This window comes from Streptomyces sp. NPDC007346 (assembly GCF_040703535.1).
Taxonomy (GTDB): domain Bacteria; phylum Actinomycetota; class Actinomycetes; order Streptomycetales; family Streptomycetaceae; genus Streptomyces.
Genome location: NZ_JBEYKR010000040.1, coordinates 1 through 48,633 on the forward strand (window position 1 = coordinate 1; position 48,633 = coordinate 48,633).

The 48,633-nt window shown below is 73.5% G+C and carries 33 protein-coding genes and 1 riboswitch; of the genes, 22 read left to right on the forward strand and 11 right to left on the reverse strand.

Translation table 11 applies throughout. The annotated features are described in order from the left end of the window. Positions 1-91: 91 nt before the first annotated feature. Together AB0917_RS13370 and AB0917_RS13375 are read right to left on the reverse strand one after the other, a co-directional pair. Positions 92-754, reverse strand: a complete 663-nt coding sequence (locus tag AB0917_RS13370; protein ID WP_366819636.1) for a hypothetical protein — start codon at positions 752-754, stop codon at positions 92-94. Positions 755-885: 131 nt separating this feature from the next. After that, positions 886-2,148: a nucleotide sugar dehydrogenase gene (locus AB0917_RS13375; RefSeq protein WP_366819637.1), complete on the reverse strand. Its 1,263-nt coding sequence runs from the start codon at positions 2,146-2,148 to the stop codon at positions 886-888. Positions 2,149-2,393: 245 nt separating this feature from the next. On the opposite strand from AB0917_RS13375, the gene AB0917_RS13380 reads away from it, so the two are divergent. The 7 genes from AB0917_RS13380 (at position 2,394) to AB0917_RS13410 (ending at position 17,692) form a co-directional block, all read left to right on the forward strand. After that, the gene (locus AB0917_RS13380) at positions 2,394-4,100 is read left to right on the forward strand and encodes a glycerol-3-phosphate dehydrogenase/oxidase (RefSeq protein ID WP_366819638.1); all 1,707 of its coding nucleotides are present in this window, start codon (positions 2,394-2,396) and stop codon (positions 4,098-4,100) included. 263 nt (positions 4,101-4,363) lie between these two features. Further along, positions 4,364-6,514, forward strand: coding sequence for a serine/threonine-protein kinase (locus AB0917_RS13385; protein WP_366819639.1), 2,151 nt, complete (start codon positions 4,364-4,366; stop codon positions 6,512-6,514). A gap of 198 nt (positions 6,515-6,712) precedes the next feature. Next, on the forward strand, positions 6,713-10,012 hold the full coding sequence (locus tag AB0917_RS13390) for a protein kinase (protein ID WP_366819640.1): 3,300 nt from the start codon (positions 6,713-6,715) through the stop codon (positions 10,010-10,012). Between the two features lie 144 nt (positions 10,013-10,156). Further along, the gene (locus AB0917_RS13395; RefSeq protein ID WP_366819641.1) at positions 10,157-11,851 is read left to right on the forward strand and encodes a protein kinase; all 1,695 of its coding nucleotides are present in this window, start codon (positions 10,157-10,159) and stop codon (positions 11,849-11,851) included. Between the two features lie 431 nt (positions 11,852-12,282). Continuing rightward, the gene (locus AB0917_RS13400) at positions 12,283-13,899 is read left to right on the forward strand and encodes a succinic semialdehyde dehydrogenase (RefSeq protein WP_366819642.1); all 1,617 of its coding nucleotides are present in this window, start codon (positions 12,283-12,285) and stop codon (positions 13,897-13,899) included. 48 nt (positions 13,900-13,947) lie between these two features. Further along, a complete protein-coding gene (locus tag AB0917_RS13405) occupies positions 13,948-15,828 on the forward strand; it encodes a GMC family oxidoreductase (protein ID WP_366819644.1) in 1,881 nt (626 codons plus the stop codon). A 94-nt stretch (positions 15,829-15,922) separates the two neighbouring features. After that, positions 15,923-17,692, forward strand: a complete 1,770-nt coding sequence (locus tag AB0917_RS13410; protein ID WP_366819646.1) for a peptidase — start codon at positions 15,923-15,925, stop codon at positions 17,690-17,692. Between the two features lie 361 nt (positions 17,693-18,053). Here the strand turns inward: AB0917_RS13410 and AB0917_RS13415 are convergent, their stop codons facing one another. Next, complete coding sequence (locus AB0917_RS13415) at positions 18,054-18,362, reverse strand: chorismate mutase (RefSeq protein WP_366819647.1); 309 nt, start codon at positions 18,360-18,362, stop codon at positions 18,054-18,056. Positions 18,363-18,724: 362 nt separating this feature from the next. Between AB0917_RS13415 and guaA the strand changes: the two genes are divergently transcribed. From guaA to AB0917_RS13435, 4 genes are all read left to right on the forward strand, one after another. Next, positions 18,725-20,311: a glutamine-hydrolyzing GMP synthase gene (guaA, locus tag AB0917_RS13420; RefSeq protein WP_366819648.1), complete on the forward strand. Its 1,587-nt coding sequence runs from the start codon at positions 18,725-18,727 to the stop codon at positions 20,309-20,311. A 148-nt stretch (positions 20,312-20,459) separates the two neighbouring features. Further along, positions 20,460-21,089 carry a Uma2 family endonuclease gene (locus AB0917_RS13425; protein WP_366819649.1) on the forward strand — a complete coding sequence of 210 codons (630 nt, stop codon included), beginning with the start codon at positions 20,460-20,462 and terminating at the stop codon, positions 21,087-21,089. Between the two features lie 155 nt (positions 21,090-21,244). Beyond that, on the forward strand, positions 21,245-22,513 hold the full coding sequence (locus AB0917_RS13430) for a hypothetical protein (protein ID WP_366819650.1): 1,269 nt from the start codon (positions 21,245-21,247) through the stop codon (positions 22,511-22,513). Between the two features lie 114 nt (positions 22,514-22,627). Then, the gene (locus AB0917_RS13435) at positions 22,628-23,137 is read left to right on the forward strand and encodes a DoxX family protein (protein ID WP_366819666.1); all 510 of its coding nucleotides are present in this window, start codon (positions 22,628-22,630) and stop codon (positions 23,135-23,137) included. Between the two features lie 156 nt (positions 23,138-23,293). On the opposite strand, the gene AB0917_RS13440 is transcribed toward AB0917_RS13435, so the two are convergent. Continuing rightward, entirely contained in the window at positions 23,294-24,643 is a 1,350-nt protein-coding gene (locus tag AB0917_RS13440; RefSeq protein ID WP_366819651.1) for a PspC domain-containing protein, read from the reverse strand. A gap of 297 nt (positions 24,644-24,940) precedes the next feature. On the opposite strand from AB0917_RS13440, the gene AB0917_RS13445 reads away from it, so the two are divergent. Continuing rightward, on the forward strand, positions 24,941-26,227 hold the full coding sequence (locus tag AB0917_RS13445) for a PspC domain-containing protein (protein WP_366819652.1): 1,287 nt from the start codon (positions 24,941-24,943) through the stop codon (positions 26,225-26,227). Beyond that, complete coding sequence (locus AB0917_RS13450; RefSeq protein WP_084748772.1) at positions 26,224-26,919, forward strand: response regulator transcription factor; 696 nt, start codon at positions 26,224-26,226, stop codon at positions 26,917-26,919. Before AB0917_RS13445 ends, AB0917_RS13450 begins: the two co-directional genes overlap by 4 nt. A 120-nt stretch (positions 26,920-27,039) precedes the next feature. Here the strand turns inward: AB0917_RS13450 and AB0917_RS13455 are convergent, their stop codons facing one another. Together AB0917_RS13455 and AB0917_RS13460 are read right to left on the reverse strand one after the other, a co-directional pair. Beyond that, positions 27,040-27,801 carry a GNAT family N-acetyltransferase gene (locus AB0917_RS13455; protein WP_366819653.1) on the reverse strand — a complete coding sequence of 254 codons (762 nt, stop codon included), beginning with the start codon at positions 27,799-27,801 and terminating at the stop codon, positions 27,040-27,042. A gap of 38 nt (positions 27,802-27,839) precedes the next feature. After that, entirely contained in the window at positions 27,840-28,916 is a 1,077-nt protein-coding gene (locus AB0917_RS13460; RefSeq protein WP_366819654.1) for a C40 family peptidase, read from the reverse strand. 265 nt (positions 28,917-29,181) lie between these two features. Between AB0917_RS13460 and AB0917_RS13465 the strand changes: the two genes are divergently transcribed. After that, positions 29,182-29,535 carry a hypothetical protein gene (locus AB0917_RS13465; protein ID WP_366819655.1) on the forward strand — a complete coding sequence of 118 codons (354 nt, stop codon included), beginning with the start codon at positions 29,182-29,184 and terminating at the stop codon, positions 29,533-29,535. Between the two features lie 45 nt (positions 29,536-29,580). Here the strand turns inward: AB0917_RS13465 and AB0917_RS13470 are convergent, their stop codons facing one another. Further along, entirely contained in the window at positions 29,581-30,795 is a 1,215-nt protein-coding gene (locus AB0917_RS13470; protein ID WP_366819656.1) for an NlpC/P60 family protein, read from the reverse strand. Next, positions 30,794-30,960: riboswitch (cyclic di-AMP (ydaO/yuaA leader) on the reverse strand. Its footprint overlaps the gene before it by 2 nt. 258 nt (positions 30,961-31,218) lie before the next feature. On the opposite strand from AB0917_RS13470, the gene pcrA reads away from it, so the two are divergent. Beyond that, positions 31,219-33,660, forward strand: coding sequence for a DNA helicase PcrA (gene pcrA / locus AB0917_RS13475; RefSeq protein ID WP_366819657.1), 2,442 nt, complete (start codon positions 31,219-31,221; stop codon positions 33,658-33,660). A gap of 85 nt (positions 33,661-33,745) precedes the next feature. On the opposite strand, the gene AB0917_RS13480 is transcribed toward pcrA, so the two are convergent. Both AB0917_RS13480 and AB0917_RS13485 read right to left on the reverse strand, forming a co-directional pair. Next, positions 33,746-35,470 carry a peptidoglycan DD-metalloendopeptidase family protein gene (locus AB0917_RS13480; RefSeq protein ID WP_366819658.1) on the reverse strand — a complete coding sequence of 575 codons (1,725 nt, stop codon included), beginning with the start codon at positions 35,468-35,470 and terminating at the stop codon, positions 33,746-33,748. 204 nt (positions 35,471-35,674) lie between these two features. Beyond that, positions 35,675-36,604 (reverse strand): alpha/beta fold hydrolase, encoded by a 930-nt coding sequence (locus AB0917_RS13485; protein WP_366819659.1) that lies wholly within the window; start codon positions 36,602-36,604, stop codon positions 35,675-35,677. 283 nt (positions 36,605-36,887) lie between these two features. On the opposite strand from AB0917_RS13485, the gene AB0917_RS13490 reads away from it, so the two are divergent. Next, positions 36,888-37,301 (forward strand): cobalamin B12-binding domain-containing protein, encoded by a 414-nt coding sequence (locus tag AB0917_RS13490; RefSeq protein ID WP_366819660.1) that lies wholly within the window; start codon positions 36,888-36,890, stop codon positions 37,299-37,301. 60 nt (positions 37,302-37,361) lie between these two features. Here AB0917_RS13490 and AB0917_RS13495 read toward each other — a convergent pair whose 3' ends face one another. Continuing rightward, a complete protein-coding gene (locus tag AB0917_RS13495; protein ID WP_366819661.1) occupies positions 37,362-39,038 on the reverse strand; it encodes a DUF5691 domain-containing protein in 1,677 nt (558 codons plus the stop codon). Positions 39,039-39,139: 101 nt separating this feature from the next. Then, the gene (locus AB0917_RS13500; protein WP_366819662.1) at positions 39,140-40,570 is read right to left on the reverse strand and encodes an SWIM zinc finger family protein; all 1,431 of its coding nucleotides are present in this window, start codon (positions 40,568-40,570) and stop codon (positions 39,140-39,142) included. 153 nt (positions 40,571-40,723) lie between these two features. Here AB0917_RS13500 and AB0917_RS13505 point away from each other — a divergent pair, with 153 nt between their 5' ends. From AB0917_RS13505 to sucD, 6 genes are all read left to right on the forward strand, one after another. Beyond that, entirely contained in the window at positions 40,724-41,179 is a 456-nt protein-coding gene (locus AB0917_RS13505) for an MmpS family transport accessory protein (RefSeq protein WP_366819663.1), read from the forward strand. Positions 41,180-41,372: 193 nt separating this feature from the next. Further along, complete coding sequence (locus AB0917_RS13510) at positions 41,373-42,497, forward strand: AAA family ATPase (protein ID WP_366819664.1); 1,125 nt, start codon at positions 41,373-41,375, stop codon at positions 42,495-42,497. 74 nt (positions 42,498-42,571) lie between these two features. Next, the gene (locus AB0917_RS13515) at positions 42,572-44,881 is read left to right on the forward strand and encodes a DUF5682 family protein (protein ID WP_366819667.1); all 2,310 of its coding nucleotides are present in this window, start codon (positions 42,572-42,574) and stop codon (positions 44,879-44,881) included. Positions 44,882-45,027: 146 nt separating this feature from the next. Further along, complete coding sequence (locus AB0917_RS13520) at positions 45,028-46,257, forward strand: VWA domain-containing protein (RefSeq protein WP_366819668.1); 1,230 nt, start codon at positions 45,028-45,030, stop codon at positions 46,255-46,257. A gap of 228 nt (positions 46,258-46,485) precedes the next feature. Beyond that, on the forward strand, positions 46,486-47,667 hold the full coding sequence (gene sucC, locus AB0917_RS13525; protein WP_366819665.1) for an ADP-forming succinate--CoA ligase subunit beta: 1,182 nt from the start codon (positions 46,486-46,488) through the stop codon (positions 47,665-47,667). A gap of 20 nt (positions 47,668-47,687) precedes the next feature. After that, positions 47,688-48,572 (forward strand): succinate--CoA ligase subunit alpha, encoded by an 885-nt coding sequence (gene sucD / locus AB0917_RS13530; protein WP_164612672.1) that lies wholly within the window; start codon positions 47,688-47,690, stop codon positions 48,570-48,572. Positions 48,573-48,633: the final 61 nt, after the last annotated feature.

Here is a 48,633-nt window from a genome sequence, read left to right on the forward strand (position 1 = left end):
CAGCACCCCCGCTTACCCGCTCTTACCCGCACCGGTACGGGGCCCGCACCGCCTTGGCGGTCCGGGCCCCTTCCGTGTGGCCGTACGGGGGTCAGCCCGCCTTCTTGGCGCCGCCGACCGCGGCGATCGCGCCGAGGGCGAGGAAGAGGTACCGCATGAAGTCGGCCTCTTCCTTCCAGACCCGCGTCACGGTGTCGAAGTGGTCGAGGAACACCTCGAAGAACGAGACGTGGGCGACGTCCGCCATCACCATGGCGTAGCCGATGAGCTGGCCGAAGTAGACACCGCCGACCGAGAAGACGGCGGCCGCGGCGATGGTCACCGGGTTGGCGCCGCCGAGCTTGGCCGCCGCGAAGCCGACGAGGAAGCCGACGCCGACCGCCGCGTAACCGATCTCGCGCTCGATCGACCCCAGGATCACGCCGTACAGGATGCCCGCGACGATCGCCGCGCCGAGGGCGACCAGCACGCCGAGGGCGAGGTTGTTGCGGGCCGGGGGAGCCGGGGTGAAGGGGGCGCCGCCGCCGAACGGGGCGCTCTGGCCCTGCGGGTTCCCGAAGGGGTTGCCGGTGGGGGCCGGGGGATGCTGGCCGTAGGGGGCGCCGGTCGGGGCGGGGGGCTGCTCGCCGTAGGGGTTGCCGCTCGGGGCGGCGGGGGCGGGGGCGCCCGGTCCGCCGGCGTACGGGTTGCCGTCGACGGGCTGACCGCCGTACGGCTGCTGGGGCTGGTTCGGCGGCTGCACGGGCTGGCTCACGGTGGGTCTCCCCCTGGGGCGAAATGCGCATGCGCGTACTTGACGCGAACATGTATGCGCTCTGTGACGCCGCACGGTAGCAGTACGCACCGGAATTGGTCACTAGCAATCTCGCTGGGCGGTACGCACCGTCAGAGCCGGTGCGCGGCCCCCGCCGGGGTGGCGCCCCGGGTGTCCAGGAGGAGCTGGGCCTTGACCGCGAGGCCCTGGAGGTCGTAGGTGCGGTGGTGCTGGAGCAGTACGGTCAGGTCGGCTGCCGAGGCCGCCTCGTACAGGGAGTCGGCGCGCGGGACGGGGCGCTCGCGCACCCGCCAGTCCAGGACGTGCGGGTCGTGGTAGCCAATCTGGGCGCCCATGTCCATCAGCCGGGTGGCGATCTCGCGGGCGGGGGCGGCCTCCTGGTCGGCGCTGTCCGGCTTGTAGGTGACGCCGAGCAGTAGCACCCGTGCCCCCCGGACGGACTTGCCGTGCTCGTTGAGCAGGGTGGCGCAGCGCTGGATGACGTAGCTGGGCATCCGGTCGTTGATCTCCTGCGCCAGCGAGACCATCCGCAGCGGGTGGCCGGGCGTGCGGCCGCTGTACGGGAGGCAGCCCGGGTCGACCGGGACGCCGTGGCCGCCGACGCCGGGCCCCGGCCGGAAGGGCTGGAAGCCGAAGGGCTTGGTCTCGGCGCACCGGATGACGTCCCACAGGTCGACGCCGAGGTCGTGGCAGGCCACCGCCATCTCGTTGACCAGCGCGATGTTGACGTGCCGGAAGTTGGTCTCCAGCACCTTCGTCATCTCCGCCTCGCGCGGCCCCTTGGCCCGTACGACCTTGTCGGTGATCCGTCCGTAGAAGGCGGCGGCCGACTCGGTGCAGGCGGAGGTGAGGCCGCCGATGACCTTGGGGGTGGAGGCGTAGGCGTGGGTGCGGTTGCCGGGGTCGAGCCGGCTGGGGGAGCAGGCCAGGTGGAAGTCGCGTCCGGCGGTGAGTCCCGAGCCCTCTTCGAGCAGGGGGCGCAGGAAGTTCTCGGTGGTGCCGGGCGGTACGGCGGACTCCAGCAGCACGGTGGTGTGCGGGCGCAGCCGGGCGGCCAGGGCGCGGGCGGCGTCGCCGAGGGCGGTGAGGTCGATCGTGAGGTCGGGGCCGAGGGGGGTGGGGGAGCAGATCACGGCGGTACGGACGCGGCCCAGCTCGGCGGCGCTGGTGGTGGGGCGGAAGCCGCCGGAGAGCATGCGGCGGATGTCGGACGCGGTGAGGGAGCCCTCGACGGGGGTGCGGCCCGCGCGCAGCTCCGCGCAGGGGCGTGGGTCGGTGTCGTAGCCGACGGTGTCGATCCCGGCGGCCACGGCGGCCTGGACCAGGGGCAGGCCGAGGTGGCCGAGTCCGATGACGGCGAGGTCTGCGGGCATGTCGAGGGCCGCCTTCCCTAAGACCGGAGAACGAATTTCGCAACTGCTGTGGACAGCGCAATGTCAGACTAGGCGTAAATATGACCGATATGTGGCATTGTGTGACGCCTGTCGTCCGGGTGTTGTCCACAGGCGGTGGCTGAAGTCGGGGAGCGCGGACAGAATCGAGGAGTGGACACGGGCGGCCGGCCCCTCGGCCGGGTGGCACTCCCGTGTCCGACCACCCCGATCCACCGGGAGGCAGCATGAGGACAGCGACACTGGGACCCGCCGAGCGCACGGCGGCGCTCGCCGCCATGGCCGAGCGCGAACTGGACGTGCTGGTCGTGGGGGCGGGCGTCGTCGGCGCCGGGACGGTGCTGGACGCCGCCACCAGAGGACTGTCGACCGGCCTGGTCGAGGCGCGCGACTGGGCGTCGGGCACATCGAGCAGGTCGAGCAAGCTGATCCACGGGGGGTTGCGCTATCTGGAGATGCTCGACTTCGCCCTGGTGCGCGAGGCGCTGAAGGAGCGCGGGCTCCTGCTGGAGCGGCTCGCCCCGCACCTGGTGAAGCCGGTGCCCTTCCTCTACCCGTTGCGGCACAAGGGGTGGGAGCGGCTCTACGCGGGCTCCGGCGTCGCGCTCTACGACGCCATGTCGGTCTCCTCCGGCCACGGCCGCGGCCTGCCCGTGCACCGCCACCTCTCCCGCCGCCACGCCCTGCGGGTCGCCCCCGCACTGAAGAAGGACGCCCTGGTCGGCGCGTTGCAGTACTACGACGCCCAGATGGACGACGCCCGCTTCGTCACCGAGCTGGTGCGCACCGCCGCCTCCTACGGCTCCCAGGTGGCCAACCAGGCCCGGGTGACCGGCTTCCTCCGCGAGGGCGAGCGGGTCGTCGGCGCGCTGGTCCGGGACGTGGAGAGCGGCCGGGAGTACGAGGTCCGGGCCAAGCAGGTGGTCAACGCGACCGGGGTGTGGACGGACGACACCCAGGGGCTCATCGGGGAGCGCGGACAGTTCCACGTCCGGGCCTCCAAGGGCATCCACCTGGTCGTCCCCAAGGACCGCATCCACTCCTCCACCGGCCTCATCCTGCGCACCGAGAAGTCCGTGCTCTTCGTGATCCCCTGGGGCAGGCACTGGATCATCGGCACCACGGACACCGACTGGGACCTGGACAAGGCCCACCCGGCCGCCTCCAGCGCCGATATCGACTACCTCCTCGAACACGTCAACTCCGTCCTGCACACCCCGCTGAGCAGGGACGACGTCCAAGGTGTCTACGCCGGGCTGCGCCCGCTGCTGGCCGGTGAGTCGGACGCCACCAGCAAGCTGTCGCGCGAGCACACCGTCGCCCACCCCGCCCCCGGGCTCGTCGTCGTGGCGGGCGGCAAGTACACGACGTACCGGGTCATGGCCAAGGACGCGGTGGACGAGGCGGTGCACGGGCTCGACCAGCGGGTCGCCGCCTGCGTCACCGAGGACACCCCGCTGCTGGGCGCCGAGGGGTACAGGGCCCTGTGGAACGCGCGGGCCAGGATCGCCGCCCGCACCGGACTCCACGTCGTCCGGGTGGAGCACCTGCTCAACCGGTACGGCTCGATGACCGAGGAGATCCTGGAGCTGATCCTGGCCGACCCCACCCTGGGCGACCCCCTGCCCGCCGCCGACGACTACCTCCGCGCCGAGATCGTCTACGCCGCCTCCCACGAGGGCGCCCGGCACCTGGACGACGTTCTGACCCGGCGCACCCGGATCTCCATCGAGACCTTCGACCGGGGCACCCGCAGCGCCCGCCTCTGCGCGGAGCTGATGGCCCCGGTCCTGGGCTGGGACGAGGGGCGGATCGAGCGGGAGGTCGAGCACTACGAGAAGCGGGTGGAGGCCGAGCGCGAGTCGCAGCGGCAGCCCGACGACCTCACGGCGGACGCGGCCCGGCTCGGGGCGCCGGACATCGTACCGATCTAGGGCGCGGTTCACCCCTGTCGGCCGGGCGGTTCACCTGGGCGGCCACCGCCCTTCACCTGTGGGCCAGTTGAGCGGGCAAGGCCCGCTGGGGCGGGGGCGGCCGCCCGGACGGCCCTGGACGGGGAGGCCCGGTAGGTAGCAGGCTGTGGGGGCTTCCCTCTTCGGCCCCCAGCGCGGCGGACCCCGGACCCGGCACCAGGACCGGTCCCGGGGTGAGGGACAATGAACGCTCTGCCAGGGCGGGTTGATCGCAGAGGGGACGCATGTCGGAGGCGGAGCAGGCACGGGAGCCCCAAGGGGACAAGAACGGTCGTCTCCTCGCGGGGCGCTACCGGCTCGGGGGAGTGCTCGGCCGGGGCGGCATGGGCACGGTCTGGCGCGCCGCCGACGAGACGCTCGGCCGCACGGTGGCGGTGAAGGAACTGCGGTTCCCCTCCGCCATCGACGAGGACGAGAAGCGCCGGCTGATCACGCGCACCCTGCGCGAGGCCAAGGCGATCGCGCGGATCCGCAACAACGGAGCGGTGACCGTCTACGACGTGGTCGACGAGGACGACCGGCCGTGGATCGTGATGGAACTGATCGAGGGCAAGTCGCTCGCCGAAGCGATCCGCGAGGACGGCACGCTGACGCCCCGGCGGGCCGCCGAGGTCGGGCTCGCCATCCTCGACGTGCTGCGCTCGGCGCACCGCGAGGGCATCCTGCACCGGGACGTGAAGCCGTCCAACGTGCTGATCTCCGAGGACGGCCGCGTCGTCCTCACCGACTTCGGCATCGCCCAGGTGGAGGGCGACCCCTCGGTCACCTCCACCGGCATGCTCGTCGGCGCCCCCTCGTACATCTCGCCGGAGCGGGCCCGCGGCCACAAGCCCGGACCGCCCGCCGACCTGTGGTCGCTCGGCGGACTGCTGTACGCGAGCGTCGAGGGCTGCCCGCCGTACGACAAGGGCTCGGCCATCGCCACCCTGACGGCCGTGATGACCGAGCCGCTCGACCCGCCGAAGAACGCGGGCCCGCTGACCGAGGTCATCTACGGGCTCCTCGCCCGCGACCCCGACCAGCGGCTCGACGACGCCGGCGCGCGGGCGCTGCTCAACAGGGTGATCAACGCTCCCGACGAGCCCGCCGCCCCGCCCGCCGACTCCACCCAGGTGATGGCCCTGCCGGCGGTCCCCGAGGCCGGAGCAGGCGCGGGCAGGGCCGCGAAGGCGGCCAAGTCGCCGAAGCCGGCCGGTGCGTCGGGCGAGCCCGGCGAGGGCACGCGCGACCGGCTGCGCGGAGCGCTGCGTTCCGTGCGCGGCGCGAAGGCGGCATCCGGTGTCGCCGCGGGTGCGGCGGGTGTGGCGGCGGCAGCCTCCGCCTCCCCGGCCGCCGCGGCCACCGGCTCCCCGACCGCCGCCCCGCCCAAGCCCCCCGCACCCCCCGGCGCGCCGGGCGCTCCCGGTGGGAAGGCCGCGACGGCCTCGCCGTCCGGCCCCGCGGCCGCCACCGCCGTGGCCACCGGCCCGAAGTCCGCCGCGAAGCCGACGGGTTCCGGGGCCGCCTCGGCCCCGGCCGTACCTCCGCAGCGCCCCCCGACGCCACCGGCCACCACCCGCGCCTCGATCACCGACGTCGTGCCGCGCCGCACGCTCGCGATCATCGCGGGCGTCGTGGTGCTGGCGATCCTCGGCACGGTCCTCGCGCTCACCCTCGGCGACGGTGGCGACAAGGCCAACGCCGGTGACGGCAAGGGCGACAGCGCAGCCTCCGCCGGAGCCGCCGCGGGCGGTTCCGAGGGCGAGGGCGAGGGCGACAGCGAGGGCGGCGGCCAGAAGGAGGGGCAGGGCACCGAGGACGGCAAGGCGCCCGGCGACCCGTCCGGCGACCCGGCCGGAGACGACCCGAAGGCGGACGACCCCGGCGCGGACGACCCCGCCGACGACCCGGAGACCGACGAGCCGGGCGACACCCTGCCCGCCGGGTACGAGACGGTCACCGACGACCGCTTCCACTTCACCATGGCGATGCCGGGCGACTTCAGACGCACGGCCATAGCGGGCACCAACTCCGGCGGCATCTACAACGCCGAGCGCGGCAGCTTCCCCCGGGTCCAGGTCGACTTCAACGACTCGCCCAGGAACGACGCGGCCGCCGCCTGGCGCGGGGCCGTGGCCAGCGCCAGGATCCTCAGCGACAACTACAAGCACGTCGGCATCGAGAAGGTCGAGTACAACGGCTATCCGACCGTCGCCGACTGGACGTTCGAGCGCAGCCACAACGGCGTCCGGGTCCGGGTGCTCAACCGGGGCTTCAAGGTCGACGCCGACCGCGGCTACTCGATCATGATCAGCTGCAAGGTGGACGAGTGGGACGGGGACGAGTGCCGCACGCTGCGCGAGACGGCGTTCGCCACCTTCACCCCCACGAAGTAGCCCGCCGACGGCCACCGGATACGTATTGGGTGGGCCGGGTTGGCGCGACCCGGCCCCTCGGCCCGCGTTGCCACGTATCGTAAGACGACGGAGACCGTACGCAGCCGGAACGGTGGGTCAATTGCCCGCCGAATGACCACAACTGACTGATTCGTACGGTTCGATGGCCGGGGGAAGAGCGCGCTCTGGGGAGGCGTCGTGGACGACTACGCGGGTCGGGTGCTTGCCGACCGCTACCGCCTTCCGCTGCCCCCGTCCGACGGGTACGAACTGGTCGAGACCCGGGCGTTCGACACGTACAGCGGTCAGGAAGTCCTGGTCCGCCAGGTGCCGTTGCCGGAGATCGTGGATGCCGAGGTGCTCGACGCCGACGGCCGGGCCCCGGCGGGCGGGCGCACCACCGGGCGGGCGGTGCGCCGCAGCACCGACCCCGCGGTCCGGCGCGCGATAGAGGCGGCGCAGGCCGCCGCCCAGGTGCCCGACCACCCCCGGCTCGACCAGGTCTTCGACGTGTTCGCCGAGGCCGGTTCGCTCTGGATAGTCAGCGAGCTGGTCGCGGCCCGCCCGCTCGCCGCCCTCCTCGCCGAACGCCCCCTGAACCCTTACCGGGCCGCCGAGATCGGCTCCGACGTGCTCACCGCCCTGCGCGTGCTCCACGCGCACGGCTGGACCCACCGCAACATCACCGTCCGCACGGTCCTGGTCTGCGACGACGGCCGCGTGATGCTGACCGGCCTGGCGGCGGGCGCCGCCGAGGAGGCGCTCTGCGGTTACGCCCCCGAGCCGCTGCCCGACGACGAGCCGGCGGCGCCCGCGGAGACCTACGGGGGAGACGGGGCCTACGAGGCGCCCGGGGCCTACGAGGTGCCGGGGTCCTACGAGGTGCCGGGGTCCTACGAGGCGTCCGGGTCCTACGAGGTGTCGGGGGCCTATGAGGCGCCCGGCGTCCGTGAGGCCGACGACACGCTCGGGATACCGGTGGTCGAGGCGGTCGACGCCGTCGAGCCGGGTGAGCTGCCGGCCGCGTCCGACGGCCGCGGCCCCTACCCTTACCCCCTCCCGTCGGCCGAGAGCCACGACAGCCGGGAACTCCCGCTCGTACCGCCGTACGTACGGGCGCAGCCGCCGCAGGACGACGCACGCCCCCCGGGCGGGGGCGAGGGGCACGAGCCCGGGGCTCAAGGGGCTCAGGGGGCTCAGGGGGCTCAAGGGGCTCAAGGGGCTCCTGGGGCTTCCGGGGCTCACGGGGCTCCGGGGGCGTACGGCGCGACCGGCGGCCAGGAGCTGGTCCCGCGTCCCGCCACACCCGCCGTGCCCTATGCCCCGGCCCCCAGGCCCCCCGCCGAGCCGGGAGCCGGGAGCGCCGCCCAGCTGCGGGCCGCCCGCGCCGGGGCCATCGCCGCCTACCGCGCCGGGGCCCGCGCCGCCGCCCGGGTCACCGAGGACCGGCAGCAGGCGGCCGGGAACGCCCCCGCGAACCTCTCGAAGGGGGACCCGGGCGCGTCGGCCGGGGACGCGCGGGAGGACGCGGTCGGCATCCTCCCCCCGCGGCGCCCCGAGCCCACGGCCTCCGAGCCGGGCCCCGCCGAACTCGACGCTCCCGAGCCCGGAGCCCACGCCTCCGGAACCGCCGCCTCCGGAACCCATGCCTCCGGTCCCGCCGCCCCCGGAGCCCACGCCTCCGGAACCGCCGTGTCTGGTCTCACCGCCTCCGGCCCCCACGCCTCCGGCCCCGACGCCTCCGCCGGCCTCCCCGGCCCCCGCCTCACCGGCGGTCCCTGGGGCGGCCCGTCCGAGGACCCCTACGACGACGAGGACGACGAGGACGACGAGGAGGGCCCCCGCCCGCCCGGCCGCCGCGTCCACCTCGCGGGCACCTGGGACGACGGGCCCGGCGCCGGGCGGCCCGTCCCCGCGGGCGGCTCCGGCGAGGACGCGCTGCGCGCCGACTCCCGCCGCCCCGGCCGGGCGCCGCTCGCCCCCGCCACCCGCCTCCCGGCCGAGCGGGCCCCCTCCAGCACCTGGGCAAAGGCCGTCGCGGGCAGCCGTGAGGACGCCGTCTACCGGGGCCCCACGACCCCGCTCGCCGCCGAGCGCGCCCGGCAGGCGCGGATCGCGGTCGTCGGCCCCGTCACCGAGCGCTGGGCACCGGAACAGGCCGGCCCCGTCCACGACAACTGGCAGCTCGCACCGCCCATCGGCCCCTCCACCGACCTGTGGGCGCTCGGCGCGCTGCTCTACCGCGCGGTCCAGGGCCACGCCCCCTACCCCGAGGAGAATGCGGCCGAGCTCGTCCAGATGGTCTGCGCCGAGCCGCCCGCCTTCGCCGAGGAGTGCGGCGCGCTGCGGCCCGTCGTCGAGTCGCTGCTGCGCCAGGACCCCACCGAGCGGCCGGACTTCGAGGAGCTGCGCGGCTGGCTGCGCTCGCTCGTGCGGTCCGCCCCCGAGCCGGAGGCGGGCGCCGACGTCGTCCCGCTGCCCGCGCCCGACGCCGCCCGGCTCCCCGTCGTACGCCGCCGGGGCGAGCTGGTCCGCAGGCGCTGGGGCCGGTTCGGCGGAGGCTCCGCGCACGGCCGCCACCGCCAGGGCAGGCGGCAGCGCCAGCAGTTGGAGAAGCAGCAGCGCGCCGAGCACCAGGACCTGCCCCAGCCCTCGCCGCGCCACGAGTCGCTGCTGCCCCCCGAGCCCTCCGGCCACCTGGCCGACGCCTGGGAGCCCCGCCCCTCGCGCGCACCGCGTGAGCCCAAGGGGCCCAGGGCGCTGCGCGAGCCCGCCCGGCCGCGCGAGGGGCGCTCGCCGCGCCGCCTCGGCCGGCTGCTGCTGATCCTGGTGCTGCTGCTGATGGCCGCGGCCATCGCGTACGCGTTCATGTTCATGCCGAAGCAGGAGGTGGGCACGGAGACCGGGGCGACGGGCCGGCCCACGGGCTCCGCCGCCCCCGCCCCGCCCGGCGGGAGCCCCTCCGCCCCGCCCGACCCCTCCGACGGGGCGAGCGCCGGCACCGGCTCCCAGCAGCCGCAGACCAGCGGCTCCGCCGTCGCGCTCGCCCCCGGCTACGTGCTCCGCAAGGACGTGGAGGGCTTCGAGGTCGGCGTGCCGAAGGACTGGCAGCGCAGCCCCGCCAACGCCGACCGTCAGATCCGTTACGGCAGCGACGGGTTCACGCTCCTGGTGGTGCCCGGCCGGGACACCGTCAAGGCGGGCGGCAGTGACCCGCTGGACTACCAGCGCGACAAGGAGCCCGAGCTCCAGCCGTTCCGTGACTCCAGCTGGTCCACCTCGACGGGGGTGCGCCGGGTCGACGTGGGGCGGCAGGCCATGGCCGAGGGGCAGTTCACCTGGCTGGACGGCGGCGGGCGCGAGATGTACGCGCGCAACCTCGCCATGATCGTCGACGGCCGCTACCACGTCGTCCAGGTCATCGGCCCGGAGAACGACCGCGACAAGGTCACCGAGATATACCAGCAGGCCATCGCCTCCTACCGGGTCAGCGCCTGATCGCACGTCACCGCGGGCCGGTGGCCACGGGCGTTGTGCGATGCCGACAACCATCACGGTGCGGTCTCGTGGGCGATCCCCCGTTCCGTCCCGCCGACCGCGCTCCGTAATCTGGCAAGTCGAGGAACGGGGCGGGGACATCACGTGGATCGATCACAGGGCGCGGACGCGGGACCGGTGCTGGCGGGGCGCTACCGGCTGGGTGAGGAGCTCGGCCGCGGAGGTATGGGCAAGGTCTGGCGCGCCCACGACGAGGTGCTGCACCGCACGGTCGCCGTCAAGGAGTTGACCGCCGGGCTGTACGTCGCCGAGGCCGACCGGCTCGTGCTGCACGCCCGCACCCAGAAGGAGGCGCGCGCCGCGGCCCGCATCACGCACCCCGGCGTCGTCACCGTCCATGATGTGATCGAGCACGACAAGCGCCCCTGGATCGTCATGCAGTACGTCGACGGGCCCTCGCTCGCCGACCGGGCCAAGGAGAGCGGCGAGATCGCCCCGCGCGAGGCGGCCCGCATCGGCCTCCACGTACTGAGCGCCCTGCGCGCCGCCCACGGGGCCGGGGTGCTGCACCGCGACGTCAAACCCGGCAACGTCCTGCTGGCCCGGGACGGGCAGGTGCTCCTCACCGACTTCGGGATCGCCGCCATCGAGGGCGACTCCACCATCACCAGAACCGGTGAACTGGTGGGCTCCATCGACTATCTGGCGCCCGAACGGGTACGCGGCGGCGACCCCGGCCCCGCCTCCGACCTCTGGTCGCTGGGCGCGACCCTGTACACGGCGGTGGAGGGGCGCTCGCCCTTCCGCCGTACGTCCCCGATCTCCACCATGCAGGCCGTCGTCACCGAGCAACCGCCCGCGCCCGTCAACGCCGGTCCCCTCGGCCCCGTCATCACCGCGCTGCTGTGCAAGGACCCGGCCGGCCGGCCCACGGCCGCCGAGACCGAGCAGATGCTGCTGGACGCGATGGAGGGCCGCCGGCCGCGCTCGGTCCAGGCGTACGTGCCGACCGAACGGGTGCCGGAGACGGCCCGGTTCGGGTACGGGGGCTCGGACGGCACCACGGCCCGGCTCCCCGGACCGGACCCCTCCACGGCGCCGCCCACCGCCCCCGTCGCCGGCCCCACCTCGGCCCCCGTCACCCGGCGCGGCGGCTCCCGGTGGCGCACGGTGCTCGTCGTGGTCGTCGCGGCGGCGGTCCTCGGGGGCGCGGCCGGGCTGCTCGCCATGAAGTACGGGGAGGGCGCCTCGGCCACCGGCCGCCCGACCGCCCCCGCCACGTCCGGCACCCCCTCCGCCCCGGAGACGGCCCCGGAGACCGGCCCGGGGGCCACCCTGGAGCCCACCGACACCGCGCCCGCGCAGGGGGCGTCGGAGATACCCGACGGCTGGCACCGGGTCGAGGACCCGGCGGGCTTCAGTCTGGTCGTCCCCAGGGACTGGACGCGCCAGGTGAACGGCGGGCAGATCGACTACACCCCGGACGGCGGGGCCCACCGCATCCGGATCAGCGTCGACCCGGACCCGGACTTCGACCACCCGTATCTGCACATGCGGAGCATGGAGGAGCAGCTGGCGGAACGGCTGCCCGGCTACCGGCGGGTCGCACTGGAGAAGAACACCTTCCGCGACCGGCCGGGCGCGCTCTGGGAGTTCACCTGGAACGAGACCAAGGACCACCCGGGCCCCCGGCACGGGATCGACCAGATGTACTACGGCGGGCCCGGCGGTCCCGAGTACGCGCTGTACCTGACAGCCCCGCAGGACGGCTGGGAGACCAGCCGCGAGCAGTTCGACATCATGCTGCGCAGCTGGCGGGCACCGGGCACGCAGGGCTGAGCCGGGCACCGGGCGCGCAGGGCCGGGCGGCCTCCGAGTACGCGAGGCCGGGCAGGCGCCGGGCACGCGGAACCGAGGAAGCTCAGGTACTCGGGACCGAGGCGGGCCCCGGGCACGCGGAACCGAGGGTGCTCCGGGCACACGGGTCCGAGCACACGGAACCGAGGGGATACAGGGCGCGCGGGACCGGACTCCGTACGCCTCCCCGGCCGACGCCCCGACGCGCTGCCGAGGGACCGAAGAATTCACGATTCCTGAGCGCGGCCGGCGCAGGACAGCGCCCCGGGCCGCCGCATAGCCACTGATCAGCGGTTATGTCGCCAGCGATCACTGGCTCGGTCGCGTCGGCGGCCCAGGGCGGTTGGCGGGTCGTGTGAAAAACTGTTACCGACGGGTACCCAAAGGGTGCGGCTGGACATACTCTCGGCCTCATGACGGACTCGCAGGCCCCTGACGCCCCTCTCGGTACGAACCCCGTCGCGGTCGCCCCCGCCGGCGTGCGCACGGCCGCCGACGTGGTCACCCCCGAGGTGATCGCCCAGCTGATCCGCGGCGTCGTCGGATCGGGCCGTACGGCCAACCACTCGCCGTTCACCGGCGAGAAGCTGGCCGACCTGCCCGAGTCCACCCCCGAGGACGTGGCCACCGCCTTCGACCGGGCCCGCGCGGCCCAGCCCGCCTGGGCCGCCACCCCCCTGCGGCAGCGGGCCGCCGTCCTCCTGCGCTTCCACGACCTGGTGCTCAGCCGCCAGTCCGAGGTGCTCGACCTCATCCAGCTGGAGACCGGCAAGGCCCGCCTGCACGCCCACGAGGAGGTGCAGGCCGTCGCCGTCGCCGCCCGCCACTACGGGCGCAAGGCGGCCGCGTACCTCAAGCCCCGCCGCCACACCGGTGTCGTCCCGACCCTCACCAAGGTCACCGAGCTGCGCCAGCCGCGCGGGGTCGTCGGCCAGATCGCCCCGTGGAACTACCCCTTCGAGCTGTCGGTGGGCGACGCGCTACCCGCCTTCGTCTCCGGCAACGCCGTCGTGATGAAGCCCGACACGGAGACCGCGCTGACCGCGCTGTGGGCCCGTGACCTGCTCATCGAGGCCGGGCTGCCCGCCGAGGTCTTCCAGGTCGTCCTCGGCGAGGGGCCCGTGGTCGGCCCCGAGGTCGTCAGCCGCGCCGACTACGTCTCCTTCACCGGCTCCACCCGCACCGGCCGCGAGGTCGCCATCGGCGCCGCCTCCCGGCTGGTCGGCGTGACGCTGGAGCTGGGCGGCAAGAACGCCATGCTCGTCCTGGAGGACGCCGACGTGGAGAAGGCCGCCGCAGGCGCCATCCGGGCCTGCTTCTCCTCCGCCGGACAGCTCTGCATCGCCATCGAGCGGCTGTATGTCCACGAGTCCGTCGCCGACGAGTTCGTGGAGCGGTTCGCCACCCGGACGAAGGCCATGCGGCTCGGCAGCTCCCTCGCGTACGGCGCCGACATGGGCTCCCTCGTCGGCGAACGCCAGCTGGAGACGGTGCGCCGCCATGTCGCCGAGGCCGTCGAGAAGGGCGCCACGCTCGTCGCGGGCGGGGTCGCGCGCCCCGACATCGGCCCGCTCTTCTACGAGCCGACCATCCTCGACGGCGTCGAGGCGCCGATGGCCGTCTGCACCGAGGAGACCTTCGGCCCGGTCGTCTCCCTCTACCGCTTCAGCGACGAGGACGAGGTGATCGCGCTGGCCAACGCCACCCCGTACGGCCTCAACTCCAGCGTCTGGACCACCGACTCCCGGCGCGGCCACCGGATCGCCGCCCGGCTGCGCACCGGCACCGTCAACATCAACGAGGGGTACGCCCCCGCCTACGGCAGCGTCCAGTCCCCGATGGGCGGCATGAAGGAATCCGGTCTCGGGCGGCGGCACGGCTCCGAGGGCATCCTCAAGTACACCGAGGCCCAGACCGTCGCCCAGCAGCGGGTGATCCCGCTCGCGCCCGTCTTCGGGATGGACGACGAGAAGTACGCCGCGTTGATGACCCGCGGCCTCAAGGCGATGAAGGCGTTCCGGCTGCGCTGACCGCCGACTCCACCGCACGACCCTGCCCTTTTCGTACCGAGGAGCGCCATGACCCAGGACAGCCCTGCCCGGAAACAGCCCGTGAGCCCCGTGCCGGCCGAGGACGACGCCGCGTACGACTACGACGTCCTGGTCGTCGGCTCGGGCTTCGGCGGGGCGGTGTCCGCCCTGCGGCTGACGGAGAAGGGGTACCGCGTCGGGGTCCTGGAGGCGGGCCGCCGCTTCACCCCCGGCACGCTCCCCAAGACCTCCTGGGACCTGAGGAACTACCTCTGGGCCCCGGCGCTGGGCCTCTTCGGCATCCAGCGCGTCCACCTCCTCGGCAACGTCATGGTGCTCGCCGGGGCGGGCGTCGGAGGTGGCTCGCTCAACTACGCCAACACGCTGTACGTGCCGCCCGCGCCGTTCTTCGAGGACCGCCAGTGGGCCTCGATCACCGACTGGCAGGACGAGCTGAAGCCGTACTACGACCAGGCCCGCCGGATGCTCGGGGTCCGCCTCAACCCGACCATGACCCCCTCCGACATCCACCTCAAGGCCGCCGCCGAGGCGATGGGCGTCGGCGACACCTTCCACCTGGCCCCGGTCGGCGTCTTCTTCGGCGACGGCAAGGACGCCGACGGGACGGCCACGGCCAAGCCCGGAGAGACCGTCCCCGACCCGTACTTCGGCGGCGCCGGACCCGCCCGCAGGGCGTGCACCGAGTGCGGCGAGTGCATGACGGGGTGCCGCCACGGCGCGAAGAACACCCTCAACGAGAACTACCTCCACCTCGCCGAGAAGGCCGGGGCGGTCATCCACCCGATGACCTCCGTCGTCGCGGTCACCGACCACCCCGAGGGCGGCTACCGGGTCCTCACCGTCCCCACCGACCGCCGCCGCAAGGCCAAGCCCACCAAGCTGCGCGCCCGTAAGGTGATCGTCGCGGCGGGCACGTACGGCACCCAGACCCTGCTGCACACCATGAAGGACCGCGGCCTGCTGCCCCGGCTCTCGGCCAGGCTCGGGGAGCTGACCCGTACCAACTCCGAGGCGCTGGTGGGCTCCCAGACCAGCGACCGCCGCTACCGGAAGAAGCACGGCATCGCCAGGGCCGACTTCTCGCAGGGCGTCGCGATCACCTCCTCGATCCACCCGGACGACAACACCCACATCGAGCCGGTCCGTTACGGCAAGGGCTCCAACGCCATGGGCGCGATGTCGATCCTCCAGGTGCCCTACGGCGGCCGCCGGGTGCTCGGCTGGCTCGCCAACATGGCCAAACACCCCACTCTCGCCGCCCGTTCGCTCTCCAACCGCCGCTGGTCCGAGCGCACCATCATCGGGCTGGTCATGCAGTCGCTGGACAACTCCCTGACGACGTACCGCAAACCGGGCGGCATCGGCAAGGGACTGCTCACCGCCCGCCAGGGCCACGGCGCGCCCAACCCGACCCAGATCCCGGAGGCCACCCGCGGCGCCACCCTCCTCGCCGAGGAGATCAACGGCTTCGCCGGCTCCAACGTCGGCGAGCTGATGGGCACCCCGCTCACCGCCCACTTCCTCGGCGGCTGCCCGATCGGCGCGAGCGCTCAGGAGGGCGTCATCGACCCCTACCACCGCCTCTACGGCCACCCCGGCATCAGCGTCGTCGACGGCTCCGCGGTCTCCGCCAACCTGGGCGTCAACCCCTCGCTGACCATCACCGCCCAGGCCGAGCGCGCGATGTCGCTGTGGCCCAACAAGGGCGAGGCGGACCCGCGCCCCGAGCAGGGTGCGGCCTACGAACGGCTCACCCCCGTCGAGCCGTTGGCCCCGGCCGTGCCCGAGGAGGCGTTCGGGGCGCTGAAGCTGCCGTTCCTCGGGATCCCCGTCGTACCGCCGAAGGGGACGGTGGAGGCCGGGGCGGACGTGGAGGGCGTGGGGAACACACCTGTTCCCAATCCGTGATCCTGGGGAGGGCAACCGTTCGGGGAGCTGCGCGGTCGAACTCGTACTGCCTCACAGCAGTCACACAGCTCCTGCCGAGTACCAGAGGTCCCCGATGACACGTTTCTCCCCGAGAACCCTGCTGCACCGCGCAGCCGGCTCTCTCGCCGCCGCAGGCCTGCTGGCCGCGGCCTCGCTCGCCGGGGCGGCCGCCCCGGCGCAGGCCGCAGACATCCCGGTGCTCGCCATCGGCGGCCCCGCCGAGACGGCCCTGTACCCGTACGAGGAGGGCGGCGAGCCGCAGCACTCCACGCTCGGGCTCACCATCAACAACCCGACCGGGAGCGAGGGGGACGACGACTACGAGACCGAGTTCACCATCACCCTCGACCTCAGCGGCATCGCGGGCGTCGCCGACGCGGCGGCGGAGGGGGAGTTCTCGGACTGCGAGGTCACCGGCGCGAAGGCGGTCTGCACGGACCGGGGCATCTGGGCCGGCCTGCGGGGCATCGACGACATCCTGCTCACCGCCGCCAAGGGCAGCAAGGAGGGCGACACCGGCACGATCAGCGTGACCGGGGAGTCGAAGGGCGCGACCTTCACCCCGTTCACCACCAAGGTCACCGTCGGCGGCGTCGACCTCGTCATGGAAGAACTCCCCTTCAAGGAGCAGACGAACCCGGGCGACAAGCAGCAGGCCCCGATCACCTTCACCAACCGGGGCACCCGCGCCGCCGACGGCGTCCTCCTCGGCCTGGTGTACACCCGCGGCCTCGACATCGCGCAGCGCTACGCCAACTGCGAGTACACCGAGGACGGCACGGACCTCCCGGGCTCGGGCTGGACCACCGCCCTCTGCTCGGTCGAGGGCTCCTTCGGGGTGGGCGAGACGTACACCCTGGCGACCCCGCTGACCATCGAGGCCACCACCCGCGCCTTCAACGACATCTTCATCTACCGCATCCACGAGGACAGCGCCGCCCAGCGCAAGGCCCTGCGCGCGGGCGCCTCCTTCGAGCGGGGCGCCGGAGCCGTGCTGAAGGCGGTCCCGGTGAAGGCCCCGGCGAAGAAGGGCGCGACCGCCCGGAGCGGGGACCTCAACCCGTGGGACAACCAGCACGAGGCCGACTTCCGTACGAAGAACACGGCCGACTTCGTGGCGTACGGCGACCAGGTGGCCGGGGCCGAGGGCTCCACCGTCAAGGCCGACATCGGCTTCCGCAACGAGGGTCCGGCGTGGATCGCCTACCTCCGCTCCGGTGAGACCGTCGCCGCCCTCGACTTCACCGTCCCGCAGGGCGCGACCGTCACGGCGAAGCCGGACCGCTGCCACGCGGTGACCGCCGATGGCGGATACCGCGCCGACCAGAAGAGCCCCGCGCCGCGCTACGTCTGCGACACCTCCCTGACCGTGAAGGACGGCGGCGGCCTCGACCTGACGTTCGAGCTGCGGATCGACACGAGCATGGTCGGCGCTTCCGGCGAGGTCACCGTCCGCAGCCCCTGGCTCCAGCAGCCGACGCTGCCGTTCGACCCGGAGCCGGCCAACAACACCGCGTTCCTGATCCTGAACGGCGAGGGCGAGGGCTCCGACGCCGGCGGTGCGACGGACGGCGGCTCCGACGGCGGCTCCGGCGAGCCGTCCACCCCGCCGACCTCGGCCCCGGACCCGGAGGAGAGCCCGTCCGGCACCCCCGGCCCCTCGGCGTCCACGACGCCCGGCGCGGGCGCGGCGGGTACGACCGGGGGCTCCGGCGGCGGGGGCGGCCTCGCCGCCACGGGATCGGTCGCCATGATCGCCTCGGGCACGGCGGCCGCGGTGCTGGCGACGGGCCTGCTGCTGTTCGCGGCGACACGGCGACGGGCGGCCGTGCGGCACGCCTGACCGACGTCATGAGAGCGAGGCGGAGGACCTGGCCGACGTCATGAGAGTGAGGCGGAGGAGGGAACGGGCCTCCGCCCGAAGATCCCGATGCGGCCGACCCGGGCGTCCCCGGGTACGGCCGCACATGGGGTGACCGGGCCGCTGTCCCCTGCGGACCGGTCACTTGCGCCGGGACGTGGTCCCACGACGTACCTGCGGTACGTCACACGTCCCGGCGGAGCCACGCGTGGTTTTCTACCGATGCCGCCCCTGGTTGGCACGGACACCGGGACCAACGAAGGCGGCGCGGTCCCGGTCACGCGCCGTACGGGTGAGACGGGGACCGAACGCAGATACGGTCCTGCTGAAGCGGCCCCGGGGGTCACACCCGGCCGCGGCACAGCTCCAGCAGGGTCATCGCCAGCGCGGTGCCCGGCCGGCCCAGCGCGTCCCTGTAGTGGCTGAGCACGGCCGTCTCGCGGGAGAGGTTGACCCGGCGGCCGCCGGAGGTGATCCGGGCCTCCTGGATGACCGCCGAGACGGCCATCCGTTCCTGGATGAGGCCGATGATCCGGTCGTCGAGGGTATCGATGCGCTCGCGGGCGCCGCCGATCAGGGCGGCGGCCTCGTCGGTGTGGGCGCCGGTCCGCTCGGCGGGGGTGGTGCCGGTGGAGGTGGTGATGCTGCTCACGGTGGTGACTCCCGGTGGGTGGTGGCCCCGGGGGCGACGGGCCCGGACACGCAGAACGCCCCGGGCCTGATGGCCCGGGGCGCCTGGAACGTTGCTCGTCAGTAGCTCAAGCAGCACGACCATGGCAGCCGGCGGGCCGGATGCCATAGGTAAAGACGAAGGTCGTGTGCTGACGCATGGGGACAGTATGGCCCCGGCCCGGCGGCGCCACCAAGGCGGGGCCCGCATCCTGAGACGCGGCCCCGCCGGTCCCGAGGCGCCGGGCGGCCCCCGGGCCCCGCCGCCGGCCCGGCGGCGGGTTCGTGGACGGCCGGTAGAATCGGGAGGACCGACCCCCTTCACCACCGCCGGAAGGCCGCCCCGTGCCCGCAGCACCCCCCGCCGCCCCCGACACCACGGCCGACGTGGTCCTCGTTGTCGACTTCGGCGCGCAGTACGCCCAGCTCATCGCCCGCCGCGTCCGTGAGGCCCGGGTCTACAGCGAGATCGTCCCGTCCACCATGCCGGTGGCCGAGATGCTGGCGAAGAACCCCCGCGCGATCATCCTGTCCGGCGGGCCGTCGTCGGTCTACGCGGAGGGCGCCCCCTCCCTGGACCGCTCGCTCTTCGAGGCCGGGGTCCCCGTCTTCGGCATGTGCTACGGCTTCCAGCTGATGGCGACCACCCTCGGCGGCACGGTCGACGACAACGGGGCCCGTGAGTACGGCCGCACCCCGCTGCACGTCAGCAAGGCGGGCTCGACGCTCTTCGAGGGCACGCCCACCGAGCAGCCGGTGTGGATGTCGCACGGCGACGCCTGCTCGGCGGCGCCGGAGGGCTTCACCGTCACCGCGTCCACCGACGTCGTGCCGGTCGCCGCCTTCGAGAACGACGAGAAGAAGCTCTACGGCGTCCAGTACCACCCGGAGGTCATGCACTCGACCCACGGCCAGCAGGTCCTGGAGCACTTCCTCTACCGGGGCGCGGGCATCGAGCCGAACTGGACCACCACCAACGTGGTCGAGGAGCAGGTCGCCCTCATCCGCGAGCAGGTCGGCGACAAGCGCGCCATCTGCGGCCTCTCCGGCGGCGTGGACTCCGCGGTCGCCGCGGCCCTCGTCCAGAAGGCCATCGGCTCCCAGCTGACCTGTGTGTACGTCGACCACGGGCTGATGCGCAAGGGCGAGACCGAGCAGGTCGAGAAGGACTTCGTCGCCGCGACCGGCGCGAAGCTGAAGGTGGTCGACGCGGAGAAGCGCTTCCTCGACGCCCTGGCCGGGGTCTCCGACCCGGAGCAGAAGCGGAAGATCATCGGCCGCGAGTTCATCCGGGTCTTCGAGCAGGCCCAGCTGGAGATCCTCCAGGAGGAGGGCCCCGAGGTCGCCTTCCTCGTCCAGGGCACGCTCTACCCGGACGTCGTCGAGTCCGGCGGCGGCACCGGCACCGCCAACATCAAGTCCCACCACAACGTGGGCGGCCTCCCCGACGACATCGAGTTCCAGCTCGTCGAGCCGCTGCGCCAGCTGTTCAAGGACGAGGTCCGGATGGTCGGCCAGGAGCTGGGCCTGCCCGAGGAGATCGTCCAGCGCCAGCCGTTCCCCGGCCCCGGCCTGGGCATCCGCATCGTCGGAGAGGTCACCAAGGAGCGCCTGGACCTGCTGCGCGAGGCCGACGCCATCGCCCGCGAGGAGCTGACGGCGGCCGGCCTGGACCGTGACATCTGGCAGTGCCCGGTGGTCCTCCTCGCCGACGTCCGCTCGGTCGGCGTCCAGGGCGACGGCCGCACCTACGGCCACCCGATCGTGCTGCGCCCGGTCTCCTCCGAGGACGCCATGACGGCGGACTGGTCGCGCCTGCCGTACGAGACGCTGGCGAAGATCTCCACCCGCATCACCAACGAGGTCGCCGACGTCAACCGCGTCGTCCTCGACGTGACGAGCAAGCCGCCGGGGACCATCGAGTGGGAGTGACCTTCCCGCTCCCGGTGAGCCCGCGGGGCTCGTAGGGTCGCCGCCAGGTCAACGTCGATGCCGTCGCTCATTCGTTTGGGCGGCGGCATTGTCGTATCCGCTGGGTACGCTGAGTGAAGAGACGAGACTCCGGCGTAGGGGAGCAATCATGAGCGCCGCACCCGAGCCCAGGTTCGACCAGCAGCCGTACCGGTGGCCCGTCCCGCCGGAGGGCGGCTGGACGGCGGACGACCTCGACCGGATTCCGGGCCTCCCGCCCCACACCGAGCTGATCGACGGGAGTCTCGTCCTCACGAGTCCGCAGCGGAAGTTCCACACGCGCGCGATGTGGCTGCTGGAGAGCGGTCTGCTCGCACATCTGCCGGCGGACCTGGACGTGGACCGGGAGATGACGGTCAAGCTGGACCGCAGCAACCGCCCCGAACCGGACATGCTGGTGTATCGGGCGGAAGCCGACACCGGCGCGGACCAGACGTGGTATGCGCCCGAGGACGTCGTCCTGGCCGTGGAGGTCGTCTCGCCCGACTCCGAGGCCCGGGACCGCGAGACCAAGCCCCGGAAGTACGCCGCCGCCCAGATCGCCCACTTCTGGCGCGTCGAGCAGGGCCTCGACGGCCTCCCCGTCGTGTACGTCTATGAGCTGGACCCGGCACTGAAGGCGTACACGCCCACCGGCATCCACCACAACGCCCTCAAGCTCGACGTCCCCTTCCCTCTCTCCATCGACCTCACCGCGATCGACCGGCGCCGCCCCCGGATCGACCGGCGCCGCCCCTAGGCGTGTCCGCCGAAGAAGCGGCGGATGGGTCGAACGTTTGGGCGGCACCCGCCCCCGGCCCGCCCCGATGCGGGAGCCGGCCGCCCTGTACGGCACAATTCGCTGGTATCGCAGATGAGTTGGCTGTACCGGGGTGGGAAAGGGTGTAAATCTCCGTGGCGTTGGACGAGGCAAGGGTGAGCGGCACGCACGGCGGGGGCTGTACGTGCGGCGACTGCCCGCACGGAGCACGCGAGGGACACCGGCGCGCGGTCGCCGCGTTCCTGGCCAAGCGGGACGAACTGGCCGCCGGGAACGGGCTGCCGGCCGGGGTCGCCCAGTCGCCCTCCGCCTCCCGGCAGTGGGTCTCCGACGAGCTGACCGAGTCCGCCCGCACCGTCGCCGAACGGGGGAGGGCGGCCGGGGACGTCTGGCTCCACCAGGTGTGGCGGGCCACCCTGTTCGTCGTCTGGGGTGCGGTGCTCGCCCTGCTCGTCGGCGCGAGCCTCACCGCGATCGGCCCCGGCTGGACCACCGCCCGCACCGCCGGTCTGCTCGCCGCGCTCGTCACCGCCGTCCTGCTGACCGTCGCCGCCCGCTTCCACCGCGCCCGGGGCGGCCTCCTCGCCCCGCTGATCGGCGAGGACAACCGGCTCTCCACCTCCCGGACCGTCGCCGCCGCCTGGGTGCTGCTCGCCGTCTTCGCCGTCCTCGTCCTCGCCCTCCAGCTGGCGGGCGCCTCCGACCACACGGACCGCGACGCGCTGATCGAGGGGCTCGACCTGGTGCGCTCCGCCGGAGTGCTGGCCGTGCTGGCGCTGGTGTGCGCGGTCGCCGTCGTCGTACGCCGCGTGGTGACCGTACGGGTGCTGGGCCAGCGGCTCCAGAAGCTGCGCGCGGACCGGCCGCGCGCCGCCGATCTGCTCACCGACGACTCCGGGCGCGGCTCGTTCACCGATGTGCAGTACGTGCTGGTCAGCGCCGTCGCCGTCCTGTTCGCCGGGGTCCGCCTGGCCCGCCGGCCCGAGCAGCTGCCCGACCTGCCGTGGGGCCTGGCCCTGCTGGTGGCCGTCTCGGCGGCGACGTACTTCGCCGGGAAGTACGCGGAGGGCGGCCGTCCCGTCGTGCTCTCCGTGGTCCGGGCCCGGGAGGCCGGGGACCTGGACGCCCCGATCCGGACCGGCGACGACATCGAGATCCGGGGCGCGGGCTTCGTACCGCCCGGCGCCGGCAGCCCCGACCGGCTGGCCCGGCTCGTCGTACGGATCGGCACGGTCCACGTCCACGTACCGCTCATCCCGGTCCCCGGAGGCTTCGCCAACCCGACCGACACCGTGCTCACCGTGCCCGTCCCGGTCGAGGTCGAGCCCGGCACGGTGGACGTCCAGGTCGTCACCGCCGCCGGGGTGGAGACCAACCGCTGCTCCGTCGACGTGACGGACTGACCGCGGCCGTTCCCCCGCCGGTAGACCGCTGATCGTGTCGCAGCCCTGGTGGGCGTCGCCGTACAGGCGTACGTATGGTCAGGTGACGGGTCTTCGGGAAGCGGGGCAGTGGTGATGAACGGTTACGGCGGCGGTTCGTACGGTCTGAGCGAGCCGAAGGGGCTGCGCGAGCGGGCGCGTGAGTACGCCCTGCTGCCGCTGCGGCTTTTCCTCGGCATCACCTTCGTCTACGCGGGGCTCGACAAACTGACGGACAGCGGCTTCCTCTCCGCCACCGGAGCCGGGTCCATCGGCGAGATGATGCACGCGGTCCGCGACTCCTCCGCGGTCCCCGCCCTCGTCGACCTGGCGCTCAAGAGCCCCGAGGGGTTCGGCTACGCCCTCGCGATCGGCGAACTCCTCGTCGGCCTCGGCACCCTCGTCGGGCTCTGGGCCCGGCTCGCCGCGCTCGGCGGCGCGCTGATCTCGCTGAGCCTCTGGCTGACGGTGAGCTGGCAGGCGACCCCGTACTACTACGGCAACGACCTGCCCTACTTGATGGCGTGGCTGCCCCTGGTGCTCGCGGGCGCGGCCGTGTTCTCCGCCGACGCCTTCCTCGCGTCGCGGCGCCGGCGCATCAGGTAGGCGACCCAGCTCGCCACGGCCGAGAGCGACAGGCCCCCGAGGAACAGCGGGAGGACGAAGGACCACGGGACCTCCCACGCACCGGCCGCGTCGGCCGCGTACCCTCCGGCCAGGGCCAGCATCGCCAGCCCCTGGATCGTCCGGCCGGGCCGGAACTCATGACGCAGCACGGCTGACCTCCACCTGTCCGATTCCGATCTCCACTTCCAGCTCGATCGTCCCGGCGGGCTTGCCGCCCGGGGGCGGCGGGAGCGTGCGCCGGGTCGACTCGTCGCTGTTGATCCTGACCTGGACCCGCTGCCCCTCCTCCAGCCGGATCTCCCCGAGCCCGGCCTCGGCCAGCACCTTCACCGTCACGTCCTTCGGGACGACGACGGCCGCCCGCCCCGCCCCGACCTCCAGCCGGGTGCGCACGGTCCCGCCGGGGGGCACCACCACCCCGGACAGGTCGAGCCGGGCGTCGCCGGTGCCCAGCTCGTAACCCTGCTGTACGGCGGAGACCTCGGCCGGCCGCCACTCCTGGCGGGCCCAGTCGGTGCTGATCTCCTTCGGCAGCACCGCCGCGCCCGCCAGCAGCACCGCCGTGACGACCGCCATCAGAACCGTGCCGAAACCGGTCCGCCCCAGCACCGAGGAGACCAGCAGGCCGAGCCCGAAGACCGCGAGCGCGGCGACCAGGCCGATCTGCAGCGCTGTGCCCAGCGGCTGCTGCTCCCAGCTCAGCCCGGTGCCCAGACCGCCGGCCACCAGTGCGGTGAGGAGGACGAGGCCGCCGATCGAGCGCGGTCCCGGCGGGGCGGGCGCCGGGGCCGGCGGCCGGAACGGGGCGTCCGGGCTGGGACGCCCGGCCCGCACCTTCGCCTGCGCCGCGTCCAGGTCCGTGTCCGGGGGGCCCCACAGATAGCCGGGGCCGACCGGCCCCGTCGTACCGTCCTTGACGATCGGGTCCCGCCACCACGAGGGACCGCCCGGCGTCGGCGGTGCCTTCACCTCCGGCGGGGCCGTACCGAGGCCGCCGGCGTGCGGGTGGGCGGGGGCGGCCGCGGGGGTGCCCCGCGGGGCCGCCGGGTCCTCCGGTGCCGCCTCCCGGCGGGACTGCGTCCACACCGAGCAGCCGACGACGGCCACCGACAGCAGCGCGGCGAACGCGAGCATGCCCCGGTTGCCCAGCATCGACAGGAAGAGCCCGCAGCCGATCAGCGCCAGCAGCAGCGCCACCAGGGACGCCCCGTCGACCCGGCCCGACAGCAGCCGGCGCGCCTCGTTCTCCTCCTCGCCCTCCAGGGGCAGCAGGAGCCAGGCGAAGCCGTAGAAGATCAGACCGATCCCGCCGGTCGCCGAGAGGACGCCGAGCACGATCCGGAAGATCACCGGGTCCACGTCGCAGTACCGGCCGAGTCCGCCGCAGACCCCGGCGACCACCTTCTGCCGCGGGCTGCGGCGCAGCGGCGGTCTGGGTGCGTCGGGGGGCGCGGTGCCGGGAGCGGCGTCCGAAGGAGCGGTCATGCCTCCATGGTGACGGCCCGCACCGCCCGGCGGGACCCGTGGCGACCCTGGCCGGTCCCTGATTTTGCGCCGGGCTCCCCCGCAGGGGGCCGGAGGCTCCCCGGGGCGGAGGCTCCCCGGGGGTCGGCGGCTCCCTGGGCCCGGAGGCTCCCGGGCCTGGAGGCTCCGGGCCCGGAGGCTCTCGGGGCCGGAGGTGGGGGGCGGGTGGCCGCAGGCGCGGGGGTGGGGAAAGCATCAGGGTCGATCAGGGGGACTACCCTGATGCCTCGCGCCCTCGCCGCGTGTGACGATCGGGGTATGCCAGCCGCCACCGCCCGAGCCGCCAGCTCTCTCGCCGCCGACCCGGAGGAGCCGCCGCTGCGCAAGCTGTACCGCAGCGCCGACGGGCGGATGCTGGGCGGCGTCGCGCGCGGGCTCGCCGGACACCTCGGGCTGCCGGTCGCCTGGGTCCGGTTCGTCTTCCTCGGGCTCTTCCTCAGCGACGGCCTGGGCGCCCTGCTGTACGCGGTGTTCTGGATCGTCGTCCCCCTCGGCGTCGGCGGCGTGGACGCCCCGCGCTCGGTGTTCGAGACCGCCGCCGACGGCCGGCGCAGGCTCCGCAAGCCGGACCCGGGCCAGGTCTTCGCGCTGGTCGCCCTGCTCGTCGGGGCCCTCGTCTTCGTCGCCAACGTCGACATGGGCAGCGAGGCCGACCGCTACATCTGGCCGACGCTCCTCATCGGCGCGGGCTCCGTCCTCGTCTGGCGCCAGGCGGACAACGCACGGCGCGCCCGCTGGATGGAGGTCGGCCGCCGCCGCCGGCTGCTCCAACTGGCCCGCGCGCTCGCCGGGGTCGCGCTCGTGGGCCTCGGGCTCGCCGTCTTCATGGTGGTGCGGGGCTCGGCCGCCCAGCTGGGCAACGTTCTGACCGCCGCCATCGCCGTCCTCACCGGCATCGCCCTGCTCGCCGGCCCCTACCTGGTCCGGATGGTCCAGGACCTCTCCGAGGAGCGGCTGATGCGTATCCGGGCCCAGGAGCGCGCCGAGGTCGCCGCCCATGTCCACGACTCCGTCCTGCACACCCTCACCCTGATCCAGCGCAACGCGGACGACGGCGGCGAGGTCAGACGCCTGGCCCGCGCCCAGGAGCGCGAGCTGCGCAACTGGCTCTACAACCCCGAGGGCACCGGCAAGGACGAGGACGACGAACCGGAGACCCTGGCCGAGGCCGTGAAGCGGGCCGCCGCCGAGGTGGAGGACAAGCACGGCGTCCCCCTGGAGGTCGTCGTGGTCGGCGACTGCCCCCTCGACGACAAGCTGGGCGCACAGATGCAGGCCGCGCGCGAGGCGATGGTGAACGCCGCCAAGTACGGTGGCGAGGGCGGTGCCGTGCAGGTCTTCGCGGAGGTCGAGGGCGCTTCGGTCTTCGTCTCCGTCAAGGACCGGGGTCCGGGGTTCGACCTGGACGAGGTTCCCGCCGACCGGATGGGCGTACGAGAATCAATCATCGGCCGGATGCAGCGCAACGGCGGCAGCGCCCGGCTGCGTTCGGTGCCCGGTGGGGGCACCGAGGTCGAGCTGGAGATGGAAAGGGCGAGCGAATGACCGAGAACACCGAAGCCACCGGGGGCCCGGAGCGACGGGTACGGGTCGTGCTCGTCGACGACCACCGGATGTTCCGTACCGGGGTGCAGGCCGAGATCGGCCGCACCGAGGAGACCGGCGTCGAGGTGGTCGGCGAGGCCGCCGACGTCGACCAGGCGGTCACCGTCATCACGGCGACCCGCCCCGAGGTCGTCCTCCTCGACGTCCACCTCCCCGGCGGCGGCGGCGTCGAGGTGCTGCGCCGCTGCGCCCCGCTGATGGGCGCGGCCGACGACCCGGTCCGCTTCCTCGCGCTCTCCGTCTCGGACGCCGCCGAGGACGTCATCGGCGTGATCCGGGGCGGCGCCCGGGGCTACGTCACCAAGACGATCACCGGCACCGACCTGGTCGACTCCGTCTTCCGCGTCCAGGAGGGCGACGCGGTCTTCTCCCCGCGCCTGGCCGGCTTCGTCCTGGACGCCTTCGCCTCCACGGACGCCCCGCCGGTCGACGAGGACATGGACCGCCTCACCCAGCGCGAGCGCGAGGTGCTGCGGCTGATCGCGCGGGGTTACGCGTACAAGGAGATCGCGAAGCAGCTGTTCATCTCGGTGAAGACGGTCGAGTCGCACGTGTCGGCGGTGCTGCGCAAGCTCCAGCTCTCCAACCGGCACGAGCTGACCCGGTGGGCGACGGCGCGACGGCTGGTGTGAGCCTGGGCGGGCCGCCGCTTCCTCAGCCGCGCCCCGGCTCCACGACGTCCGGCGCCCGGTCCGGCTCCGCGTCCTCCGCCCTCGGCCCGGCCCTCGGCCCGGCTCCGCGTCCTCCGGCTCTCAACCCGGCTCCAGGGAGATGTTGACCTTCTCGCCGATCCGGCGGTAGCCGATGCTCGCGTAGATCCGCTCCACGTCGGCGTCGCCCGGCTCCAGCCAGACCGTCCGGCAGCCCTGGGCGAAGGCCCGTTCCGTCAGCCAGGCGGAGAGCGCGGCGCCGACGCCCCGGCGGCGGAAGGGGGCGGCGACGGCGAGGCCGGCCAGTTCGCTGAGGCCGTCGACCGCGAGCGAGCAGCCACCCGCCCCGGCCGGGGCGCCGTCGAGGACCGCCAGTGCGGCGACCCCGTCACCGGTGGCCGAGGCGCGCAGCCACTCGGTCGTTGCCGGCTCGGGTTCGCCCTCGCCGCCGAAGCCGTGGTGCTGGACGCGGGCGGCGTCGGTGAACTCCGCTTCGGTGTTCGGCACCGTGACGCGAAGACCGTCCACCGGCTTCGGCGTACGCAGGTCCTCGGGGCCGCAGGCCAGCAGCGGGGCCCGGTTCTCCACGGTGAAACCGGCGGCCAGCAGGGCCGGTTCGACGGCCGGGGCCCAGGCGGGCAGGAACTCCAGGCGCGGCAGCCGCTCCCGCTTACGGAACGCCTCGACCAGGGCCGCCACGTCGTCCGCCGTGGGCTCCGCTCCCCGGTCGGGGATGGCGTAGTTGGCGTACTTCAGCTCCCATCCCGGGTTGTACCGGACGGTGAACGGGCCCACCCGGTAGTGGGCGGGGGAGCGCAGCGTGAGCGTGCGGGCGTAGTCCTGGACGGCGTTCGCCATCGACATGGGGGGCTCCTTCGGCGGGAGGTGGTCGCCGCCGGGGACTATGCCACCCGGGTCGCTCCGGCGAAAGGCATCTGATCGACGGGAGCGATGCGCACCGGCGCTCCGGGGCGCGGGGCGTGGATCATCTGGCCGCCGCCGATGTAGAGGCCGACGTGGCTGATCCCGGAGTAGAAGAACACCAGGTCGCCGGGGGCCAGTTCGGAGCGGGAGACCCGCTGTCCGGCGTTGATCTGGGTGTAGGTGGTGCGGGGCAGGCTGACGCCCGCCGCCTGCCACGCCGCCTGGGTCAGCCCGGAGCAGTCGAAGGCGTTCGGGCCGGTCGCGCCCCAGACGTACGGCTTGCCGATCGCCCCGTGCGCGAAGGAGACCGCCCGAGCCGCGCGGGAGTTGGGGGCGGCGGCCGGGGTGCGGGGGGCCGAGCGGTCGGCGTGGGCGGGGCCGCCGCCGTGGCGGGCGTCGGCCGAGCGTTCGTACGCGGCGCGCTCGTCGGCGGTGAGGGTGGCCAGGAGCGCGCGGGCGTCGGCCAGCTTGGTGTGGATCGCGGTGCGGTGTTCGCGCAGCTCGGCCCGGCGGGCGGCGAGCGCCTCGGTCTCCCGGTCGGCGCGCGCCTTGACCCGGGCGATGCCGGAGAGCTGGCGCCGGACGGAGCTGAGCAGGCTCGTCTGCCGGTCGCCCGCCCGGTCGAGGTGGGCGGCGCGTTCCAGGTAGCTGTCGGGGTCCGAGGAGAGCGCCAGCTGTACGGCGGGGTCGAGGGCGCCGGTGCGGTACTGCGCGGTGGCCAGCGAACCGAGCGCGTGGCGGGCGGTGTTGAGTCGCTCGGTGCGGCGGGCGGCCTCGTCGGTCAGGGTGTCGACCGCCTTCGCGGCGGCCGCCTCCTTCTCCTTCGCCCCGTTGTACTTCTCGGTGGCGACCTCGGCGTCGTGGTAGAGCCGGTCCACCTTCGCCCGCACCTGGGCGGCGGTGGGGGCGGGCTCGGCGGGTGCGGCGCCGGCCCCGGTGGCCGAGGTGGCGGTGGCGGCCCCGGCGAGCGCCAGGGTGGCGGCGGTGCGGGCAGCAGGGCCGGTGAACGGGCGCTGCTTGGGTTTCCGGTGAGCGGATTTCCGGTGCGCTGCCACGAGGGCGGCATCCTTCCTGTCGGCTGCCCGCCGGGGGATGCCGACAGGTCCGCCAGGGACGCTAATCCGGCCACGGGGAAAAGGGTCGCCATGACAGCTATTGCCCGGATGTGACGGTTCGGCGTTGCCGGATGACCGGAGACGTGGAGCCGGAATTGATCATTCCGGCAGGTTCGGGCGCAGAGCGCACCGTTCCGGCGAAGGGCCCAGGAAAGGCTTACCTCACTGAATGGTGCTGCTCCGGCCATGGCTAGGCTCCGGAACCATGAACGCACTCATCGGCGTCTTCGTCGCCCTGCACATCATCGGCATCGCCTCCCTGCTGGGCGGCTTCCTGACGCAGATGAAGGCCATCGGCGCGGGCACCGCACGCTTCGTCCCGGCCATGCTGCACGGCGCGCTGACCATGCTGGTCACCGGCGTCGCCCTGGTCGGGCTCAACCAGGCCGACGACCAGGCCGTGAACAACGTCAAGATCGGCGTGAAGCTGCTGCTCCTCGTCGTCATCCTCGCCCTGGTCTACGTCAAGCGGGACGAGGAGAAGGTGGAGAAGGGCGCGTTCGCGGCGGTCGGCGGGCTGACGGTCGCCAACATCTTCATCGCCACGCTCTGGAGCTGAGCGGCCCCGGGCGCACAGCCCCCGCGGGGCTGTGCGCCGTCCGTCCTACGCCGGGCGCACACTGCCGTAGATCGGCATGTAGTAGATCGACTCCTCGCGGACGTTCGTCCCCGGCTTCGGGGCGTGGATCATCATCCCGTCGCCCTTGTAGATGCCGACGTGGCTGATGTCGTCGTAGAAGAAGACGAGGTCCCCGGGCTGGAGGTCGGACGTGGCGACCCGGGTGCCGACCTTCACCTGGTCCCAGGTGGTCCGGGGCAGGGTCACGCCCGCCTCCCGCCAGGCCGCCTGGGTCAGCCCCGAGCAGTCGTACGAGGCCGGGCCCGAGGCCCCCCACACGTACGGCTTGCCGATCTGGGCGCGGGCGAAGGCCAGCACCTTCTCGGCCTTGGTGGCGTAGCCGCTGTCGGCACCGGTCCCCGTGCCCGTGCCCGTACCGGCCCCCGGGCTCGTCCCCGTACCCGTACCGCTGCCGGAACCGGAGCCGGACTCCTTCGCGGCCTCCTCCCGCGCCTTCTGTTCGGCCTGCTCGGCCTCCTCGCGCTCCTTCTTCTCGGCGGCCTGGCGGCGGGCCAGCTTCTCCGCCTTCTCCTTGGCCTCGGCCTCCTTCTTGCGCTCCAGCTCCGCCAGCCGCGCCTTCTCCTCGGCGGTCAGCCTCGACAGCAGGGACCGGGCCTCGGTGAGCTTGGTCTGCACGTCCTGCTTGCTGGAGCGGAGCGTGGCCTGGGTCCTGGTGAGCGCCTCCAGGCTCTTCACGGCCTCCGCGCGCTTCTTCGACGCCGCGGCCTGCTGCGTACGGAAGTCGTCGACGGCCTTCTGCTGCCGCTCCGTCGCCCGGCTCATCAGCCGGCTCTGGTCGAAGTACCCCTGCGGGTCGTCCGCCAGGAAGAAGGTCGCGGTGGGGGTGATGCCGCCGGTGCGGTACTGCGCGGCCGCGAAGGCCCCCAGCTCCCGGCGCGCCTCGTTGATCCTCTCGGTCCGCTTCGCCACGTCGGAGAGCAGCGTGTCGACCTTGGTGCGCTGGGCCGTGGAGGCGGCCTTGGCGCGGTTGTACTGCTGGGTCGCGCTGCCCGCCTGCCGGTAGAGCTCGTCGACCTTCTTCTGCACGTCCTCGATGGCCGGCTTCGGCTCCGCGGGGGCCGCTGTCGCGCTCTGCGTGGAGAGCAGCGTCACCGAGGCCAGCGCGGCCGTCGTGAACCCGACGGCGGGGGTGGTGCGCACCTTCGTGCGCGGCTTGCGATGCGATGCCAAGACCGGCATCTCCTTCCGTGGACCGCCTACCGGGTTAGCTGTCGGGTTCGGACGGAACGGAAGGCTGTCCTACGGTCCGGATACGAGGGTACGGACCGATTCACCCCGGTTCTGCGTGTGGGTCCCCGGTTCCGGACCGCTGGGTGGGCAGCACGGATTCGGCAGAGGTGACCGTGAGACGCGGTTCGCCTCAGGGAGATACGGATCACCTGACCGAGCACGCTAGCCAACCCGCGGCACCGCTGGGAAGGAGGGTGAGCGATATGCCCGATACATTTTCGTGACCTTCTCGGATCCGGGGCCCCGCACCCCCTCCGACCGGGCGTTCCTTCACGGAACGTCGACGTCCGCTCTCCGTGCGTACCGGTGTGCCCGGCCGTCCGCGGCCTTCGGCGGAAGGTTGTCGGTGCGGCAGCCTAGACTCGGATGGCGATGAGCAGCCTCTTTGACGACAGTTTCCTGACCGGCCTCCAGCCCGCGGAGGACGGCCCGCCGCCGCCCCCCGAGGACCACGCACCCGAAGCGGTGCCGGAGGGACTCTTCGAGGGCGTCTTCGACGCGCCCCCGCCGCCCCGGGACGGGTATTACCGGGACGGCCACCCGCGCCCGGTCCTCGACGCCGCGGCGCTGCTCGACGGGCTCAACACCGAGCAGCGCGCCGCCGTCGTGCACGCGGGCTCCCCGCTGCTCATCGTCGCCGGGGCCGGCTCCGGCAAGACCCGGGTGCTCACCCACCGCATCGCCCACCTGCTGGCCGAGCGCGGGGTGCACCCGGGGCAGATCCTCGCGATCACCTTCACCAACAAGGCCGCCGGTGAGATGAAGGAGCGCGTCGAGCAGCTGGTGGGCCCGCGCGCCAACGCCATGTGGGTCATGACCTTCCACAGCGCGTGCGTCCGCATCCTGCGCCGCGAGTCGAAGAAGCTCGGCTTCACCTCGTCGTTCTCGATCTACGACGCCGCCGACTCCAAGCGGCTGATGGCCCTGGTCTGCCGCGATCTCGACCTGGACCCCAAGCGCTACCCGCCGAAGTCCTTCACCGCCAAGGTCTCCAACCTCAAGAACGAGCTCATCGACGAGGAGACCTTCGCCGGGCAGGCTGCGGATGGTTTCGAGAAGACGCTGGCCCAGGCGTACGCGCTCTACCAGGCCCGCCTGCGCGAGGCCAACGCCCTGGACTTCGACGACATCATCATGACGACGGTCCACCTCCTCCAGGCCTTCCCGGACGTCGCCGAGCACTACCGCCGCCGCTTCCGCCACGTCCTGGTCGACGAGTACCAGGACACCAACCACGCCCAGTACACGCTGGTACGGGAGCTGGTCGGCCCGGCCTCGGAGGCCACCGACGCCCCCGCCGAGCTGTGTGTCGTCGGTGACGCGGACCAGTCGATCTACGCCTTCCGGGGCGCGACCATCCGCAACATCCTCCAGTTCGAGGAGGACTACCCGAGCGCGACGACGATCCTGCTGGAGCAGAACTACCGCTCCACGCAGACGATCCTCTCCGCCGCCAACGCGGTCATCGAGCGCAACGAGAGCCGCCGCCCCAAGAACCTGTGGACCAACGCCGGCAGCGGCGCCCGCATCACCGGATACGTCGCGGACACCGAGCACGACGAGGCGCAGTTCGTCGCCGACGAGATCGACCGGCTCACCGACGCGGGTGACGCGAAGGCCGGTGACGTCGCCGTCTTCTACCGGACCAACGCCCAGTCCCGTGTCTTCGAAGAGATCTTCATCCGCGTCGGCCTGCCCTACAAGGTCGTCGGCGGCGTGCGCTTCTACGAGCGCAAGGAGGTCCGGGACGTCCTGGCCTACCTCCGCGTCCTGGCCAACCCCGAGGACACCGTCCCGCTGCGCCGCATCCTCAACGTGCCCAAGCGCGGCATCGGCGACCGCGCCGAGGCCATGATCGACGCCCTGTCGATGCGCGAGAAGATCTCCTTCCCGCAGGCCCTGCGCCGCGTCGATGAGGCGTACGGCATGGCGGCCCGCTCCTCCAACGCCGTCAAGCGTTTCAACACGCTGATGGAGGAGCTCCGGACGATCGTCGAGTCAGGCGCCGGACCCGCCGTCGTGCTGGAAGCCGTCCTGGAGCGCACCGGCTATCTCGCCGAGCTCCAGGCCTCCACCGACCCGCAGGACGAGACCCGCGTGGAGAACCTCCAGGAACTGGCGGCCGTCGCCCTCGAGTTCGAGCAGGAGCGGGCCGAGGAGGAGGGCGCGGGCACGCTCGCGGAGTTCCTGGAGAAGGTCGCGCTGGTCGCCGACTCGGACCAGATCCCCGACGAGGACGAGGACGGCTCCGGCGTCATCACGCTGATGACCCTGCACACGGCGAAGGGGCTGGAGTTCCCGGTCGTCTTCCTCACCGGCCTGGAGGACGGCGTCTTCCCGCACATGCGGGCCCTCGGCCAGACCAAGGAGCTGGAGGAGGAGCGGCGCCTGGCGTACGTCGGCATCACCCGCGCCCGCGAGCGGCTCTATCTGACCCGGGCCGCCATGCGCAGCGCCTGGGGCCAGCCCTCGTACAACCCGCCCTCGCGGTTCCTGGAGGAGATCCCGGAGGCGCACCTGGAGTGGAAGCGCAAGGGCCCGATGGCCGCCCCGGCCGGGCCCACCTCGGGCATCGCGTCCTCGCTCTCCTCCTCGCGCGCCCGCTCCGGCCCCTCGGGCTTCGCGACCCGGCGCGGTACGGAGAAGCCGACGGTCACGCTGGTGGCCGGGGACCGGGTCACGCACGACCAGTTCGGGCTCGGCACGGTGACGGCCGTCGAGGGGTTCGGCGACCAGGCCAAGGCGACGGTGGACTTCGGCGACGAGCGCCCGAAGAAGCTGCTCCTGCGGTACGCACCGGTCGAGAAGCTGTAGGCGGACGAGCGCGAGAAGGGGGCGGGACGGCCGCGAAGCCGTCCCGCCCCCTTCTCGTCCGTCCGTGCGGCGGAGGTCCGCTCGCTCAGGTCGGCTCGACGCCGTGGCTGCGCAGCCACGCCAGCGGGTCGACCGAGGCGCCGCCGCCGGGCCGGACCTCGAAGTGCAGGTGCGGACCGGTGGAGTTGCCCGAGTTCCCCGCGTATCCGATGACGTCACCGGCCTTCACCGGCCCCGAGCGGATCCTGGTGCTGCTGAGGTGGCAGTACCAGGTCTCCGTGCCGTCGGCCATGGTCACGATCGCCATGTTGCCGTAGGCGCCGTTCCACCGGGTCTGTACGGTGCCGTCGGTCGCGGCCATCACCGGGGCGCCGTAGGACACGGGGAAGTCGATGCCCGTGTGCACGGACATCCAGTTGATCCCCGCCTGGCCGTAGTAGGCGCTGAGGCCGTGCTGGTTGACCGGCAGGACGAACTTGGGGCGCAGCGCCTCGCGGCGGGCGGCCTCCTCCTCGCGCTTCTTCTTCTCCGCTGCCTGCCGCTCCTTGAGGTCGATGCGCTCCTGGGTGCGGCTCGCGCGCTCGCGGAAGTCGTCGCTCCCGACGGAGAGCTGCTCCAGCTGGCTGTCGAGCTTGTTGTTCGCGGCGACCGGCTTGACCGTGCTCGGGTCGGCGACGGCCAGCGAGGTGGTCTTCTCCTGCTTCTCCTCCTCGCCGATCCCGCTGACGGAGGCGGCCGCGATGCCCGCGACGCTCATCACGCAGGCGGAGGGGACCGCGACGGTCAGGAGGGCGGAGCGCTTGGCGGGGCTGCGGCGGCGGGCCCGGTTGCGCGGGGAGGGGGTGTGGAGCACGGTGCGGTCCGCGGGGAGCGGGGCGGCTTCGGGGGCGTCCCCGTCGTCCTGCGCGGGGGCGGCGTCCTCCGGTTCGAGGGCGGCGAACTCGGCGGTGGTGTCGCCCGCGGCCTCCGGCTCGTGAGCCGTCCGGTCCGTGCGGTCCATCCGGTCCGCACCGGACTGCTCGGCGGTCCCGGGCCCGGTCTCGTCGGGTGCCTGCTGTTCGTACAGCTGATGCGAAGTCTGTTCGGGTTCGTACGCGGAGTCCCCGGGCGTGGCGCCGGAGTTCCAGGCGGTCGCGTCGTAGGCGCCGGTGTCGTACGTCCCCGTGTCGTACGCGCCGGTGTCGTAGACCCCGGTGGTGTAGGCGGTGGTGTCGTACGTGCCGGTCGCGTCGGCGCCGATCGTCCCGTACGCCCCGGTGTCGTACGTACCCGCGTCGTGCGCGCCGGTCTCGTGCGCGCCGCCCCCGTAGATGTCCGACCCGTACGAGGAGTCGGCCATGTACGCGGTGCCCGTGCCGTAGGTGCCGGTGGCGTACGCCCCGGTGTCGTACCCGTCCGTCTCGTAGGCGCCCGTCCCGTAGGGGGCTGTGCCGTACGCGGCCGTGGTGAACCCGGCGGTGGGGAACGCGCCCGTGTCGGCGGTCGTCGCCCACGAGCCGGTGGCGTCCTGGTCGCCGGGCTGCTGCTGCCAGGCCGGCGTCGCGCCGGTGTCCCACTGCTGGTGGGCGGCGGCGGTCTGGGCCGGGGCGGCGTACGCGTCGTACGTGACGGTCTGCTGGGCGCCCGTGTCCCAGGCGGAGGAGTCGTACTGGCCGCTGTGGTCGCCGTAGGGGGCGGTGTAACCGGAAGCCGCGTAATCCGCGGTGTCGGGACCATCGGGGAGTGAACCGAAGAGCGGGTCGGTGTCGAAGCCGCCGGTCGATCGGGTGTCGTACCCGACGGGCCCGGCGTGGGGGTGCTGGTCGTTCACCAACTTCTCTCTCGCCTCGGCAGCAGGACTGTTCTGGGTTCCGGTCAGGGAGTCCCAGGGGGAAGCAGTGGCCGCGACTGTACCCGGCAGTATGTGAGGACGACAATCTTCGACGGGTTTTGCGCCCTCAGGAAACGGGCAATCGGCCGCCTTTCGGTGGACGGCAGACAGAGGCTTGGCCCTATGTTCGAGAGCTGTTCTAATTCAGGCGGCGGAGGTCGTTCCGGTTGAGGGTGCTGTCCCCTCCCGGGCCTCCTGTGACTCCAGGGCCTCACGGACGGCGGCGGCGACCGCCGGGTGCACCGGCAGGGCGAGATGCCCGATTCCGGTGACGCGTACGTTCACGGCGTCGAGGTCCGGATGGTCGACGCAGGCCGTCTCGACCGGCACCATCACCTGGTCCAGCTCGCTCCAGAAGCTGACGAACCGGGTCCGGCAGCCGGGAGCGGGGCGGCGCAGCTCCTCGATCAGCTGGGAGCCGCCGCGCATCTGCCGCACGATGGGGTGAATGCCGGCGCCGGGGGCGACGGCGGTGCCGCCGTGCGGGGTGCCGAGCGTGACGAGGGTGCGCACCCGGTGGTCGCCGCCCAGCCGTTGGACGTAATAGCGGGCGATCAGGCCGCCGAGGCTGTGCCCGACGATGTCGACCTCGTGCTGCCCGGTGCGGGCGCAGACCTCCTCCACGTGCCGGCCGAGCAGCTCGGCGCTGGTGCGCAGGTCGCGGGTGAGCGGCGAGTGGTTGAGGGACGTCAGGTGGCGGCGGCCGTGCCGGGCCAGTGCGCGGCGCAGCAGGACGAAGACGGAGCGGTTGTCGGCGAACCCGTGCAGCAGGACGACGGGCCGTTCGGCGGCCTGGGCGCCGGGCAGAGGGCGGGGGCGCGTCCCTGGTGGCGTTTCGGACGGCGCTTCCGGTGGCGTGCCGGTCGTGCCGGTCGTGCCGGTCGTGCCCGGTGGTGCTTCGGGCGGCGGGTCCGGGGCGTGGCGCTCCTGGGTGAGGCCGAAGGGGTAGGCGACCAGGTGGCCGGTGAGGACGACCAGCTCCAGGACGGTGGCGCCGAGCAGTTCGGTGGAGAGCCGGGGGCCCGGCAGGCCGGGGAGGCGGGGCAGCAGGGAGAGGAGAGGGAGAACCTTCACGCCGACCTCCTGCACTGGCGCACCGGGGAGGCGGCGACGGGCCGTACCACCGTGCCGTGCGGCTGGCGGCGCGGTGGTACGGCGACCTCGTAGCGGCTCGCCCCGCGCCGGTCCCGCGGCGGCCGGATGGCCGCGTCCCACGGGGGACGGTGCCTGGCGAACATGTCCCACGTGTGATTTCCCCCTCCCCGCCTGCCGCGAAACGGCGGCTTGCGGGATGCTGTGGATAACGTTCGTTCACATCCCCGGCCCTTCAGGCGCGGGAGACCATGTGGAGGCAGTGATGGGTGTGACCGGTCCGATCCGTGTGGTGGTGGCCAAGCCGGGACTCGACGGCCATGACCGCGGGGCCAAGGTGATCGCGCGGGCGCTGCGGGACGCCGGTATGGAAGTCATCTATACGGGGCTCCACCAGACCCCCGAGCAGATCGTCGGCACGGCGATCCAGGAGGACGCCGACGCGATCGGCCTCTCGATCCTCTCCGGGGCGCACAACACGTTGTTCGCCAAGGTGATCGAGCTGCTGAAGGAACGGGAGGCGGAGGACATCAAGGTGTTCGGCGGCGGGATCATCCCGGAGGACGACATCGCCCCGCTGAAGGAGCTGGGTGTGGCGGAGCTCTTCACCCCGGGCGCGACGACGACCGAGATCGTCACCTGGGTGAACGCGAACGTCCGCCAGCCCGCGCAGACCTGACCCGCGAGCCGGGTACGCGTCCGGGGGCGGGCGGCCGGGCGCGCCGCCGGGGGCGGGGGGTCAGGTCAGCTCCGCCTCCATCGTGGCGCGCAGGCGCAGCGTGGAGACCAGGCGCTGGAACGCCTCCGACCAGTAGCCGCCCGCCCCCGGCGACGCTCCTTCCTGCTCGTCCGGGGTGGCCGTGAGGACCTCCAGGCGGTCGGCCTCGGCCGGGTCCAGGCAGCGCTCGGCCAGACCCATCACCCCGCTGAAGCTCCACGGATAACTCCCGCCGTCCCGCGCGATGTCGAGCGCGTCGACCACGGCGCGCCCGAGCGGGCCCGTCCACGGCACCGTGCAGACACCGAGCAGCTGGAACGCCTCGGACAGCCCGTGCGCGGCTATGAACGCGGCCACCCAGTCGGCGCGTTCGGCCTGGGACAGCACCGCCAGGAGCTTGGACCGCTCGGCGATCGACGCGGGCCCGGGGGAGCCGGCCGGGGGCGCCGACGCCACACCGAGCAGGGCCCGCGCCCACTCCGGGTTGCGCTGGCGCACCGCGGCCCGGCACCAGGCGGCGTGCAGCTCGCCCGCCCAGTCGTCGGCGACCGGCAGCGCCACGATCTCCGCCGCCGGGCGCCCGCCGAACCGCTCCTGCCAGACCCCGAGCGGTGTGGCCTCCACCAACTGCCCGAGCCACCAGGACCGCTCGCCCCGGCCGGTCGGCGGAACGGCCGCCACCCCGTCGCGCTGCATCCCGGCGTCGCACTCGTGCGGCGCCTCCACGGCGATGGACGCCCCGGCCCCCGTACGGTCGGGATTGACGCACGACGTCGCGCGGGCCGCCATCCGCCCGGCGAAGGCCGACGAGGGCAGGGCGGAGAGCAGCTCGGCCGCCGTGGCGCGCACGTTGCGGCTGCGGTCGGCGAGCGCCCGCTCCAGGAACTCCTCGTCACCGGCGCCCAGTCCGGTCCGCAGGCAGTCCAGGAACATCAGCCGGTCCTCGGCCCGTTCGGTGGACCAGGTGGTGGTGAGCAGGGCGAGCGCGGCGGCGGGATCCTGCGCCCGTACGGCGTCGAGCAGCGCGACCCGCTCCGCGAACAGCCCCTCCTCCCACACCCGGCGCACCGCCTCCGGATCGCCGGTGTCGGGGAGGCGGGAGCCGCACGCGGAGCCGCGCAGGGCGAACTTCCACTCGGGGTTCAGCGCGGCCAGCCACAGCCCGAGCGGCCCGGCGAAGGCGAGCGCCTGCGGGCGCAGGTCGGTGCGCGCCCGCGCGGCGTCCAGCAGCGGCGGCACGAGGGCGGCCGGGGCCCGGAACCCCTGCCGGTTGGCGGTGGCCAGCCACTGCGGGATGAGCTCGGTGAGGTCGGGCGCCGACCCGCGCCGCCCGGAGGCGGTCGGCGCGGCCCGGTCGGCGAGCAGCTGGGCGAGCCGGTGCCGGGCCGCCTCGGGGAGCTGCGGGCGCGGGTCGTGCGGCGCGGGGGCGGGCCCGGCCCCCGGCACGGCGGGCCGCAGCCCGGCCCGCCGCCGCACGGTGTGCAGGGCGGCGGCGTCCAGCAGGGCGGCCGGTCCGTCGGCGGGCACCGGGCCCCCGGGCACCGCCGGCGGGCGGCGGTCGGTGCCCAGCAGGGCCGAGGTGACCAGCTCCTCCCAGGGAAGGGACGCGAGGGGGTGGGGCGGGGTGGTGGATGCGGTCGCGGTGGATGCGGTGGTGGCAGGCGTGGGCGCGGTCGGGCCGGTGGTGGTGCGAGGCATCGGGTTCCCTTCAGGGACGTTGAGGGCGTTCGGAGCGCTCAGAGCGTTCGGAGCGCTCAGGGCGCTCGGGGCGGTCGGTGGCGGGGTGGTGGAACGGCGGGTCAGATGAGCCGTACGGTCCCGTCCGTGACACCCCCGGACCCGCCCCCGAGCCCCGCCCCCGTGTCCCAGGCCGCGAACGGGTCGAAGCCGCGGTGGCCCAGCTCGCCGAAGACCGTGACCGGGCCGCCGCCGGAGAGTGCGACGAGCTTCCACAGCCCAGGGCGGGACAGCGCCGCCGGGGAGAGAGGCAGCGCGGATCGGCCCTCCGCGTCGGCCAGTTGCCAGCCGCCCTCGGACGGCACGGGTATGACGTCCCGCAGGGTGACCGGCCAGGCGTCCAGCCACGGGTCGCCCCGCAGCGCCTCCCCGTACGCGGCGAGGGCGGCCGCGGTGGAACCCCCCGGCGGCGGTGTGCCCGGCACCGGGGCGGGCGTGGCGGGCAGGGCGAACTGCCGGCCCAGGTCGGCCCGGAGCCCGCCGCCCGGGTACGGCGTGACCTCGGCGTCGATCGTGACGCCCACCGGCAGCGCGAGCTCCGGGGCGCGGCCCATCGCGCCGAAGGAGAGCAGCAGGGCCGTGCGGCCCGACTCCCTTCCGTACAGCCAGATCCGCCGGGTGGTGAGCCGGCCGTCCGGGGTGTCGTACTGCGCGAGGACCAGCCACCGGTCACGGACCGGCGGGCCTTCGGCGGACGTGGGCAGCCCCACCCGCGTACGCACCGTGGCGGCCAGCGGCTCCGGCAGCCGCTCCCGGCCCAGCCAGGCCGCGTCCAGCAGATGGAGCAGCCCGCACTCCTCCAGCAGCCGCACCGGCCAGCCCGGCCCGGAGCCGGGTATGGCCCCCAACTCCCGCACCCGGCCCGCCAGTCCGGGGGCCTGGGCGTCGACCATGCGGGCGGCGGTCTCCTCCCACAGGGTGTAGCCCGCCCGGTCGGCGGTGGCGAGCCCGCCCCGCAGCAGATCGGTCAGGCGCTGCTCCAGCTCCAGCGCCCCTCCCGTGACGCGCTCCGCCCGGCGCTCCGCCCGCTTCCGGGCGGCGGCACCGTCGGCGGGGCCCGGCCCCGGCTCCCCGTTCGCGACGGCCTCCTGCCTGGCCTGCTTGGCCTCCGCCCGTCCGCGGCGGGTGGTGAGCCACTGCTCGGCCCAGTCGGCCGGCTCGCCGTGCTGGACCGGGCCGTCACCGGAGGCCCGGAGCAGCAGCAGCCCCAGCGCGTGCTTGCAGGGGAACTTACGGCTCGGGCAACTGCACTTGTACGCGGGGCCCGTGGTGTCGACCACCGTCTGGTACGGCTTGCTCCCGCTTCCCTTGCACAGCCCCCACACCGCCCCCGATCCGTCGAAGCCCGTCCCCGACCAGTGTCCGGCCGAGGCCAGCTTGTTCCCCGCCTTGCGTGATGCGTCGTCAGGAGCCAGGGACAGCACCTGCTCCACCGTCCAGCGCGCCACCGTTTCCGTGGCGGGCAAGGGTTCTCCCCCGTGAGATAGCAGCATGGCGACGACGGTAGGGGGCGCCACTGACAGTCCGCCGTGACCTGCGCGTTCGCTGCCCGGCAACCGATTTGACTTTGCCTTCCCTTTGCGTTTCTCTGCGATCTCCGCACCCGGAACGGATCCGGTCGCGGACCGATCCAGGGGGGATCCCAGATGAAGCGCACCACCCGCACCACCCGCGTCGACCGCCGCGTCCGCACGGCCGCCTGTGCCCTCGCGGTCACCGGCCTCGTGTTCGGCCTCGGCGCCTGTTCGGCCGAGTCGGTGGACGAGGCGGTCGGCAAGGCGGTCGACAAGGCCGTGGACGAGACGTACGAGGTCACGTACGAGGTGACCGGCGAGAGCGTCGACGAGATCGCCTTCCACGCCGGGGGCGGCGACGCCATGGACCCGGAGCTGGAGACCGTCACCTCGCCCGCCCTGCCGTGGAAGAAGACGGTGACGCTGCGCGGCATCATGCCGCCCGCCGTCATGCCGCTGGCGGTGGAGGCCGACGGCACCGACGTCACCTGCACCATCACGTACCAGGGCAAGGTCATCAAGGAGGCGAAGGGCGAGGGCATGCTCACGGCCGGCGGCTGCGTCGCCGTCTCGCCGATCGTGGGCTGACGGCGAGCTGACCACGGGCTGACCGCGAGCTGATCGCGGCGGCCTTCGCCGGTCGCCGCGCAGGTGCCGCCGGGGTCCTGACCGCAGGTCAGAGCCCCGGCGGCGCCCGTCCGGGGGCCCGTTGTCAGTGCCATGGTGCACGGTGGGAACCACATCAGGTCGACCGATCAGTCGACGATCTGGAGGGGGATCCATGACCGTGCCCGAAACCACCACGACCGTCGGTGAGGCGTCCGGTGCCGAGGCCCTGCGCCCGCACGCCGAGGACGCGTTCGCCGACGAGCTGAAGGCGCTCGCCGCCGCCGACGACCGCCCCAGGCCCGCCCGTTGGCGCCTCTCGCCCTGGGCCGTCGCCACCTATCTCCAGGGCGGGACGCTGCCCGACGGAACGGTGATCACACCGAAGTACGTGGGCCCGCGCCGGTTGATCGAAGTGGCCGTGACCACCCTGGCCACCGACCGCGCGCTGCTCCTGCTCGGAGTCCCCGGGACCGCCAAGACGTGGGTGTCCGAACACCTCGCCGCCGCCGTCAGCGGCGACTCGACCCTGCTCGTGCAGGGCACCGCCGGCACCCCGGAGGAAGCCGTCCGCTACGGGTGGAACTACGCCCAGCTGCTCGCCCACGGCCCCAGCCGCGACGCGCTGGTGCCCAGTCCGCTCATGCGGGCCATGTCCCAGGGCATGACCGCCCGGGTCGAGGAGCTGACCCGCATCCCCGCCGATGTGCAGGACTCGCTCATCACGATCCTGTCGGAGAAGACCCTCCCCGTTCCCGAGCTGGGACAGGAGGTCCAGGCCGTCCGGGGCTTCAACGTCATCGCCACGGCCAACGACCGCGACCGGGGCGTCAACGAGCTCTCCAGCGCGCTGCGCCGCCGGTTCAACACCGTCGTCCTGCCGCTGCCGGCGACGCCCGACGCCGAGGTCGACATCGTCTCCCGCCGCGTCGACCAGATAGGCCGCTCGCTGGACCTGCCCGCCGCACCGGAAGGGCTCCTGGAGATCCGGCGCGTGGTCACCGTCTTCCGCGAGCTGCGCGACGGTGTCACCACCGACGGGCGCACCAAGCTCAAGTCGCCCTCGGGCACGCTCTCCACGGCCGAGGCGATCTCCGTCGTCACCAACGGCCTCGCGCTCGCCGCCCACTTCGGCGACGGCGTCCTGCGCCCGGCCGATGTCGCGGCGGGCATCCTCGGCGCGGTCGTCCGCGACCCGGCCGCGGACCGCGTGGTCTGGCAGGAGTACCTGGAGACCGTGGTCCGCGAGCGGGACGGCTGGAAGGACTTCTACCGCGCCTGCCGCGAGGTCTCCGTATGACCGGCCGCGAGGAGAACGGACGCGCGGCGACCGGGACGGCTGCGCCGGGGCCCGCCGTGCCCGTCGCCGGGCCGATGCTGCTGGGGGTGCGGCACCACGGGCCCGGTTCGGCCCGTGCGGTCCTCGCCGCGCTCGAAGCCGCCCGGCCGGCCGCCCTGCTGGTCGAGGGCCCGCCCGAGGGCGACGCGCTGCTGCCGCTCGCCGCCGACCCGCGGATGCGGCCGCCCGTCGCCCTGCTCGCCCATGCCGTGGACGACCCGGGACGGGCCGCCTTCTGGCCGCTGGCCGAGTTCTCGCCGGAGTGGGTGGCGATCCGCTGGGCCCTCGCCCACGACGTCCCGGTCCGCTTCATCGACCTCCCCGCCACCCACTCCCTGGCCCTGAAGGAGCCCCGCGGCAGACCTCCCGCCGAGGAGACCGCACCCGCGCCGGAGGCCGAGGAGGTCACGCCCGTCGTCGACCCGATCCGGGCGCTCGCCGAGACCGCCGGATACGACGACCCCGAGCGCTGGTGGGAGGACGTCGTCGAGCACCGCTCACCGGACGGTTCACCCACCGCCGACGCCCTCGCGCCGTTCACCGCGCTCGCGGAGGCCATGACGGCGCTGCGCGAGGCGTACGGGGACGGCGGGCACCCCCGGGACGCCGTACGCGAGGCGTACATGCGGATCCAGCTGCGCACCGCGCGCAAGGAGTTCGGGGACCACGTCGCCGTCGTCTGCGGCGCCTGGCACGTCCCCGCGCTCGCCGCGCGGACCACCCTCTCCGCCGACCGCGCCCTCCTCAAGGGGCTCCCGAAGGTCAAGGCCGAGATGACCTGGGTGCCCTGGACCCACCGCCGGCTCGCCCGGCACAGCGGTTACGGTGCCGGGATCGACTCACCCGGCTGGTACGGGCACCTCTTCGGCGCCGCCGACCGGCCGATCGAGCGGTGGATGACGAAGGTCGCCGGACTGCTGCGCGAGGAGGACCGCTTCGTCTCCACCGCCCACGTCATCGAGGCCGTCCGGCTCGCCGAGACGCTCGCGGCGATGCGGGGCCGCCCGCTGGCGGGCCTGGGCGAGACCACCGACGCGGTGCGCGCCGTGATGTGCGAGGGCTCCGACGTACCGCTCGCCCTCATCCAGGACCGCCTGGTCGTCGGCGAGACCCTCGGCGAGGTGCCCGACAGCGCCCCCGCCGTCCCGCTCCAACGCGACCTGACCCGCAGCCAGCGCTCCCTGCGGCTCAAACCGGAGGCGCTGGAGAAGGCGCTCGACCTCGACCTGCGCAAGGAGACCGACGCCGCCCGCAGCCGCCTCCTGCACCGGCTGCGCCTCCTCGGCATCGGCTGGGGCGAGCCGGCCGAGGGCCGGGGCGGCACCGGCACCTTCCGGGAGAGCTGGCGGCTGCGCTGGGAGCCCGAGCTGCACGTCCGGGTCGCCGAGGCCGGGGTGTGGGGCACCACCGTCGAGACCGCCGCCACGGCGCAGGCCGAGTCCCGGGCCCTCGCGGCGACCGCACTCTCCGAGGTCACCGCGCTCGCCGAGCACTGCCTCCTGGCCGGGCTGCCCGAAGCCCTGCCCGTCGTGATGAAGGCCCTCGCGGACCGCGCCGCACTCGACGCGGACGTGGGCCACCTCGCCGACGCCCTCCCGGCCCTCGCCCGCTCCCTGCGCTACGGGGACGTGCGCTCCACGGACACCGCCGCGCTGGCCGGGGTCGCCGCCGGACTCGCCGAGCGGATCTGCGTCGGCCTGCCCCCGGCCTGCACCGGCCTCGACACGGACGGGGCCGAGGCGCTGCGCCGCCAGGTGGACGGGGTGCACGGCGCGATCGGGCTGCTCGTCGCCGGCGCCACGCCCGCCGAAGGGCTCCGGGAGCGCTGGGGCGCCGTCCTGCGCAAGCTGGCCGGCCGGGACACGGTCGCCGGGATCATCCGGGGCCGCGCCACCCGGCTGCTGCTCGACGAGGGGCGGCTGACCGAGGACGAGGCGGCCCGCCTCATGGGCCTGGCCCTCTCGCCCGGCACCCCGCCCACCGACGCGGCGGCCTGGGTCGAGGGGTTCGTCGGCGGGGCGTCGGGCGGCGGCATGCTGCTGGTCCACGACGAGCGGCTGCTCGCCCTGCTCGACGCCTGGCTCACCAGCGTACCCGCCGAGACGTTCACCGACGTGCTGCCGCTCCTGCGCCGTACGTTCTCCGCCTACGAACCGGGCGTCCGACGCACCCTCGGCGAGCTGGTCCGGCGCGGCCCCGTCCCCGAGGGGGCCGGGAACGACGGCACGGACCTCGCGTACCCGGGCTTCGGCCCCGGCCTCGACCAGGAACGGGCCGACGCGGTGGAGCCGGTGCTGCACCTGCTCCTGGGCCGCACCCCCGTACCGGCGGAGGCGACCGCATGACCACGGGAGCGGCACACGCCTCACAACGGGCCCCACACCACGCCACACAGCACGACGACCGAACGGGGGAGACGGTGGGCACAGACACGGGCACGGGCACGGACATGAGCACGGGCACGGACATGGACACGGGCACGGGCACGGACATGGACACGGGCACGGAGAGGGCACGGGCCTCGGCGCGCCCCGCCGACGGCGAACGGATGCGGCGCTGGCGCATGGTGCTCGGCGCGGACAGCGCGGAGAGCACCGGCTGCACCCTCACCGGCCAGGACGCCGCCATGGACGGCGCGCTGAACGCGCTCTACGGCGGGGGCGGCGGCAGGAAGCCCGGCGGCCGGGGCAGCGGCGGGCGCTCGGCCGGGCTCGGCGCGTCCGCCCCCTCCGTGGCCCGCTGGCTCGGCGACATCCGTACGTACTTCCCCAGCTCCGTCGTCCAGGTCATGCAGCGCGACGCCATCGACCGGCTCGGCCTCTCCGCCCTGCTCCTGGAGCCGGAGATGCTGGAGGCCGTCGAGGCGGACGTCCATCTCGTCGGCACCCTGCTCTCCCTCAACAAGGCCATGCCCGAGACGACCAAGGAGACCGCGCGGGCCGTCGTCCGCAAGGTCGTCGACGACCTGGAGAAGCGGCTGGAGAGCCGCACCCGGGCCACTCTCACCGGGGCCCTGGACCGCTCGGCGCGGATCAGCCGGCCGCGCCACCGGGACATCGACTGGGACCGCACCATCCGCGCCAACCTGAAGAACTACCTGACCCTCCCCGGAACGGACGGCGGCCCGGACACGGGCACGGTCGTCCCGGAGCGCCTCATCGGCTACGGCCGCGCCTCGCAGTCGGTGAAGAAGGACGTCATCCTCTGCATCGACCAGTCGGGCTCGATGGCCGCCTCGGTCGTCTACGCCTCGGTCTTCGGCGCGGTGCTCGCCTCCATGCGCACCCTCGCCACCCGCCTCGTCGTCTTCGACACGGCGGTCGTCGACCTCACCGACCAGCTCGACGACCCGGTCGACGTCCTCTTCGGCACCCAGCTCGGCGGCGGCACGGACATCAACCGGGCGCTCGCCTACTGCCAGTCGAAGATCACCCGTCCGGCGGACACCGTCGTCGTCCTCATCAGCGACCTCTACGAGGGCGGCATCCGCGACGAGATGCTGAAGCGGGTCGCGGCGATGAAGGCGTCGGGCGTGCAGTTCGTGACCCTGCTCGCCCTCTCCGACGAGGGCGCCCCCGCCTACGACCACGAGCACGCGGCGGCGCTCGGCGCGCTGGGCGCGCCCGCCTTCGCCTGTACGCCGGACCTCTTCCCGGACATCATGGCCGCCGCGATCGAGAAGCGGCCCCTGCCCATACCGGACAAGGAGACGGAGGCCTAGACCCGCCACGAGGAGCCCCCGTCCGGCACCCTCTGTGACCGTTATCACCGCTCAGGTGTGATCTGCGATTTAGGGGCACGCGGAGTGCGGGGATAACCTGCCGGGTGGACATGCCGCGTACTCGGACACCGTGTGCGCCTCCCTAGTGACAGAGCAGTCACGTTGCCCTTCGCGGCACGCCCACGCAGAAGAACGAACCGCGATACCACTTATAAGGGACGGACGCGCGTGGACCTGTTCGAGTACCAGGCGAGGGACCTCTTCGCCAAGCACGGTGTACCGGTGCTGGCCGGTGAAGTCATCGACACGCCTGAGGCAGCCCGCGAGGCGACCGAGAAGCTGGGCGGCAAGTCGGTCGTCAAGGCGCAGGTGAAGGTCGGCGGCCGCGGCAAGGCCGGTGGCGTCAAGCTGGCCGCCTCCGCCGACGAGGCGGTCGCCAGGGCGACCGACATTCTTGGCATGGACATCAAGGGCCACACGGTCCACAAGGTGATGATCGCCGAGCTGTCCCCGGAGATCGAGGCGGAGTACTACGTCTCGTACCTCCTGGACCGCACCAACCGCACCTTCCTGGCCATGGCCTCGGTGCAGGGCGGCATGGACATCGAGGAGGTCGCGGAGAAGACCCCCGAGGCCCTCGCGAAGGTCCCGGTCGACTCCAACTCCGGCGTGGACATCGTCAAGGCCCGCGAGATCGTGGCCCAGGCGAAGTTCCCGGCCGAGGTGGCCGAGAAGGTCGCCGAGGTCCTGGTGACGCTGTGGGACACCTTCGTCGCCGAGGACGCGCTCCTCGTCGAGGTCAACCCGCTGGTGAAGACCAAGGACGGCCGCATCCTGGCGCTGGACGGCAAGGTCTCGCTCGACGAGAACGCCGACTTCCGCCAGCCGGGCCACGAGGCCCTGGAGGACAAGGCCGCGGCCAACCCGCTGGAGGCCGCCGCCAAGGCCAAGAACCTCAACTACGTCAAGCTCGACGGCGAGGTCGGCATCATCGGCAACGGTGCCGGTCTGGTCATGTCGACCCTGGACGTCGTCGCGTACGCCGGTGAGCAGCACGGCGACGTGAAGCCGGCCAACTTCCTCGACATCGGTGGCGGCGCCTCCGCCGAGGTCATGGCGAACGGCCTGGAGATCATCCTCGGCGACTCGGACGTCAAGTCCGTCTTCGTCAACGTCTTCGGTGGCATCACCGCCTGCGACGAGGTCGCCAACGGCATCGTGCAGGCGCTCGCGCTGCTCGAGTCCAAGGGCGAGAAGGTCGAGAAGCCGCTGGTCGTGCGTCTCGACGGCAACAACGCGGAGCTGGGTCGCAAGATCCTCTCCGACGCCAACCACCCGCTCGTGCAGCGCGTGGACACCATGGACGGCGCGGCCGACAAGGCCGCCGAGCTCGCCGCGGCTGCGAAGTAAGGACGAGGGACTCCAACACCATGGCTATCTTCCTCACCAAGGACAGCAAGGTCATCGTCCAGGGGATGACCGGCGCCACGGGCATGAAGCACACCAAGCTCATGCTGGCCGACGGCACCAACATCGTCGGTGGCGTGAACCCCCGCAAGGCGGGCACGTCCGTCGACTTCGACGGCACCGAGGTCCCGGTCTTCGGCTCCGTCAAGGAAGCGATGGAGAAGACGGGCGCGAACGTCTCCGTCCTCTTCGTGCCGCCGGCGTTCTCCAAGGCCGCCGTCGTCGAGGCGATCGACGCCGAGATCCCGCTCGCGGTCGTCATCACCGAGGGCATCGCCGTTCACGACTCCGCCGCCTTCTGGGCGTACGCGAACGAGAAGGGCAACAAGACCCGGATCATCGGCCCCAACTGCCCGGGTCTCATCACCCCCGGCCAGTCCAACGCCGGTATCATCCCGGGCGACATCACCAAGCCCGGCCGCATCGGTCTCGTGTCCAAGTCCGGCACGCTGACCTACCAGATGATGTACGAGCTGCGTGACATCGGCTTCTCCTCCGCCGTCGGCATCGGTGGCGACCCGGTCATCGGTACGACGCACATCGACGCCCTCGCGGCGTTCGAGGCGGACCCGGAGACCGACCTCATCGTGATGATCGGCGAGATCGGCGGCGACGCCGAGGAGCGTGCCGCCGACTTCATCGCGAAGAACGTCACGAAGCCGGTCGTCGGCTACGTCGCGGGCTTCACCGCCCCCGAGGGCAAGACCATGGGCCACGCGGGCGCCATCGTCTCCGGCTCCTCCGGCACCGCCCAGGCGAAGAAGGAGGCCCTCGAGGCCGCCGGCGTGAAGGTCGGCAAGACGCCGACCGAGACCGCCAAGCTGGCGCGCGAGATCCTCGGCGCCTGAGTCAGGCACCGTAGACACGCGGCTACGGCGCGGGCCCGCACCCCTGTTGAGGGGCGCGGGC

What these genes read in the sequence shown, in the direction of transcription:
- AB0917_RS13515 (WP_366819667.1), top strand. Translation starts at nt 42,572, where the DNA reads ATGCTGCTGGGGGTGCGGCACCACGGGCCCGGTTCGGCCCGTGCGGTC.
- AB0917_RS13375 (WP_366819637.1), bottom strand. Translation starts at nt 2,148, where the DNA reads ATGCCCGCAGACCTCGCCGTCATCGGACTCGGCCACCTCGGCCTGCCC.
- pcrA (WP_366819657.1), top strand. Translation starts at nt 31,219, where the DNA reads ATGAGCAGCCTCTTTGACGACAGTTTCCTGACCGGCCTCCAGCCCGCG.
- AB0917_RS13455 (WP_366819653.1), bottom strand. Translation starts at nt 27,801, where the DNA reads ATGTCGATGGCGAACGCCGTCCAGGACTACGCCCGCACGCTCACGCTG.
- AB0917_RS13410 (WP_366819646.1), top strand. Translation starts at nt 15,923, where the DNA reads ATGACACGTTTCTCCCCGAGAACCCTGCTGCACCGCGCAGCCGGCTCT.
- AB0917_RS13385 (WP_366819639.1), top strand. Translation starts at nt 4,364, where the DNA reads ATGTCGGAGGCGGAGCAGGCACGGGAGCCCCAAGGGGACAAGAACGGT.
- AB0917_RS13495 (WP_366819661.1), bottom strand. Translation starts at nt 39,038, where the DNA reads ATGCCTCGCACCACCACCGGCCCGACCGCGCCCACGCCTGCCACCACC.
- AB0917_RS13440 (WP_366819651.1), bottom strand. Translation starts at nt 24,643, where the DNA reads ATGACCGCTCCTTCGGACGCCGCTCCCGGCACCGCGCCCCCCGACGCA.
- AB0917_RS13425 (WP_366819649.1), top strand. Translation starts at nt 20,460, where the DNA reads ATGAGCGCCGCACCCGAGCCCAGGTTCGACCAGCAGCCGTACCGGTGG.
- AB0917_RS13405 (WP_366819644.1), top strand. Translation starts at nt 13,948, where the DNA reads ATGACCCAGGACAGCCCTGCCCGGAAACAGCCCGTGAGCCCCGTGCCG.
- AB0917_RS13445 (WP_366819652.1), top strand. Translation starts at nt 24,941, where the DNA reads ATGCCAGCCGCCACCGCCCGAGCCGCCAGCTCTCTCGCCGCCGACCCG.
- AB0917_RS13500 (WP_366819662.1), bottom strand. Translation starts at nt 40,570, where the DNA reads ATGCTGCTATCTCACGGGGGAGAACCCTTGCCCGCCACGGAAACGGTG.
- AB0917_RS13400 (WP_366819642.1), top strand. Translation starts at nt 12,283, where the DNA reads ATGACGGACTCGCAGGCCCCTGACGCCCCTCTCGGTACGAACCCCGTC.
- sucD (WP_164612672.1), top strand. Translation starts at nt 47,688, where the DNA reads ATGGCTATCTTCCTCACCAAGGACAGCAAGGTCATCGTCCAGGGGATG.
- AB0917_RS13380 (WP_366819638.1), top strand. Translation starts at nt 2,394, where the DNA reads ATGAGGACAGCGACACTGGGACCCGCCGAGCGCACGGCGGCGCTCGCC.
- AB0917_RS13510 (WP_366819664.1), top strand. Translation starts at nt 41,373, where the DNA reads ATGACCGTGCCCGAAACCACCACGACCGTCGGTGAGGCGTCCGGTGCC.
- AB0917_RS13450 (WP_084748772.1), top strand. Translation starts at nt 26,224, where the DNA reads ATGACCGAGAACACCGAAGCCACCGGGGGCCCGGAGCGACGGGTACGG.
- AB0917_RS13520 (WP_366819668.1), top strand. Translation starts at nt 45,028, where the DNA reads ATGGACACGGGCACGGAGAGGGCACGGGCCTCGGCGCGCCCCGCCGAC.
- AB0917_RS13490 (WP_366819660.1), top strand. Translation starts at nt 36,888, where the DNA reads ATGGGTGTGACCGGTCCGATCCGTGTGGTGGTGGCCAAGCCGGGACTC.
- AB0917_RS13435 (WP_366819666.1), top strand. Translation starts at nt 22,628, where the DNA reads ATGAACGGTTACGGCGGCGGTTCGTACGGTCTGAGCGAGCCGAAGGGG.
- AB0917_RS13505 (WP_366819663.1), top strand. Translation starts at nt 40,724, where the DNA reads ATGAAGCGCACCACCCGCACCACCCGCGTCGACCGCCGCGTCCGCACG.
- AB0917_RS13465 (WP_366819655.1), top strand. Translation starts at nt 29,182, where the DNA reads ATGAACGCACTCATCGGCGTCTTCGTCGCCCTGCACATCATCGGCATC.
- AB0917_RS13470 (WP_366819656.1), bottom strand. Translation starts at nt 30,795, where the DNA reads ATGCCGGTCTTGGCATCGCATCGCAAGCCGCGCACGAAGGTGCGCACC.